We start from the raw sequence: 57,671 nt of genomic DNA, 5'->3' as shown, positions 1-57,671 counted from the left end.
TGGATTACATCTTGAGCGGGAAAAGATCCTTGCCTAAGCTGTAATAACACTTGTCGCGTCAATCAACGGCCAACTATAATCCTGCCTAGTCAACCATTGCATTCGCACGAGAATCATGACAGAGCCGACCTCTACACCCGCGCCGGAAATCAGCGAGTATCAACTGGGCGAAAGCGTCGGCTATCTGATCTCCCGGGTGAAATCGACCCTGTCCAATCTGGTCACGCAGCGCAGCATGGCCGAGTTGGGCATTACCAGCCAGCAAGGCAGCATCCTGTTCATGGTGGCAAGCGGCAAATGCCTGCTGGCGGCCGAGCTGGCGCGCGAGTACGGCATCGACGCGAGTGCCGTGACGCGTCTGGTCGACCGGCTGGAGAAACGCGGCCTGCTGACCCGGGTGCGCAGCAACGAGGACCGGCGGGTCGTACGCCTCGCGCTGACACCCGAAGGTCACGCTATCGCCGCCAAAATGCCGGCTATTTTCAACGGCGTGCTGGACAGCCTGCTGGGTGGCTTCACCCCCGAAGAAGTGGGGTTTCTGAAGAGCATGCTGCGCCGCGTGCTGGTTAATTCGGGCGAACAAGCGGGACTAACCCGTGATGCAGCAAGCAATTTTGACAGTAAATCGTAATAAATTGCTTGCAGTGTCCATCATTACATTCCACTCAAAGAGTCGAGCGATGAAATCCCTTTCCCTGTCCGCGTCTGCTCTTTCGAGCCGGGGCGCTGTCGCCGCCGCGGTGACGGCGCTCGCCCTCACGGGCTGCGCGAACTACTTCGGTTTGAAAAGCGACAAGCAGATATCGTCGCCGGCTCAGTATGAGTCCGCCCAAAGCCTGCCCGGCCAGGGCGGCCAGTGGCCCTCGCTCGACTGGGCCAATCAGTTTGGCGATCCGCAACTGCCCAAGCTGATCGCGGAAGCACTGGAAGGCAGCCCGTCGATTGCCCAGGCGCAGGCGCGCATCGCCAAGGCGTCGTCGTACATCGAGAGTTCGCGCTCGGCGCTGTATCCGAAGGTCAACGGCAGCTATTCGTGGACCCGCGAAATCTTCTCGGCCAACTCGCTCTACCCGCCTCCGTACGGCGGCACGTGGTATAGCGAGAACAACGCGCTCGCGAGCGCGTCCTGGGACCTCGATCTGTGGGGCAAGAACCGCGAGCGTCTCGGCCAGGCCGTGTCGCAGGAAAAGGCCGCCGAGGCCGACATGCAGCAGGCGCGCGTCACGCTCGCCGCGGCGGTGGCCAGCACGTATAACCAGCTCGCGCAGCTGTATGCGTTTCGCGACATCGCCGCGCGCGAAATCGCCAACCGCCAGGATATCAGCCGCATCACCAATGGCCGTGTCAGCGCTGGCCTCGACACCAACGTCGAGCGGGAAACCGCGAACGGCAACATCGCGACCAGCCAGGCGAATTTGACCGACCTCGACGGCCAGATCACCGTGGCGCGCTACCAGTTGGGCGCGCTGCTCGGCAAGGGTCCGGACCGCGGCTTGCAGATCGCCGAGCCCAAGCTGACCAAAGGCGATACGGTCACGTTGCCGAACAACCTGCCGGCCGACCTCGTGGCGCGCCGCGCGGATATCGTCGCCGCGCGCTGGCAGGTCGAAGCCGCGATGCACGACGTGAAGGAAGCCAAAGCCGAATTCTTCCCGGACGTGAACCTCGCCGCCGGCTTCGGTTTCGACGCTTTCGGCTGGGGCCGTTTCCTTCAATTCAGCAGCCGCCAGATGCAATTCGGGCCGGCCATTCATCTGCCGATCTTCGACGCCGGCGCACTGCGCTCGCAACTGAAGGGGCGTTACGCCGACTTCGACCTGGACGTGGCGAACTACAACCAGACGCTGATCAACGCGCTCTCCGACGTCGCGACGCAAGTGTCGTCGATCCGTTCGATCGACCAGCAATCGGGTGACGCCCAACGCGCGCTCGACGCCTCGACCAAGGCGTATCAGCTGGCCGTGATCCGCTACAAGGCCGGTTTGTCACCGCAGTTGCAGGTGTTGACCGCCGACCAGAACCGCCTCTCCGCCGAACAGACGGTGACCAGCCTGAAGATGCGCCGCCGCGATCTGCAGATCGGCCTCATCAAGGCGCTGGGCGGCGGTTTCGACGCGACGCAGACCGGCCTCGTGGTGCCGACCGATGCCCCGGCATCGGCGGCCACTGCATCGGCCACTGCCGCGACCGCCGCGGCAAACTGAGCGCGCCACGCATCCCGTCGAACCCACGCACGAACATCCGAATAAACGACGCGTTTTGAAAGAACCCGGAGCACATCAATGAGCACCCCCCAACAGCCCGCGGCTAACACACAGCCGGCACAATCGGCGAACAACGGCAAACGCAAGCGGATGATGACGCTGCTCGTCATCGTGATCCTGATCGCCGCGATCGCTTATGGCCTGTACTACTTCCTCGTCGCACGCTTCCATGAGGACACCGACGACGCGTATGTGAACGGCAATGTGGTGCAGATCACGCCGCAAGTCACCGGCACCGTGGTCGCCGTGAACGCGGACGACACGCAGACCGTCAAGGTCGGCGACCCGCTCGTCGTGCTCGATCCGGCCGACGCCCGCGTCGCGCTGGAACAGGCCGAAGCGAATCTGGCGCAAACGGTGCGCCAGGTGCGCGGCCTCTTCGCCGACGACAATCAATACGAGGCGCAAGTCGCCCAGCGCGAGTCCGATCTGTCGCGCGCCCAGGACGACCTGAAGCGCCGCCTGACGGTGGCGCAAACCGGCGCCGTGTCGCTGGAAGAAATCTCGCACGCCCGCGACGCCGTGAAGAGCGCGCAAGCCTCCGTCGACGCCGCCCAGCAGCAGCTGGCGTCGAACCGCGCGCTGACCGCCAACACCACGATCGCCAGCCATCCGAACGTGCAGGCCGCCGCCGCGAAGGTCCGCGACGCGTATCTGAACAACGCGCGCAACACGCTGCCGGCGCCGGTCACGGGCTACGTCGCGAAACGTTCGGTGCAAGTCGGCCAACGCGTCTCGCCGGGCACCCCGCTGATGGCGATCGTGCCGCTCGGCGGCGTATGGGTCGACGCGAACTTCAAGGAAGTGCAGCTCAAGCACATGCGCATCGGCCAGCCGGTCGAACTGACGGCCGACGTGTATGGCTCGTCGGTGGTGTATCACGGCAAGGTGGTCGGCTTCTCGGCGGGCACGGGTTCGGCCTTCTCGCTGCTGCCCGCGCAGAACGCGACCGGCAACTGGATCAAGGTGGTGCAGCGTCTGCCGGTGCGGATCGCCCTCGATCCGCAGGAACTTGAAAAGCATCCGCTGCGCATCGGCCTGTCGATGCAAGCCGACGTCAGCATCAAGGACGACAACGGCGGCCAGCTCGGGCAAGCGCCGAACACGGTCTACCAGACCGACGTGTTCGCGAAGTACGGTGACGAAGCCGACGCGGAAATTGCCCGGATCATCGCGCAAAACGCAGGTCCGAACGGCGGCACGCAGAAGTCGGCACAGTCGTCGACCCAATCGTCGGCCAAATCGGCCGCGACGAAGCCTGCAGCGAAGTTGATGTAAGCGGCACGACGACTCACACAAGGCTTCCTTAATGGCTCAGGCTCAGGCGCAAGTCCCTCATCCTCCGCTCGAGGGCGCGCAACTGGTGATCGGCACCATCGCGGTGTCGCTCGCCGTCTTCATGAATGTGCTCGACACGTCGATCGCCAACGTGTCGATTCCATCGATTTCCGGCGACCTCGGCGTATCGTCCGACCAGGGCACGTGGGTGATCACGTCGTTTGCGGTCGCCAACGCGATCTCGGTGCCGCTCACAGGCTGGCTCACCGACCGCGTCGGCCAGGTGCGGCTGTTCATGGCGTCGATCGTGCTGTTTGTGATCTCGTCGTGGATGTGCGGTCTCGCGCCGACCCTGCCGTTTCTGCTCGCTTCGCGCGTGTTGCAAGGCGCGGTGGCCGGGCCGATGATCCCGCTCTCGCAAACGCTGCTGCTTGCCAGTTATCCGCGCGCCAAGGCGCCCATGGCCTTGTCGATGTGGGCGATGACCACGCTGATCGCGCCAGTGGCGGGCCCGATTCTCGGCGGCTGGATCTCGGACAACATTTCGTGGCCGTGGATCTTCTACGTCAACATTCCGGTTGGCATCGTGGCCGCCATGGCGACGTGGATGATTTTTCGCAACCGCGATTCGGTCATCAGAAAAGCGCCGATCGACGGCGTCGGTCTCGGCTTGCTGATCGTCTGGGTCGGCTCGCTGCAGGTCATGCTCGACAAGGGCAAGGACCTCGACTGGTTTTCGTCGACCACGATCGTGGTGCTGGCGCTGGTCGCGGTCGTCGCGCTTGCTTTCTTTATAGTGTGGGAGTTGACTGCCGACCATCCGGTGGTCGATCTCTCGCTCTTCAGCCGGCGCAATTTCACCAGCGGCACGATTGCGCTGTCGATCGGCTACGGCCTCTACTTCGGCAACCTCGTGCTGCTGCCGTTGTGGCTGCAGACCGATATCGGCTACACCGCCACCGAAGCCGGTCTCGTGATGGCGCCGGTCGGCATGTTCGCCGTGCTGCTGTCGCCGATCACCGGCAAGGTGTTGCCGCGTACCGATCCGCGCTATATCGCGACGCTGTCGTTCCTCGTGTTCGCGTTGTGTTTCTGGATGCGCTCGCGCTATACGACCGGCGTCGATACTTACTCGCTGCTGGTGCCCACGCTGATTCAGGGTATCGGTATGGCTGGCTTCTTCATCCCGCTCGTGTCGATCACGTTGTCGGGCTTGCCGGGCCAGCGAATTCCGGCGGCATCGGGCTTGTCGAACTTCGTGCGGATCATGTGCGGCGGCATCGGCACGTCGATTTTCCAGACGGCGTGGGATCACCGCACCATCATGCATCACGCGCAACTGGCCGAGCAGGCCAGTGCGTATAACCCGGTGTTCGATCAGTCGATCCGGCAGATGGGCGCGGCGGGCTTCAATCAGCCACAGGCGTACGGGCTGTTCAATACGATGGCGACCCAGCAGGCCGCGCAGTTGGGCGTGAACGATCTGTTCTTCGTGTCAGCCGGGATCTTTGTCGCGCTGATCGCGCTGATCTGGATGGCGAGGCCCGAGCGCGCAGGCGGTGACGCGGGTGCCGCGGCTGCGGCGGCGCACTAAGGGTGCATTGCGGCGTTCGCTGCGGCCGCGCTTGCTCGAGGAGCGGCGCGCCGCGGCGGCGAGTTCAACCGGCCGCTGTCACCACCAGCCGTTCTGGCGCCAGCACACCCTCACCCGGTTTCGCGACACCGAGCAGCCGGCCTTGCGCCGCGTAGACACGCACGCGCGATGCGTTGGCCGCTTCGTCGCTGATCTCCAGTTCGGAAAGTTTCAGCCGCTGGCCGTGCAGGAAGCGGCGCGTCGCATCGTCATCCAGACGCACGAGCGGAAACGTCGATAGCAACGCATCCACCGGTTGCAGCCACGCATCCCGTTCACTTTCTGTCGCGTCGGACAACGCGTCGAGCGTCACCGAATTTTCGAGCGTCAGCGCGCCGACACCGGTACGCCGCAACGCCACCAGATGCGCGCCGCACCCCAGCGCTTCGCCGATGTCCTCGGCCAGCGTGCGCACATACGTGCCCTTGCTGCACGTCACGCGAAACGTCACGTCCGGCAGCGTGCAAGCGAGCAGTTCAAGCGCGTGAATCGTCACCTGCCGCCCTTCCCGTTCGACCGTCTGGCCGGCGCGCGCATATTCGTAAAGCGGCTTGCCGTCGCGCTTGAGTGCGGAATACATGGGCGGCACCTGGACGATATCGCCGAGGAATTGGCCGAGCGCCGCCTTGACCGCCGCCTCGTCGCAGGTCACGGCGCGCGTGTCGATCGCTTCGCCTTCGGCGTCGCCGGTGGTCGTGCGAATACCGAGGCGCATGATGGCCTCATACGTCTTGTCGGCTTCGAGCAGGTCTTGCGAAAACTTGGTGGCTTCGCCGAAGCAAAGCGGCAGCAAGCCGGTCGCCAGCGGATCGAGCGTGCCGGTGTGGCCCGCCTTTTTCGCCAGATAGAGACGTTTCGCGCGAATCAGCGCGTCGTTGCTCGACAGGCCGAGCGGCTTGTCGAGGAGCAGCACGCCGTCGAGCGCGCGACGCGGCACGCGGGGGCGTTGAGGTGCGGTCATGTCAGAAAGACGAAATCGTCGAGGGGTACGGAAACCAGCATTGAGCGCATCACCGCTTGAGTCTGGCAACGAAAGCTACCGCCAGCATGCTGACGGGGCGCGCTCAGTCTTCCTTCGCGCGGTTGGCGTTGGCTTCGTCGATCAGCTTCGACATCTCGACAGCGCGCTCGATCGTCTGATCGTAGTGGAAATGCAGCGTCGGCACGGTATGGATGTGCAGGCGCTTGAACAACTGATTGTGCAGGTGGCCGGCCGCGTGCGTGAGCGCTTCCTGCGTCTGCTGCGGGTCGCCCGTCAGCGTCGTGAAATAGACCTTGGCGTGCGCGTAATCCGGCGTCAGCTCGACGCTCTGAATCGTGACGATGCCAATGCGCGGATCCTTGACCTCGCGCAGCAACTCGGACAGATCACGCTGGATCTGATCGGCGATCTGCACGTTGCGATTGGGAGAAGTACGTTTTTTAGGCATGGTGTTGTGTGATCCGTTCGAACGGATGCTAAAAAGTGGTTCGCGCGGCAGCGGGTTTCGTCCGGGCGATATTCAGGCAGGCCAACTGGACAACAACCCGAACGCGGGCGCGAAACGGCGGCCCCAAAAACAACGGGCGGAGCGGGCGTTAAAGCCCGCTCCGCCCCTAGAGCCGTGCCGCGTGAATTACAGCGTACGCGCGACTTCGGTGACCTCGAAGACTTCGAACTGATCGCCTTCGACGATATCGTTGAAGTTCTTGATCGACATACCGCACTCGAAGCCCTGACGGACTTCCTTCACGTCGTCCTTGAAGCGCTTGAGCGAATCCAGCTCGCCCGTGAAGATGACGACGTTGTTGCGCAGTACGCGCACCGACGACGAGCGCTTGACGAAACCGTCCGTGACCATACAGCCGGCCACCGCGCCGATCTTCGGTACCTTGAAGACCTGACGCACTTCGACCGTACCCGTCACGACTTCGCGCTTCTCCGGTGCCAGCATGCCCGACATCGCAGCCTTCACTTCATCTACTGCGTCATAGATGATGTTGTAGTAGCGAATATCGACGCCGTTGGTTTCCGCCAGCTTGCGCGCCTGTGCATCCGCACGGGTGTTGAAGCCGATGATGACCGCCTTCGAAGCCGTAGCGAGGTTGACGTCCGACTCGCTGATGCCACCCACGGCGCCGTGCACGATCTGCACGCGGACTTCGTCGGTCGACAGCTTGAGCAGCGACTGCACCAGCGCTTCCTGCGAACCTTGCACGTCGGCCTTGACGATGAGCGGCATGTACGCCACTTCGCCTTCGCCCATCTGTTCCAGCATGTTCTCGAGCTTCGCGGCCTGTTGCTTGGCCAGCTTGACGTCGCGGAACTTGCCTTGACGGAACAGCGCGACTTCACGCGCCTTGCGCTCGTCCGGCATGACGATGACTTCTTCGCCAGCTTGCGGGACTTCCGACAGACCTTGAATCTCAACCGGGATCGACGGGCCTGCCGACTTGGTCGGCTTGCCGGTTTCGTCGAGCATGGCTCGCACGCGACCGTAAGCGCTGCCTGCCAGCACCACGTCGCCGCGGTTCAGCGTACCCGATTGGACCAGGATCGTTGCAACCGGACCCTTACCCTTATCGAGCTTCGCTTCGATGACGAGACCCTTGGCCGGCGCTTCGACCGGTGCGGTCAGTTCCAGCACTTCGGCTTGCAGCAGCACGTTTTCGAGCAGGTCGTCGATGCCCGCGCCAGTCTTCGCCGACACCGGCACGAACGGCGAATCGCCACCGTACTCTTCCGGCACGACGCCTTCGGCGACCAGTTCCTGCTTGACGCGCTCCAGATTCGCATCCGGCTTGTCGATCTTGTTGATCGCGACGACGAGCGGCACGCCGCCTGCCTTCGCGTGAGCGATAGCTTCCTTGGTTTGCGGCATCACGCCGTCGTCGGCGGCCACCACCAGAATGACGATGTCGGTTGCCTTGGCACCGCGAGCACGCATTGCCGTAAACGCTTCGTGACCCGGCGTGTCGAGGAACGTGATGACGCCGCGCGGCGTTTCGACGTGATACGCGCCGATGTGCTGCGTAATCCCGCCCGCTTCACCCGCTGCGACCTTCGCGCGGCGAATGTAGTCGAGCAGCGAGGTCTTGCCGTGGTCGACGTGGCCCATGACCGTAACGACCGGCGGACGCGGCAATGCTTCCGCATCCGACACTTCGCCTTCGACCAGCATGGCTTCCGGATCGTCCAGCTTGGCCGCCACCGCGTGGTGACCCAGTTCCTCGACGATGATCATCGCCGTTTCCTGGTCCAGCATCTGGTTGATCGTGACCATCTGGCCGAGCTTCATCATCGACTTGATGACTTCCGAGGCCTTCACCGCCATCTTGTGCGCCAGATCGGCGACCGTGATGGTTTCCGGCACGTGCACTTCACGCACGATCGGTTCGGTCGGCGCCTGGAAGGTGGTCTGTTCCTGATGCTTGCCGCGCCCCTTGGGGCCGCCGCGCCAGCCACGATCGACACCGCCGCTCGAATCGCCACGCGTCTTGATGCCGCGGCGCTTCGCTGCGTCGTCCTGCCAACCGCCCTTGCCGCCCGGCTTTTTCTTGTCGCCGGCGGAAGGCGCAGCCGGAGCAGCCGGCGCCGCTGCAGTGGCCGGCTTGCGCGCGGCCGGCCGTGCCGGCGCCTCGCCCGCCGGACGCGCCGGCTTGTGCAACGTACCTTTGGCTTCCGCGGCCTTGGCCGGTTCAGCGGGCTTCGGTGCCGGCTCCGGCGCCTTGACCTGCGCCTTGCGCGGCGTGTTCATCATTTCGCGAATCGCGCGCGCTTCGGCTTCCGCCGCGGCACGGCGCTTGGCGATTTCTTCCTGTTCCGCGCGCGCTTTCTCGGCAGCCTGACGCGCTGCGTCTTCCGCCTTCTTCGCGGCTTCGCGTTGCGCGGCACGTTCCGCGGCTGCGCGCTCGTCGTCCTGCTCGGCTTCCTTGGCAGCCACCGGCTCCGCAGCAGCCTTCGCGACAACCGGTTCGGCCTTCACGGCTTGCGCTGCCTGCTGCTGGGCCTTCTCGCGAGCCGCCGCCTCGGCCGCAGCCGCTGCGCGCTTCTTCGCCGCTTCTTCTTCCGCGCGGCGGCGCTCGGCTTCAGCAGCCTCTTCGCGCGCCTGACGTTCGGATTCTTCGCGTTCGAGCTGTTCCTGACGCGCCTTCAGCTCCTGAGCCTGCTTTTCGAGCAGCTCGGCTTCGTGACGAGCTTCCTCTTCACGGCGCTGGAGTTCGAGGTCGTCGACCTCGGCGGCTTCGGCCACATGATTCGATGCATCGCCGCCTTCAGCGGCGGATTCGTCGCGGCGGACGAAAGTGCGCTTCTTACGCACCTCGACCTGAATGGTGCGAGCTTTACCCGTCGCGTCGGATTGCTTGATCTCCGACGTATGCCGCTTGGTCAGCGTGATCTTGCGCTTGTCCGCATCAGTCGAGCCGTGAGACTTGCGCAAGTGGTCGAGCAGACGCGCCTTGTCCGTTTCGGACAAGCTGTCGTCTTCACTCGCTTTGGTGACGCCTGCTGCCTGCAGCTGCTCAAGGAGCACGCCTGCTGGCATCTTCAGTTCCGCGGCAAATTGGGCTACGTTGTTACTCGCCATTCATTCCTCTTAATGCAAGGACCGATTCCTTGCGGTTAGCATCTTGTCATGCGGCCTGACGGCCGCTTCAATTTAGTGCGCCATGGTCATTTCTCACTGGAACCAGTGTTCACGTGCTTTCATGATCAACGCCTTAGCGGCATCCTCTTCCATTCCGGTCATCTCGACCAGTTCATCCACAGCCAGTTCGGCAAGTTCGTCGCGCGTCTGGATCTGATGTTCAGCCAGCTTGGCGAGAAGATCGGCGTCCATGCCGTCCAGGCTCTTCAGGTCGAGCGCTACATTTTCGACCTTTTCTTCATTCGCGATCGCCTGAGTCAGCAACGCGTCGCGCGAGCGGTTACGCAGTTCGTGAACGGTGTCTTCGTCGAATGCTTCGATTTCGAGCATTTCGTTGAGCGGCACATAGGCAATCTCTTCGAGGCTCGTGAAGCCTTCGTCGATCAGGATGTCGGCGACTTCTTCGTCGACATCGAGACGCGCCATGAACAGGTCACGCAGTACGCCACGTTCCTGATTCTGCTTTTGCGCAGATTCGTCCGGCGTCATGATGTTGATCTGCCAGCCGGTGAGTTCGCTGGCAAGACGCACGTTCTGGCCGCTGCGGCCGATCGCGACCGCCAGTTCGTTTTCGTCTACGACCACGTCCATCGAATGCTTTTCTTCATCGACGACGATCGACTGGACGGCTGCCGGCGCGAGCGCGCCGATCACGAACTGTGCGGGATCTTCCGACCATAGCACGATGTCGACGTTTTCGCCACCGAGCTCGTTACGCACGGCCTGCACGCGCGAACCGCGAATGCCGACGCAGGTGCCGATCGGATCGATGCGCTTGTCGTACGCGACCACGCCGATCTTCGCGCGCACGCCCGGATCACGGGCGGCCGCCTTGATTTCCAGCAGGCCCTGTTCGATTTCCGGCACTTCCATCTCGAACAGCTTCATCAGGAATTCGGGCACCGTGCGCGACAGTTCGATCTGCGGACCGCGTGCGGTGCGATCGACCTTGGCGATATAGGCGCGCACGCGGTCGCCCACGCGCAGGTTTTCCTTCGGAATCAGCTGGTCGCGGCGCAGCAGCGCTTCGACACGGCCGGTTTCGACGATGAAGTTGCCCTTGTCGAGCCGCTTCACCGAGCCGGTCATGATGTGCTCGCCGCGCTCGAGGAAGTCGTTCAGGATCTGCTCGCGTTCAGCGTCGCGCACCTTCTGCAGGATCACCTGCTTGGCGGCCTGCGCGCCGATACGGCCGAATTCGATCGACGGCACCGGCTCTTCGATGTAATCGTCGAGCTGGATTTCGGGCTTCTGTTCGCGCGCTTCGAACAGCAGAATTTCCTGATCCGGCTCCTGCAAGCCGGCTTCGTCCGGGACCACTTTCCAGCGGCGAAACGTTTCGTGTTCGCCGCTTTCACGGTCGATTTGGACGCGGATATCCGCATCTTCTTCGAAGAGTTTCTTGGAGGCCGAAGCGAGAGCCGCTTCGAGCGCGGCAAATACCACGTCTTTGTCGACATTCTTCTCGCGTGCCAGCGCATCCACCAGCATCAACACTTCGCGACTCATTGTTTGCGGCTCCTAAAGTCAACTTTCGGAACGAGGCGGGCCTTGTCCATGTCCGCGAGCGTGAAATCGAGCATCGCGGCGCCTTCTTTTCCTTCGAATTCCAGACCGATCGTTTCGCCTTGCGGAGCATGCAGGATGCCCCGGTACGATTTCCGACCGTCCAATGGCTTTTTCAATGTGATGACCACTTCGCTGCCTGCGAAGCGTTCGAAATCCGCCAGTTTTTTCAGCGGGCGGTCGAGACCCGGCGACGACACTTCAAGCCGCTCGTAATCGATATTTTCGACCGTCAGAACGTGCTGGAGCTGACGCGTGACTTTCTCGCAGTCTTCGATCGCAATTCCGGCCGGCTGGTCGATATAGATACACATCATGCCGCGCCCGGTGCGCTCGAAGTCGACGAGCTCGTAGCCGAGTCCCACGACCGTGGTTTCAATCAGTTCCGTCAGTTGCACAATGCCCTCTTAGATGTTCGCGCAGCGAGCCTGCCGCCTGTTCTGCAAACAACCAATGCGGGCCGCGCGCCAAGCCGGCGCACGTTCGTGCTACCCGAGATGCCGAACCACTGAGAACTGAGCGGCAAAAAAAAATGGGCTAAACGCCCATCATCTTATTGCCGGTGGTCGCACCTGAGCCGCACTTAAAAAGCCGCACGCCCAGCGACTCCGCGATTGTAGCCATTTTTCAGGACAAACGCAAACCGCAGAACGCCACCCAACGCGCTTTTCCGCTTGATTTCATGGGAAACTTTCTGCGATATGGCGACTTTTCGGGCTTTTTGCAAGGCGGCTGGCGCCGCCTCAACCTGCGCCGGACAAGCCGGGGCAAAGAAATCTGCCCCTACTTCCGGCGCGCCACGGCTTCATGAATGACATGAAACCCGTGGCGTGTACTCGTTAGCGGCCACGCGAGCGGCCGCGCGGCGCGCCACCACCACGATTGGCTCCGCCCGGGTTGGCGTTGCCGCCGGCGCGGTTGCCATTGCCGCCACTGCGATTGCCACCCGGCCCACGGTTGCCCGCATTGGCGCTGTTGACGCCGGCGCTGTTGCCGCCGGCGCGCTTGCCGCCACCGCCCGCACGATTGCCAGTTCCGCCGGTCGGAGCACGATTGCCGTCGACGTCACGGCCGTCACGGCCGCCACGCGGGCCGCCCACGCCGCCGCCCATCGCGCCGCCGAAACCGCCTGCGTTACGGCCCGTGCCACGGTTGCCGTAACCGCCGCCGAAACCCGAGCCCATTCCGCCACCCATGCCACCGCCCGCCGCACCGCGCCGGCCCTGGCCACGCGGTTGCTGTGCATCGAAACGGCTATGCGACATCAGCACGGGTTCGCGGCCGATGAAGCCCATCGACGTTTGCATCGGATCGGGTTGCTTGCGCTCCGGCGCCGCGTTGCGGCTGCCGCGCTCTTCGGCGGGTGCCTTCAGGCCGACCGACGCCATCAGCGCGCGCACCTGATTGTCTTCGAGTTCTTCCCAGCGGCCGCGCTTCAAGCCCTTCGGCAGCGAGATCGGGCCGTGGCGCGTACGGATCAGGCGGCTGACCATCAGGCCGGCCGCTTCGAACATACGACGCACTTCGCGGTTGCGCCCTTCGGCGAGCGCGACGTGATACCAGTGATTGGTGCCTTCGCCGCCGCCGTCGCGGATGCGCAGGAAGTTCGCCGGGCCGTCGTCCAGCTCGACGCCATTCAGCAGCTTCTGACGCATGCCTTCCGCCAGCTGGCCAACCACACGCACCGCATATTCACGCTCGACGCTGTAACGCGGATGCATGAAACGGTTCGCCAGATCGCCGGAGGTGGTCAGCATCAGCAGACCTTCCGTGTTGAAGTCGAGACGGCCGACCGCCAGCCATTTGGCGGTTTTCATCGGCGGCAGCTTGTCGAACACCGAGGGACGGCCTTCCGGATCGGCGTGGCTGACGATTTCGCCAGTGGGTTTGTGATACAGCAGCACGCGCGGCGGCTTGTTTGCCAGCTTGCGCTTGACCGGCTTGCCGTTGATACGAACCTGGTCGGTCGGCATGATGCGCTGGCCGATATGAGCCGGTTCTCCGTTGACCGACACGCGGCCGGCAACGATCAGTTCTTCCATGTCGCGGCGCGAGCCCATGCCGGCCTCGGCCAGCACCTTGTGCAGCTTCGGCGCGTCGTCGTCCGCCGAGAGCACGCGCTTGGGCGCGGCCGGCTTGCCACGGCGCAGCATCGGAGCACGCACGCCGCCAGTGGCGCTGTTATCCGCGTCGAACGCAGGCGAGGTGACATACGAGAACAGGTCGTCCTGAGTCGCATCCGGCGTCGCCGCCTCCGCTTCGCCGCCGCGGCGGTTCTGGCGCTGGCCGCCTTCGCGCGGCTGACGCGTCCGCTGACCTTCACCCGGCGCGCCTTCGCGCTGACCACCTTCGCGCTTGGCCCCACCGGCATTGCGCCGCGATCCCTGCCCCTTGGCGCCCGCGTCCTTTCGCGGCATGCGCACTTGCGCGACGACCTCGCCGTCCGGCGGCGCCTCGGCGGCGACCGGCGCCCCTTGCGCGGGCGCGCCTTCGGCGCCCTTCGTCTTCGCCCCGGCGCGGCGCCGCGCGATCAGGCTGCGCGGCCCGCGACGCAGGCCGCGGCGCGGACGGTCTTCACCCTCCGCTTCCGTGGTCTGCGCCTGGCGCTCACCGGCGCCGGCCGATGCTTGCGTGGCGTGCGTTTCGTCAGCGCGCGCCGACGGCACGGCGCGCTCGGATTCGGACGAATCGGTGTCGTGGGTATGTGTCAAAACAACCTCAAAATGTCAGGTCGCGCACGCCCATTGCGGGCGTGGCAAAAAAAGTTCGGTTACGTCAGGCGCTGCGCGACTCGGCTTCGTCGTCGGTCAGCATGCCTTCGTCCTGCGCCGCATCGCGGTGATCTTCTGGATCGCCGTGCGCCGCCGTGGTCGGGTTCGGCTCGGCGGCATGCTCCGCATCGCGGATTACGCCCGAGCCGTGCGCGGGTACTGCCGGATCGGCCTGGGAGGCCGGATCGTGATTCAGTGCGGACTCGGCAGTGCCGGTCTGCGTTGCAACGTCTGCCGTTGCGGTGTCCTCTTGCCCGGCCGGCGCCATGTCTTGCAGGCCGGCCTCGCCGGCCGTGCCGGCAGCCTCGTCCGCTATAGCGGCCTCGGTGGCGCCGGAATCCACCGGCTCTTCCTGCGTGCCCTCGTCGCTCTCGACCGCCGCCTGCGCGGCGTCGGCATCCGCGTCGGCAAATTCGATCGCGTGCTGGCCGAGCAAATCCACATTCAGCTGCGCCGACGGATCGGCGAGCGGCGGCAATTCGTCGAGCGCTTTCAGCCCGAGGTCGTCGAGGAACTGTCGCGTGGTCGCATACAGCGCCGGACGGCCCGGTACGTCGCGATGGCCGATCACCTCGATCCAGCCGCGATCCTCGAGTTGCTTGACGACCTGCGTATTCACGGTGACGCCGCGAATCTCTTCAATGTCGCCACGCGTGACCGGCTGCCGGTAGGCAATAATCGCGAGCGTTTCGAGCACCGCGCGCGAATATTTCGGCGGCTTCTCAGGATGCAAACGATCCAGATACGAACGCATCGCGGGCTTGCTTTGAAACCGCCAGCCCGACGCCAGCCCGACCAGCTCCACACCGCGCCCAGACCAATCCTGCCTGAGGTCTTCGAGCAACGTCCTAACGGTGTCTGCCGACACGCCGTCGGCAAAGAGCTTGCGCAACTCGGCGAGCTTTAATGGCTCCTGCGCGCAGATCAAGGCAGTCTCGAGGACGATCTTCGCCTCTTGGGTATTCATGCAGCTAGGTCAGACCCTGTGGTCAAAGAACCGGATCAAACAGACGATGTGGAACTGAAGACGCGCTCGCCCGATTCTGATCGGTCATATTGATGGGAGCACGCACCGGGGGGAGGCGAAACAGACTATCGAGCCAAACCCAGCCGGACGGAGCGGCGATATTCCTGATAGGAATCGCATGACTGAGCGCCATATTACGCAAAAACGCCCGGTGCGTAAAGACGAAATCCCCCGCGCATTTTTTATGCCGCGGCCTCGCGGGCGTGCTGGAGCGATCAAGCGGACTAAAATGCACGCCCCCGCTTTTGCCAACCAGTTGGCTCGATGGCGCCTTGACACCCGGTCCACCATCAGTTGCGCCGCCTGCTCAGCGCGCCGCGCCAGCGTGTGCCAGAAACTGTTTCAGCCGCTCGACGCCTGCGTCAAGCCGCGCCGTATCGCAGGCGTAGCACCAACGCACGAAACCCTCGCCTTGCGGACCGAACGCGCTGCCCGGCGCTACGCCGAGGCCCACTTCACGCACCATCGCCTTGCACAGCTCCAGGCTGCGCGTCGCGCCCGGCATCGAGAAAAACAGGTACATGGCGCCAGGCGGCGCCTTGACGTCGACACCCGGCACCGTGGACAGCGCGTGCACCAGATGGTCGCGCGATGCCTTCAGATCGTGCACCAGTTCACGCGTGAAGGGCTCGCCCTGCTGGACCGCCGCGATGCCCGCCTGCTGCACAAACGCCGGCGCGCACGAGGTGTTGTACTCGATCAGCTTGCCCAGATCGTCCATCAAAACCGACGGCGCGACGATCCAGCCGAGCCGCCAGCCAGTCATGAGCCACGCCTTCGAGAACGAGTTGACGCAGATCACGCGTTCGTCGCGCGAGGCCAGGTCGAGGAACGACGGCGCTGTACGCGCAGCCACGCCGTTCGCGGCAGGGGCGGCATCCGCGTAGTACAGCCGCTCATAAACCTCGTCCGCGACGATCCAGATGCCATGGCGGCGGCAATGCGCCAGCACGGCGCGCTGCTCGTCGCGGCGCATCACCCAGCCGGTCGGATTGTTCGGCGAGTTGACGAGGAGCATGCGGGTGCCGGGCGTCAGCGCCGCCAGCAACCGCTCGATATCAAGCTGCCAGCCGCGCTCACCATAATCAAGCGCAACGGTTTCGACATGCGCGCCGAGAATCTTCGGAATCTCGACCAGGTTTGGCCACAGCGGCGTCACCGCGACGACGCGGTCGCCCGCCCCCACCACCAGCTGCGCGGCAAGCATCAGCGCGTTGACGCCGGCGCTGGTCACCGCGATGTGATCGGACGAGGTCGCGCCGTGCAATTCGCCGACGTAGTCCGCCAGCGCCGCGCGCAACGGCGCGATGCCCAGGTTATGCGTATAGAACGTCGCGCCGCCGGCCAGCGCCGCGCTAGCTGCGTCGCGGATAAAGGCCGGCGTAACCCGGTCGGATTCGCCGAACCAGAACGGCAGCACATCATCGACGCCGAACCCCGCGTTGGCGACTTCGCGGATCTGCGAAGGCCGCAGGGCGCGCACGGCGTCGCGTGCGTTCGGAACGGATGGCTGATGCAGGTGATGCGGATCCGATTCGCTCATCGAGGCTTCCAGACTGGGCAAGGGTTGGGATAGATGTTCAACGGAGCCAACAGTTTAGCGTGGCGCCTCGTTTTGAGATGGGAAAGCCGCCGAGGCCGAACAGCGCGCCCGGCACGCCGCGACACCTAGCTCAAATCCTCCGCGCGCGCCGGCAATTGGCGGATCAGCCCCCATACCGCCTCCGCCGCCGGCGACAGCGAACGGTCGCGCCGCCGCACCACTTCGACAGTGCGCTGGGCGCGCGGCACGAGCGGCCGGGCTACCAGCGAGGCACCGGCCGGCAGCGGTAAAGCCAGCCACGGCAGCACGCTCACACCGACGCCTGCCTCGACCAGCCCAAAAACGGTCGCGGAATGCCCCAGCTCCTGCACCACCGTGGCGTTCACGCCGTACTCCTGCATGACCGCGTCGATAATCGGGCGGCTGCCCGACGCGTAGTCGAGCATGACGAGCTGCTGCCCTTCCAGCTCGGTCCACGTCACCTGCTCCTGCTTGGCCAGCGGGTGATCGTCGCGCGAGACGACGCAGAAGGAATCGGTCATCAGCGATTCGCTGAGCAGGTCGTCGGCGGAAAACGGGCCAATGATCACGCCGAAATCGACCTCGCCCGACTTGACCTTGCGCACCACGTCGCTCTGCACGTCGTCGCGCAGACCGAGGGTGATATACGGAAATTGCCGCCCACAGGCCGCAACCACGCGCGGCATCAGCCGGCAGGCCACGGTCGGGCTGGCGGCCACCACCACACGCCCACGCCTTTGTTCGCCGATCTCGCGGATCTCGCGCAGGGCGTCGTCCAGATCCGACAGCAAACGCGACACGCTCGACACCAGGTTGCCGCCGACATCCGTGAGCTGCACTTCGCGCGTGGTGCGATCGATCAGCTTCAGGCCGATCTCGCCCTCCAGTTCACGCACGCAACGGCTGACCGCCGATTGCGTCAGGCCGATTTCATCGCCGGCCCGGCTGAAGCTCTGTAGACGCGCCACCTCAATGAAAACCCTTAGCTGACGCAGCGTCACATTCATTAATCGACCTCATCAATCACGACATTTGATGCGCATTGTAGGGCGAAACATGTGTCTACATGCGGTTTTCTCGACCACGCTGCAACGCAGCAAAAAGGCGCAAACGCACGCTGGCCGGGCCTGATTGCACAAGATTGGTGATTGTCCTGATTTGCGAGATGGGTTTTTTGGATTCTTATACGGCCCTAGCTAGCGCCCGCGCTGGCCCGCTGTCACGGGGCTTTCAGGTAGTTGGACTCAGCTTGGCACACTTCCTGCATTTACATGCACACAGGGTCGGTGCCATGACATCTGACTGCAAAAGCAGACCGTGACAAGCCCGACCCCCTTGGCACTCGCCTATCGAGTGCATGGAGAGTGCGCGGCGCGGGGCAGCGCACCGGAGTTAGCTTCGCTGAGGTGAAACATGATGCTGTTCGACGATTTGAGAGACAACGAGTGGGCACTGGTCGAGGCGTTGTTCTGTGCGGAGCCAGCACGGAGCGAGCGTCGTGGTCGACCACGCGTAGAAGCGCGCGCGGTGGTGAACGCCGTGCTGTGGGTGCTGTCGACCGGCGAAGGCTGGTCCAAACTGCCGGGCCGCTATCCGTCGCCGCCGACTTGCCGTCGACGCTTCGACGAATGGCAGGCCGATGGTACGCTCGCCGAAATAGTTAAGCGACTCGGCACGAGCGGCCGTGAAATTTCGCTGCGCGGACGCATTGGCGCAACCGCAGCCAAACCGCCCGCACCGCCGAGCCGTGACCGCCTGCGCGGCGCATTCTGGACCAATCCGGAATCGTGGCGCGCCCCGGTCAAGATGGCCTGACGCGTATTGTTTTACTTCCGGGCGCCTGCGGGCGTCCGGCATAGTTATCCAGGTCGCTGCGTGCCGACGCTCGCCGCACCCTTATGGGCACCGCTGTCCGGCGCGCCCGTCGCAGTCGTCCCTTCCCGTCATACCGAGCTTGTCCTTGCGCCGTCTCAGGTGCAGGCGGCGCCACGCCGGTTGCGGATGAAACATCCATTTACCATTACTTACAGCGTGCTTTCGTCACTCGGCATACTTTATACGTATGCAAACAGGCCTTGAGTCGATCGGCTTGACGGGAGCTCACCATGAAACCAATGTCACTGCTTCTGTGCGGCATTGTCGTTTCATTCATGGCCGCACCGGTGCTTGCCCAGCAGCGCCAACAGGCGTGGAACTGGCGGCCTGACCGGCCGGCCACCACCGAAGCCTGGCAGCAAAGCAATGCGCAAAATCACGAATTCACCCCGCCGGCGCCGCGTGGCGATTTGCGTGGTGATATCGCAAGCAACGTGCGCGCACGGCCCGACGTCCCTCATGACGATCCAGCGCACCGCCGCTAGCAGTTCACCCCAATGCGACGGCCCTGCCTTTTCCGCCTGCCGGGCAATGCAGCGCAAATTGAATAATCGGGGAACCACGCCGCGCCGCGCCAGTCTGATTTAACGCCATTAGCACAGCGTGGCAGTAGTAATTCCGGTACGCCCGTATCCTTGCGATACGGGCTTTTTTTTTGCCTGGGCGGCTGCGAGCGGCAGCCAATGGCGCGCAAGGCGCCCACCACGGGCGCGGATTGCCGTGCCGTGGCCAGACAAACGGAAATAGAGAAATGGATTCACCGCCAGCCGCTTCATGCGGCCGGAGAACAGCGCCCTTTCGCCCGCAGAAGCTAGGACCGGGCTTCGAGAGCGGCGGCGGGCCGCATTTCGGCAACGACGTAGTCGTTCATTCGTTGTGCGGCCCAGCTGAGCAGGCGCTCGTCATGGGCGAGCCGGGCGAATTCGCTTCTGCCCCGCTCCGTCAGCACGGCGATATCGACAGGTGCATGAAAACCTGGAGCCGGCGCGACGGTGCGCTGCCGCACGGTATCCATCAGGCCCAGCGAGCGAAGATATTGGAAAACTCCCGGCCGTCTGGCCCATGGAACCTGGCGATATTGCGCCCGCCGCAGTGCTTCAAGTACCGCTTCGTTGGAATACGTGGTCATCTCACTTCTTTCTTAAAGTGCAGCTATGACACATCCATGCCCAGCACGTCACCGCGCCACCAGTGACGCGCCCGGCACCCGCTCCCGGCTGGATGCGGCCTGCGCCTCGCGCTGCCGGAATCCGCCAGGTGCTGCCTGGTTTCAATTTCGGAACCCCCGTCTGAACGGCATGTTACCGTTCTCTCCATGGGCCGACGATGCAACCGCTGCGGCGCGATAGCAAGCCCGTAGATTTGTCCCGAAAGTCATACGTTACCGCATTTAAATTGATTCTAATCACTTTATTAGTGCTTTTTTTTGCAGCAATCGTGCTGTGGAAACGCGCCCGCCGCCCCCTCGCCATCTGCACGCTCGCCCTGTTCTGGCTGCTTGCCGCCGGCTGGCTTACCGCACCCTTGCTGCAACTGGTGCAACCGCGCTGGCAGAGCGACGCGCCCGCCACCTTCGCGCCGCGCACGGCGATCATCCTGCTGGGCGGCGGCACGGTCTACGACAGCGACGATGTGCTCGTGCCCCCACGCGACGCGCTCGCGCGCATTGCGGCGAGCGCGGAAAACTATGCCGCCTGCAAACGCGCGGCGGCCACCTGCCACGTGATCGTGAGCGGCGGCAATCCGCAGCGGCATAGCTCGACTGAAGCCGACACCTATCTTCCCTACTTGCTGCGGCAGCAGGTGCCACGCGCGGACATCGTGCTGGAAAATAGCAGCCGCACGACCTACGAAAACGCGCGCAACGTATCCGCCATTCTGGAGGGTTCACGTTACGATTCGTTGATTCTCGTCACGTCCGCCTATCAAATGCCACGCGCGTTGCTCGATTTCCATCGTTTCGGCCTTGCGCCCCAGCCGATGATTTCGAACGCGCGGCACGCACGTCTTGGTGTACTGCCGCGTTATGACAACCTGGTGAACGCGGAGATCGCACTCCACGAACTGATTGGCATCGCGCAGTTTCATGTATATCGCGCAATCGGATGGTTCTGATATTCGCCCGGCGTCGCAGGTCATTTTACTTAGAAATGCGAAACTTATGCTTTAACGGCAATGCGTTATCGTGATCTGCCACCCCGATTGGCCCGACTTACGGCTGTTGGGCTTACGTAACAAGATGTAACGAATTGTCATCGCAGTTACAAAACCGTCTGTTGGAGCGGATATTGCTGGCTAGAATGCATTGTCTTTCCGTTTGGACAGGCAACTACTCGGGTCCACAACCACTCTGCGGAGGAAGCGATGAAGAAAGTGTCCCTGGCGATCCTGGTTTCCCTCAGTGCCTTAACGGGCGCGGCGTATGCGCAAGAAAATGGCATCATGATGAGCACTGATCCGGCCAAGGCCGCCGACGTCGAGCAGCGTGCGCAAGATTTGCAAAACCGGCAGCAGACAATGGAAAGCGCACCGGCCATGCCGATGAAGCATCACAAGGCGGCCCCGCATCACAAGAAGGCACCTAAAGCCGACGCAGCGTCGTCGTAAGCACGAGGTGCTGGCGCGGATTGCCCACGCCTTCTCCACGACTCCCTCGCGGCCTGGCCGCGAAGGTGAAAAGCCGAAGCCGGCACCGCCGGTTTCGGCTTTTTTATTGTCTAATAGGGTGGCAAAACGCAGGCGAGCCCCGCGAGCGCAGCGCACCTGCGGCGCCTGGCTGACGGTGTGCTACAGTCGCGCACCGTCCGGCGCCTGGCCGGCCCCCTAACCCGTGCGCACCCTGGTGCGGAGGACAGCATGAGCAACATCCAGCTTGATATCGAATGGACTGAAGCAGCATCTCGCAAAATCGAAAAACTGATGCCGCGCGGCGGTCAGGAAGCGTTTCTCGCGCTGCCGCCCGTCGAGTGCCTGCCGATGGAAGGCGACGTGCTGTTTCTTGGCCCGGACGGCAAGCAGCAACCGTTCATCGTCGCGGAACGCCAATATCATCACGATGGCGACGCCGACTGGACCATCATCCTGATCCTCGACGTTCCGCAAGCCACGCACTAATCATTCGCTAACCATCGAACGGCGAGCGCCGCGCCGGCCGTCCGCGGCCAGGCAGCGCGCTCGCTGTTTCGCGATACGCCTGAACGCTCAGGCGATCTTCGACACCACGCGAATTTCCGCGTGTTCGACCCAATCCGCCACGGCTCGCTTATAAGCCTCGATGTGGGCGGATTTCGCATGGGCCGCCAGCGCCTCCCGACTCTCCCAACGCTCGACAAACACGAAGCGGCGCGGCTCCTGCACGTCGCGATGCAAATCGTACTGAAGCACACCCTGCTCCTTGCGGGTCGGCCCGACAATCCCTTCCAGCGCCTCAAGCAATTGCGCTTCATAGCCCGGCTTCGCCACCGAGATTGCGACCACTGCGATTTCCGACATGTCCAGGCTCCATTTGACGAAAAGTGAGCAGCATACCCGCCGCGCGCCAACCGTGCTGACGACCCGGACACGAACCGCCGGCGCCCTCCCGCACGTTTCACCCCGCCCCTGCGGAATGCCCGGCGGGCACGCGCGCGACATTACGTCTGAGCACCGTCCTTGCCTGGAGTTTGGCGGGCGGCCGCGTGCCGCCCTGCTACCCTCGCCTTGATACCTTTGATTGACTGATCCCGGTTCGACCGGTTTTGCGCGACACAAGCAGCGCAAAAACCGATGCGGCAAGCCGGCGACACCCTGCCGGACGACCCTTCTGTGGCGCCTGGCGCGGCAATCAGCAAGGCTGCGCGTCTGTGATTACCCGCACATTCACGCGAATTGCAAACTGTTAGACTGGGTTTCACATATTCGCCGGAGTCCAGCATGGCTGGCACTGCTCCCCGCGTTCCCGGGCTGTATCCGACTCGCCCTGCACACGTGAGGGCCATGCCTTCGCCGCGCGCTGAATCGTGCTGCGCGCCCCGTCACCCGCTTGCCGCGAGGTCGCCATGGCCGCACTCATGCCCGCCTTTATGCCAACCGTCAGTGAATTGAGCCTGAGCGGCCTGCTTCCGCACCTGGTCCGGGAGGAATCCGGCTGGACCGCGACCTGGCGCGCGCTCACCCTGCACAGCGTCTTCCAGCCGGTGCTGTCGGTTACGCATCAGTGCGTGGTTGGCTATGAAGGGCTGCTGCGCGCCTTCGATCCGGTCGGCTTGCCGGTGTCGCCTGACGTGCTGTTCTCGGGTACCCGCTCCGCCGCCGACGCCCGCGAACTCGACCGCATCGCGCGTTGCCTGCATGTGGCGAATTTCATGGAGCAAGGCATCAGCACCGGCTGGCTGTTTCTGAATACCCGCCCCCAGGTGTTCGAAACCGGCTGGCCGCAACGCGCCTTTATCGACGAACTCTCCGCGCACTTCGGGCTGCCGCAGGAACGTATCGTGATCGAGGTGCTCGAGCAGCCCGCCGACGACGAATCCGCCGTCGCCAGCATGCTCGCCGCCTCGCAGCCACGCGACTTTCTGATCGCGATCGACGACTTCGGCACCGGCTTCTCGAACTTCGACCGCGTGTGGCGCTTCCGCCCCGACATAGTCAAGCTCGACCGTTCGCTGGTGGCGCGTGCCGGCAAGCACGAGGGCGACGATTCGATGATCAGCCATCTGATCGCGATGCTCCACCAGTCAGGCACGCTGGTGCTGGCCGAAGGCGTCGAAACCGATGAAGAACTGATGATCCTGATGCAGGCCGACGTTGATTTCGTGCAGGGTTTCTGGCTCGGCCAGCCGCAGGGCTCGGTGAAGGACGCCTGCGCGAGGGTGCCGGCGCTGGTCGAATCGATCTGGGGCAAGTTCGCCGATTACGAACGCGCGCGCGCCGGCCATCAGCGGCTCGGCTTCGAGGGTTTCGCTGAGGCGGTACTGGCTGCCGCTGACACCTATAAGGCCACCGGCGACCTGCGTCAGGCGGCGCAAAAGGTGTGGCATCTGCGGGAAGCGCGCCGCGTGTTCATCACCGATGGGCAGGGCGAGCAGACCGAGCCATCGGTTGCCGCTGCTTCGGTACCGGCACCTCCACTGCGGCTCGCGCCGATCTATACCAGCGAGCGCAGCAACTGGTCGCGGCGCGCCTATTTCAAGCATGCGCTCGCCGCGCCGGGGCGCGTCGCCATGATGGGCCCGCACTATTCGCTCGCCGACGGCCAGGACTGCTATACCGCGGCCCTCGCGTTCGAGCACAACGGCACACACGTGATTTGCGTCGACTTCGTGCCAAGTGTGTCGCCCGCGGATACGCGCTCTGCCGGCCGCGGCAGCAAGCGCTAATCGCTACTCGTTAATCATCCACCCGGCCGCGGCCGGATTTGATCTCACTGCGTTTGGCCTTGCCGTCGAGGCGCCGCAGGTTCGACGCGCGCGTCGGCCGGGTCGCGACGCGCGGCTTGCGCGTCACGCTGACACTTTCGATCAGTTCGTCGAGCCGCGCGAGCGCCGCCGCGCGGTTCATCTCCTGAGTGCGATGTTCCTGCGCCTTGATGATCACCACGCCGTCGCGCGTAAGCCGGTGATCGGACAACGCGAGCAGGCGCATCTTCAGCACGTCCGGCAGCGACGACGCCTGCACGTCAAAACGCAGATGAATGGCACTCGAGACCTTGTTGACGTTCTGGCCGCCCGCCCCTTGCGCGCGCACTGCGGTCAATTCGATTTCGTTCGGCGGGATGGGATAGCGGGATGTCATGGCGGGCAATCAGGCTGGAAGACATGAGTGTACACAGCGCGCGGACGGTCGCCCGCTACGGACTATCGGATGCGGCTGCCGATGCGAAAAACAATTTGCGTCGGCATGGCGAGTTATCCGATACTGCGTTTATCGCTTACAGCGTAAATTCATATGAAGCTCCGTCCGGGTTTTGTGCTGGAACTGGCCGTCAATTTCCTGCTGCCGTGGCTCGCCTACCGGCTTGCACTGCCGCATCTGGGCGAGACCGGCGCGTTAATCGCGTCCGCCGTGCCGCCGGTCGTCTGGAGTCTGATCGAACTCGCCCGCTTCCGGCGCGTTGACGCGCTGAGCATGATGGTGGTGGCCGGGATCGTGCTGTCGATTGCGGCCATGGCGCTGGGTGGCAGTCCCCGCATGCTGCTGTTACGGGAGTCGCTTGTGTCCGGCATGATCGGCGTGGCGTTTCTGCTGTCCTTGCCGATGCGCCGCCCGCTGATTTTCTACCTTGCGCGCGCCAGCGTCGCCCGCGAAATGGAAGGTGGCGCCGCGCGCTTCGAAGCGCTGTGGCAGGAACGCCCCACGCTCGGGCCCGCCTTGCGATTCATGACGCTCGTGTGGGGCGTTGGCCTGACTGGCGAAACGGCGCTGCGCGCGTGGATGGCGCTCACCTGGCCGATCGAGCGCTTCCTCGTGGTCTCGCCGTTCATCGGCTACGCCATCTATGGCGGACTGATGCTATGGACGCTGTGGTACCGCAAGAGCATGCGCAGCCGGGCCGAGACGCGGATGCCGACGGACGGGATTGCCGGGTGAGTAATTCGGGGGGCGCGGACATCGCGCGAAAGCGCCGCACGTGCGCCCCTTACCGGTCAGCACACCGTCCCGCACCATCGGCACACCGTCACACACCGTGGGCCCCCTACCCCACGCCGCGCCCCGCTTCCGCAATCCGCGCGGCGAGGCCCGAATCACGCTGCGTCGGCGTGGCAATCGCCTGCGCCAACACCGCGCGCGCGCCAATCACGTCCACCCGTTCACGCGCGCGCGTAATCGCCGTATAAACGAGTTCGCGCGACAACACCCGGCTGAATACGGATGGCAACATCAGCACCGCGTGCTCGAACTCCGAACCCTGTGACTTGTGAACCGTCAGGGCGAACGCGGTGTCGTGCGGCGGAAGCGCCGCCGGCGAGACGGCGCGCAAACTGCCGTCGCCGGTTCGAAAATACACGCGCAGCGCGCCGCCCGCGCCCGGCAGGGCAATGCCGATGTCGCCGTTGAAAAGCCCGAGCGCGTAATCGTTGCGCGTCACCATGACCGGGCGCCCGGCGAACCACTGCGCGCCCACGGCCAGCGTCACTCCCGCCGAGCGCCGCACCTGCGCCGCCATCGCCGTATTCACCTGATCGACGCCGCGCGGCCCTGAACGGGTCGCACACAGCACGCGGAAACGATTCAGCGCGTCGAATAGCGGCACCGGGTCCGGCGTTTCAGATGCGAGGGCTGCGGCGAGCGCGTCGGCATAGGAGGCGAAGCCGGTGGCAAGCCGCGCGACGGTGCGCTCAGCCAGCGTCGCGTGCGAGTCTTCATGCAGCGCCGCTGCGCAGGCTTCGGCAGGGTCGATCCGCAGCACTTCGAGCGCCGCGCTCGCCGAGCCATTGCGAATCGCAAGCGACAGGCGGCCAATCGGCGATTCCAGGCCGAACCGGTAATTGCGCTCGAGCCACACGACGCAGTCGGCAAGTGGGTTATGCGAACGTGGTGCTTCGTAAGCGCCCGGCGCATCGGGTTCGTCGAACAGGTCGGCAGGTTCGTCGCCAGCACCCGGCGACCCGCCCGGCAATGCCTGCGCGAGCCGCGTCGCATCGATGCCGAGCGCCTGCGCGATTCGTTGAACGCCACCTGGCGTCATAGCCGGCTGCGCGCTTAGTTCGGCAAACACCGCGCCGGCCTCGACGGCGGCGAGTTGGTCCTTGTCGCCGAGCATCACGAGACGTGTGTGCGGCGCGATGGCATCGAGCAGGTGCGCCGCCATGGCGACGTCGATCATCGACGCCTCGTCGATCACGATGACGTCGTAAGGCAACGGATTGTCGCGATGATGCCGGAAGCGCCCTCCCGGCCCGGAGCCGAGCAGACGGTGCAAGGTGTAGGACGTCTGCGGCAAACGCGCGGCGAGTTCCGGCGGCAAGGCCCCGGCACGCGCGAGCAAGGCTTCCTGCATGCGCTGCGCCGCCTTGCCGGTGGGCGCCGCGAGTGCGATCCGCAAGTCGGCGCGCGCATCGAGCAGGCAGGCAAGCACACCGACCACGGTGGTGGTCTTGCCGGTGCCGGGTCCGCCGCTGACGATAGTCAGTTGCCCTGATAAAGCCATGACCGCCGCGACCCGCTGCCAATCGACTTCGTCGTCCTTCGGCGGGCCAAAGTAGCGCAGCAGACGTGCATGCAACGCCTGGGCGCGTTCGCGTTCGCTTTCGCCTTCAGCCGCCCCTGCGCCCGAACCCGAGCGCAGCGCCTCGCCCGAACCCGCCGCATCAACTTCGTGTGCTCCAGCCGATGCCTCCTCGCCACGCCCGGCGCCCATCCCCGCATGCGCCACCAGCGCGCGGGCAAAGCGCCGCTCGTAGTCGTAATAGCGCGCCAGATACAAGCGCCCTTGCGCGTCGACCACGAGCGGCCGCAACGCCGACGCGCCTCGCGCACCATCGCTCGCCATCCCGCTCGCGAACAGCGCCGCGCGCACTTCGGCGTGCGATGAGTCGAAGCGGCTCGCGAGCTCGCCCAACGGCACACACACGTGCCCCTCGCCGGTCGCACGACTCGCGGCGAACGCGCCTCGCGCGGCCCACCTGACCGCCTCGGGCGATGCGCCGCCACGTCGGGCCAGCTCGCCGATGCGGCGCGCAAAACCTTCGGCGAGCGCAGTGCTGAAATCGGCCGGCGCGGGCAGATTCACGCCGATATCGTCGAGTTCCAGCGGCCCCGACGCCGTCTGATCGAAGGTGCTCATGCGGCACCTCCAATCATGGCCGCATCGAGCAACGCCACGAGTTCGAATGCGGGCCGCCGCCTATGCACGCCCGCGGGCCCGTCGGCATCGCGCCACTGCGGACGCACGCCGCGCACGAACAGATACAGATAGCCTCCAATGTGCGTGTCGTACGAATAGTCGCGCACCCGCGTTTTCAGATAACGATGCAGCGCGACCGTATAAAGCAGCGCCTGCAGGTGATACGCATGGCTCGCCATGGCCGCTTCGAGCGGCGCGGCGGCGTAGTCGGCCGCGGTGTCGCCGAGGTGGTTCGATTTCCAGTCGACGATCCAGAAACGTCCGTCGTGCTCGACAATCATGTCGATAAATCCTTTGACGAAACCGCGCAGCACACCAGGTTCCAGTGCGACATCGGGATATCCGTGTTCGATCAGCAACTCGCGCAACGCGGGGAAATCGAGCGACGGCGCAGCGAACAGAAACTCGAGTTCGTTAAGACGCCGGCGCGGATTCAGATTCGCGAGCGCCATGCCGGGCTGCAACTCCGCGGCAACGACGTCCCTCAGAAGGTTGTGCATCATCGCGGGCAAACGGGCCGCGAGTTCCGGCACAGCCGGTGCCGGCCGCTCGCGCAACGCGCCACGGATCGCCTCCGGCCACGTAGAGCGATCAGTAAAGTCCGCGAGCTCGAACATGCGATGCAGGCAATCGCCCGCCGCCGCGCCGCGCGGAAACGCGAGAATGTCGTCTTCCGCATAGGACGGCGGTTGCGCAATGGGCAGCGGCGTGGCCGCGAGTGCATCGGCAAGCTCGTCATGATCGGGGCGCACTTCTTCCACCGGTACGTGCACCTCACCGGCTTTGTTGCCGGCGGCAATCAGCCCGCTGAAGCTCGCCATGCGCCACTGATCGCGCAACGGCCGGCGATTCACGCGCGCCTGCATGCGCGCGCCGCTGTCCTGAAGGCTCTCCAGCGGCACGCCACGCTCCGCGCGCGGCAACGCCTGCAACGTGACCGGCCCGCCCGCCAGCGCGTGCCAGCGTGCCGACAACGCGGCTTCGTCGGGCGGCTCGGCGAGCCAGTCGTCGAAATCGTGGCCCTCGCCGCCTACCAGCCAATTCAGCACGCTACGGCGCGACTCCTTCGTGGATCGCGACGACTGATACGTGCCCGCAACCAGATAGCAGCGGTACACCGCGCGCGTGAGCGCCACGTAGACGAGCCGCGCCCTCTCGGCCGCCTGTTCTCGAACGGCGTAACGCGATGCGCGCTCGGCCTCGTCGTCATCGCAACCGTAGTGCAAGACGGCATCGCCCGTGGCGTCGTGATACTCGCGCGCATCGGGCAAGCCTGAGGACGGCGGCTCGCGCAACGCGCCGTCGTTCAGGAACGGACAGAACACCACCGCGTATTCGAGCCCTTTCGATTTATGGACCGTGACGATCTGCACGAGATTGCGATCCGACTCGAGCCGCAACTGCGCGTCTTCGCCACCGCCTTGTTCGCGTTGCGCGGCGAGCCAGCGCAAAGTTGGCGCGATACCAGGCTGCGTCGCGGCGCGTGCCTGCACCAGTTCCGCCAGATGGTTCACGTTGGTCAGGCGGCGCTCGCCGTCCACGCCGGCAACCAGACGTTGCGCGACGCGCAGCTCGCGCATCAGCGTACGCCACATCACCGCGAAGCCGCGTTCATGCCACAGCGTGCGGTAGCGCGAAAAACGTTCGACCCAGCCCATCGCGTCCGCTGCGTGAGCCGGATCGCCGGCAGCCGATGGCGCGTCGGCGGCCTCTTCGAGACGCCATAATGCGGCGGCGTCCAGCCCCAGCCAGTCGGTTGCCAACGCGGCGCGCAGACGGCGCAGATCACCGGGCGTGTCGACAGCGGCCAGCACGCGTTCGATCTGCTCGGCGTCGAGCGTCGCGAACACCGAGGCCTGCGCCAACTCCACGCTGCCGACACCCCAGGCCGCCAGCACCCGTTTGATCAGACTGCCCTGCTTATGCGTTTGCACCAGCACCGCGATGTTGCCGGGCGCGAGCGGCTCGTCGCCGATCGTCACAGAACCTTCGCGCGCGCCGCGCAACAACCGCACGATCTCGGCGGCGCACGCTTCGCTCGCTTCGCGCTGAGCCTCGCGTTTGGTCAACACAGCGTCGCCTTGCGGCAAGGTCCAGATACGGAAGTCGCCGGCGCTCGTGTCCGGGTCCGAGAAAGGCGGCCGCCGCCGTTCGCCCGCACGCACCGGTTGATAGTCGAGGCCGTCCAGCACGAACGCCTGGCGATTGGCTTCGAAGAACCGGTTGCACGCCTCGACGATCGGCGCGGTCGAGCGCTGGTTGACCGCCAGCGTGTAGCGCGCGGACGCCGACGCGCGCGCGGCCAGATAGGTATGCAGATCCGCCGCGCGAAAACTGTAGATCGCCTGCTTCGGGTCGCCGACCAGAAACAGCGGACCCGCGGGCGCGAAGATGCGGTTGAAAATCGCGAACTGCAGCGGATCGGTGTCCTGAAACTCGTCGATCAGCGCAGCCGGATAACGCGCGCGCAACGCTTCGGCAAGCCACGGATGCGCGGCGAGCGCACGGTACAGGTTGGATAGCAGATCGTCGAACGACACCACCCGGCGCGTGCGTTTGCGCGCCACCAGTTCGGCGGGTGCGTAGTCGAGCCACTGCTGCACGAGCGAGAGCCAGCGCGCGCCTTGTGCGGCTTCGGCTGCCACCACGGCGGCGGCGAGCGCTTCAGCGGATTCAAAGAACGGATGCTCGGGCGGTTCGAACTTGACCTTGGTGGCCTTCTTCAACGCCGACACCGTCAGCTTCAAAGCGGCCTTCGGCGGCGGCGCGTGGCAATCGCCCTGCGCGAAGTACTCGGTCCATGCGGCGACTGCGGCACTCACCTGTTCGGGCTTGTGCGAGGTCCGGCTTAGACGCTCCTGCGCCTGAGCCAGCAAACCGGTAATCGCTTCGCGCTCCGCATGCCAGAGGTCGCGGGCGCCCTCGAAACCGGCTTGCGGATCGGCGCCATTTCCCGTTGTATCGACCTTGCCCCAGCGCAATTGCGCCAACGGTTTTTTCAGGCGGCGCGCCAGTTGTTCGTCGAGCGAAGCGGGACCGGCGCGCTTCGCCACCAGCCATGCGGCGAAGGCGGGATGCGCATGCGCCACCGGTTCCACCTGCTCACGCCAGAAATCAGACGCCAATTCGAAGCGCAAGGCCGCGTCGTCGGCTTCCATCTCGAAGGCGAAGGGCATGGCCGCGGCGAACGGCGCCTCCTGCAGCGCGCGCTGACAGAATGCGTGGATCGTGTGAATCGCCGCCTGGTCGAAAGTGCGCAACGCTCGCCGCACGACCTTCAAGGCGGCCTCGCGTTCGATGCCGCGCTCCGGTGCCAACGTCGTTTCGAAGAGACGGCGGATGAACGGATCGCCGCTGTCGTCGTCCATCTCGATGGCACGATGCAATTCCGCGAGACGGCCACGAATGCGCTCGTGCAATTCCGCGGTCGCTGCCTTCGTGAACGTGACGACGAGAATCTGATCCGCGTTCAGGTTCTTTTCGAGCAGCAACCGCACGTACAACGCGCAGATGTTCCACGTCTTGCCGGTGCCCGCCGACGCCTCGATCTGATTGACGCCGTCGAGCGAACAGGCAAAGACGTCGAGCTCTTCGGCGACTAACGCTTCATGGTGCATGGCGCCGCTCATGATGCGCTCCGCAGATGCTGGATAAGCGGCTTGAACACGATCGCGGCGAGGCTGCCGAACGGTTCGTCGAGCGTGAGCGGTGTGCCGCGCAGTGCGATGCGCAATGCCGGGTCGTCGGACTCGCCGCGCACGCGGTCGTTGATCCAGACACCCTGGGCGGCCGAATCGCTTTCGCTGACTTTGCTCCACGCACTCTTCGGGAAAAAACGCAGCGGCAGCCGGCGCCCCGCCTTGAACAACGCGGCAAGGGGCGCCAGTTCTTCAAGCGGCGCGGCAACCGGCGTGAGCTCGAAGCTCTCGCCGCTGCCATGCCAGACGGTGCGGCGCGGGCCGTTCGGCCGGGCGGCGCAATACACGAGATGCGCAAGCCACGCGGACAGATAGTCGCGCGCGGTGGGTTTGGCGTAGCGGAAAATCACTTGTCCTGTGTCGGTGAGCAAGTTCAGATTGCCCTGCAATTGCAGCGGTGTTTCGGCTGCCTCGCGCAGCAGCGTGTCGTGCGGGCCGAACAGCGCGCCGGCCATATCGGCGCCCTCGGGCCAGCGCGGCGCGATATCGAGCGCGAACGGCAAACGTTCGACACCCGCGGCCAGCTCGCGGCGCACGCGCCCGGCGAGTTGCTCCAACGCGCCGAGCTCCCGGCTGCGCCACACGGCGCCGGTCGCGCCGCCCGGCAACTCCGGGCTCGCTGCGGCAACCCGGCGTACCCGTTCGACCATGACGTCCTCTTCCAGGTCGACGTCGAGCAGCACCGGCAACAGGCGCTCCGCGAGGGCATCGCGGCCGGCGTAGTCCAGTTCGAACGGCTCGGTGTCGAGCAATTCACCCTGCGCGTCCGCGAGGACGATACCCAGCCGGTCGCGCAACAGCGAGCGTGCCGGGTGCCGCCAGAAACGCACGAAATCGTCGAAAGCAACCGGCTCAGCGTCTTCAGGCGGCAATGGCTGCTCGAAGAACGGGGCGGCAGCAGCATGCGTTGGGGCCGCCAGCAACGTGGCGAGTTCGGCGCGATCGGCGTCGTAGCTGAATAATTCGGGTTGCGGCGTGAAATAGTCCGGCGCGAACGCCTGCAGCGGATGATCGACGATGAACGCATGCCGTGCGCGTTCGATTTCAGCCGGCGTAGCGTCTTCGCCCGCCGACACCTGGGCGAGATGGTCGAGCAATTCGTCGACCAGCGCGGCCGGCGGCAACGGCGCGTTGTCGCGAATACTGCGACCCGTATACGCGATGAAGAAACGCTCGCGCGCCGCCAGCAGCAGATCGAGGAACAGATTGCGCTCGTCGTCGCGGCGTTGCCGGTCGCCGGCTTTGCCGAACGCGGCCATCAGATCGAACTCGTCGGCACGCGCGAGACTCGGCAAGACGCCGTCGTCCATGCCGAGCAGGCAGACGATGCGATACGGCAAGCCGCGCAAGCTGGTCAGCGACGAGAACGTCACACTGCCCCACGGCACGCCGCCGCGCGCCGGGTCGTCGAGTGCTTCAGTGAGCGCGCCGCGCACCACGGCGGCGGGCAGCGCCACCTCTTGCGCGCCGGCTTGCATGGCGTCGCCCATCTTGTCGATCGCGTCGCGCACGGTGGCGAGCGATTCGGCGAACTCGACACCGCCGTCGAAACATTGCGCGAGCGTGTCGAGCAGCAATTGGGTCCATTCGGCGGGGGTTTGTTCTATCGCGCACTGCGCGGCAAAGGTGTCGATGTCGTCAACGAAACGCGACAAACGGCCGAGCAATTGCGCGTCCGAGCCGCCCGCGCCTTCTACCGGCAGCCACGCATCGACCGGCTCGCCGCCGTCCGGCATCGCGTAGCCGAGGTACAGGCGGGTGAGCGCATCCGCGAACGTGTGACGCGCGATCGGAACGTGTTCGCCCACCGGCTCAACCGGCGCGAGCCCGCGCCGCGCGCCGGCTGCCGCCAGCCATTCCTGCGCGGCTTCGAGCGAGGTGGCGTCGATCCCGTAGCGCACCGCAATGGCGTCGACGCGCAGCCATTCGATCAGCTCCGGCGCGCCCACGCTGCGCTCGGGCAAGGCGAGCCAGTCCAGCAGCACACGCGCAACCGGATTGGCCTGCGACGGCGGCAAACCTGTGATCCGGTACGGAATGCGACGCGTATCGCCCTGCGGCGTGGTGCCGAACACGGCATCGATCAACGGGCCGGCCGCCGAGAGATCGGATACGGCAACCAGCACGTCGGACGGCTGAAGATCGTCGAACTCGTCGAACCAGCCGAGCAGGCGATCGTGCAGCACTTCGAGCTGCCGCGACAGACTGTGACAGACATGGACTTCAATGCCACTCTCGAGCGGCACTTCGCCGGCATCGGTTTCCGCGCGCAGATCGAGAATGCCGTTCTGCACGGCCGCCAGCCAGCTCGATTCGGGATTCTCGGTGAACTCACCGGTTTCACCGGAGGCCGCACTCTCGGTCAGTTCATGCAGCATATGCAACTGCGCCTGCGTCTGGCGTCCCCATTCCGCGAGCAGTGGATGGCCGACTTCCTGATAGTCGAGTTGCCCGGCAGCGTCGAGCGCCTCGACGCGCCCTTCGCTCACGACGTCGAACCAGAACTCGCGGCACGGGTTCATCACATACAGGCGCACGTCGACCCAGCGCGAGAGCGCGCGCAGCAGCGCGACGTGCAACGGCGGCATGGTCGGCAGCGCGAACACGCTGACGGCTTCAGGCCACTGCGCGTTCGAGATCGCTTCGAGATCGAGCGTGCCGATTTCATCCAGAAAACGATAAGCGGGCGGCAACGCGGCTGCGGGGTTTCGTGCATCACCCGCCAGTTCCACCAGCACGGCGCGCCACAATGCCGCCTGCCAGCGTTCGTCCTCACGCGCCGCTTCGCTCGCGCCGACCAGCCGCGGGCCAGTGTCCTGCGCAGCGCCGCTCGCGAAAATCGAACCGCCCTTCTGCCATTGCAGCAGCCATTCCGGGCGATAGGTCAGGTAGTGGTCGAGCACGGTGGCCACGCGCCGCGCCAGTTCGTAGCGCATGGATTCGTCCGCGGCGTCGAGATACGTGCGCAGGCGCGGCGACGCATTCCAGGGCAGCGCCTCATCCGTCTCGCCCAGCAGCCGGTAGCAGCGCCACACGAGCCGGTCCGGCGCGAACGGCGAATGCTTCGGCACCTCGATCACACCGCCAATCTGCGCCCACAGCCATTGCGCGAGATAACCAAAATTGACATTCGCGCAGATGCCCTGGCGCGCGGCGATATCGAGCTCGAGCCGGCGCCGCACCGCCGCGCTCGGGACGATCACGGGCTGCGCGCTCCAGGGGTCGGACGGCGCTTGCGCCATATTGTCGAGCAGCGCGCCGACAAGCGTTTCGTAGCGGTTCGAGTAGAAGAGCTGGAGCATGGATCCTGGGGCTTGCGCGCGACGCCAGGCGAACGCCGGAGCCGCGACAGACAGTGAAGCGACAGCATAACAAACGCGCTCCCAGGGCAGAACCTGGCCGAACGGACGAGGTCAGATCGTCCGCAAAATCAGTTAGACTCGACGGCAGTTTGGGCCGGCCCCTGGGCTTGCCCCTTCAACCGCGGTTTTCTCAGCAAATGGAATCCAGGCAGTCGATGCGCTATTCGGTTGAAATAAGAAAATTCCTCTATAGCCAGTACTTTTATGGCGGCCTGCGTATCGCCGTCGGCGTGTCGTTACCGGTATTGTGTCTGATCGTGTTCCACGATCGCGACCTCGGTTTCACGATCGCCACCGGCGCGCTCGGCGCGTGTGTCGTCGATATGCCGGGCCCGCTCAAATACAAGCACAACGAGATGCTGGCGTGCACGGTGATCGGCTTCCTGTCGGCGCTCGCCACCGGGCTCGCCACGGTGAACGCGTTGGCACTGTGGTGCACGGTCGTGCCGCTCACTTTCGTGTTGTCCCTGATTGTCGTATATGGCAATCGCTGGCCGCAGATCAGCTTTGCCACGCTGTTCATGATGGTCGTGACGCTGGAAGAGCATTTCACGCCGATGCAAGCGCTCGTCAATGCGTCGTGGATTCTGGTGGGCGGACTCTGGTACACCTATTGGTCAACCTTGGTAAGCCGCTGGATGATGCACCGTATCGAGCAGCAGGCGCTGGCCGAAAGCGTGTTCGCATGCGCCGACTATCTGCTGGCGCGCGCCGCGTTCTACGACCTCGATAACGATCTCGACGAGTGTTACCGCAATCTGGTCGACAAGCAGATCGCCGCGGTGGAGCGTCAGGACGCCGCGCGCGACATCGTGCTGCGCAATCTGCCCAAGCTCAAGAGCGGCAAGCTCGAGCCGCGCCGCGCCATGCTGTTCAATCTGTTCATCAATACCGTCGATCTGCATGAGCTGTTCGTGGGCGCGCATACGGACTATCCGCTGGTGCGCAACACGTTCGGCGGCTCCGACCTGCTGGTGTTCTACCGCGACCTGATCCGCAAGGCCGCGGGCGATCTCGAGGAACTCGGACTCGCGGTGCTGCAAAACCAGGCACCGCGTAGACGCGTGAACCTCAAGGCGGAATTGCGTGCCATCGAGTTCGAGATCGATCTGATGCGCAAGCAGGACCTGCCGGCCAAAAACCACGAGGCTTACTCGGCGATCTCGGCCACCTTCCGGCGCGTCTGGAGCGCCACGCGCCTGATCGACAAGATGCACAAGAGCCTCTCGAGCCCTCCTAGCACGAGCGAGACCGAATTGCGGCTCGACCAGGCGCTGAGCCGTTTCGTATCGAGCCGCCGTGTGCCGTTCGGACAGATCTTCTCGAACCTCACCATGGCCTCGCCGAGCTTCCGTCACGCGTTGCGCGTGACGATCGCGGTCGCCGTGGGATTCTGGCTCGGACGTCTGCTGCCGCTCACCAACGCCTACTGGATCGTGATGACCACCGTCATCATTCTGAAGCCAGGCTATTCGCTCACCAAGCAGCGCAACGGGCAGCGGATCGTCGGCACCCTGATCGGCTGCGCGGCGAGCATCGCGCTGCTGATCTTCGTCAAGGAACCGCACATCCTGCTGGTGGTGATGTTCGCGTCCATGGTGATGAGCTACAGCCTGCTGCTGTTCAACTACACGGCAAGCGTGGTGTTCACGTCGTCCTATGTGCTGCTGATGTTCCACCTGCTCGCACCGGGCAGCATGCGTATCATCGGCGAACGCGCGATCGATACGGTAGTGGGTTGCGCGATCGCGATTGCGGCGAGCCACCTGTTCCCGTACTGGGAATACCGCTTGATGGGCAAGCTCGTCAACACCATGATCAGTGCGACGCGGCAGTATCTGGAAGCGAGCTGGTGGTGGAGCGGCAAGCCGGCAGCGGCGGTCGTGGCCACTGTCACAGAAGCCGGCGCGCGTGCCCCGGCCGCGGCAATGGCCGATCCGGCGATCGGCTTCGGCATGCCGGCGCTCGCGGCATCGACCGGCGGGGCAACTGGCGAGATCGGCGCCGCGGCCGGCACGGGAACAAAACTCGCGGCCGCCATCGGCGCGGGTGCCGGCATTACTGGCAACTCAGCCGGAAATTCAACTGGCAACTCAGCCGGAAACTCAACTGGCAACCCAGCCGCGAAACCGGCTTCGAGCGCATCCGCCGCCGCAGCGGCGGCCGCCACCGCGCTCGATCGCGACTACCGCTACCGGCTCGCACGCAAGAACGTTCATGTGGCGTTCGCCAATCTGGGGCAGGCATTCCAGCGCATGATGCTCGAACCGAAGTCCGCGCAGAAGTTCGTGCCGGAACTGAACCAGCTGCTGGTACGCAGCCACGTGCTCGCCTCACAGATCACCGCGGCCGCGCCGTTGCTGCGCACCTCCGCGCAACAGCAAGCCGATGGCGTTTCGCTGCAGCCGCTGCAACGCGCGCTGAGCGCCGTGCGCGACAACCTGACCGAAGCCGAAGCGGGCACCGCGCCGGCCGCCGATCAAGGCGAACAGATCAAACTGCTGAGCCGCGAACTCGATGCAATGGTGGTCGCCACCGAAAAATCGCCGGACTACTCGGCGGACGCAGTGAACGAAATGAAACTGCTCGCGCATCAGTGCAAGCAGATGCTGTCCGCGGCGGCGCAGATTCGCAAAGATGCGAGCGTGATTCGCCTGCCGGACGAGTGAAGCGGCCAGTGCCGCGAGGGAACCGGTCGCGGCGCAGGCCTTGGCGGCCGCGCCGTGGCGCTTCGTTCTCGTGCTACTGCGCCGCGCCGCTGGCCGGCTTCGCGGCGGCAGTCGAGGCCGCGTCCGAAGAAATCGACTGCGTGTCCGGATTCTGGCTGTCGAACTCGCGCTTTTCCTTGATGGCGTTATAGAAGAGCGTGGCGATCACCAGCAGTACCGCGACCACGATGAAGACAGCAATGCCAAATGTCGGGTTCTTCTTGCGCGGCGGTTTGTTCATGAGGCGGACTCGGTTCGCGAGGCAGTCGCGGATGGTGTCAGGGAAGGCGGCATTCTACGCTGACTGAGCTTGCACACGGCTTGCAGCGCGCAGGCCAGCTCGCTCCCTTCCCCTACGCCACTACCGAAGGCCTCACCGGCAGCGCCGTCGAATACTTGATCTGCTCCATCGCGAAGCTCGAACTCACGTCGTACAGCGGCACGGCGCCGATCAACTGCTTGTAGACGCGGTCGTAGTCGTCGATATCGGACACCACCACGCGCAGCAGGTAATCTACTTCGCCGCTCATGCGGTACACCTCCACCACTTCCGGAATATCCTGGACAGCACGCGTGAACGTTTGTGCCCACGCCTCGGTGTGCTGGTTGGTGCGCACGGCGACGAACACGGTTGTGCCCACACCGAGTTTGCGGGCGTCGCACAGCGCAACCTGAGCGCGAATTACGCCCGTCTCCTTCAGACGCTGCAGACGCTTCCAGCACGGCGTTTGCGACAGATTCACGCGCTGCGCCAGTTCGGCGATCGGCATGGTCGCATCGTGTTGCAGCAGTTCGAGCAGCTTCCGGTCGATGATATCCATTCCCATCATGACACCCTCATAGGAAATTATTCTACTTTTCAGATTCCACGGGGAATTATATGGAAACTCTTTCTCCGGTCAAACGGGTATAAATATCGTTATCCGAGAATAACTGAAAAGCAGCGCTACCGCTGCATCACGATCATGACCTACGACCTCCGTTCAGCCGCTCCTGACCGTCTCTCCGTCCAGAACGCACAGCCCGCCGGCACGACCCAGGCGGCCTCCGTCGCGCTTGCCGGCGTACCGTCGCGGGCGGAACGCAGCGCGCCGCTGATGCGCCTGTGCGATACGCTGGACGCGATGTTCGAGGCCTGCTCGCACTTCCCTGAGCCGTCGCACTCAACCTTCTTTGCGCGCAGCATGCGCCTCGCGCTCGCGGGGGCGGCAGCGAACCCGGCGTTGCTTACGGCGGCGCAACGCGAGGGCTCAATTGAGACCTACCGGCGTCATCTGCTGGCTGCCGACCCGCACGGCCGCTATGCGATTGCCGCGCTGGTATGGATGCCGGGACAGGCAAGCCCGGTGCACGCGCATCACACGTGGTGCGGCTATGCGGTGGTGGACGGCACGCTAAGCGAAACGGTGTTCGAATGGCGCGGCGAAGAGGAGTGCGCGAGCGCCACGCGGACACAGGCCCGCAACCGGGGCGCGGTGTCGTTCGTACGTGGCGGCCGCGGCGCGATTCACCGGCTGGGCAATAACAGCGATGCGCCCGCTATTTCGCTGCATATTTATGGTGTCGCGGGCACGCAGATGTCCACGCACGTCAACGATATCGTGCGCACGGCAGACACGCCGGCGCTGGCCTGACGCAACGCACGGGCAGGTGTCAACCTGCCCGCTCCCGCTCTCCTCAACTCTTCCCGCCCGCCTCGCCGGCCGTAGGAATCTGCGGTGGAATCGGTGCGGTCTGCCCAGTCGGCGGCGGCGCCGGCCGTGGTTCGTGTGAAACGTCGCGCGCCATGGCGAGCGGCGCATGCACCGCCCGCGCCGCTGAGGACGCCGTCTGTGCGTGCCCGTGTTCGTGCCCATGCGGACCGGCCCCGGATACTTCGTCGTCCTGCAACGGCTGACCTTCGCTGTCTTTCGACGACGTATACACACGCATCTGCTGCACCGGGATCTCGATGCCCGCTTCGTCCATCTTGCGTTTGAGGCGCAGATTGAAGGCGCGCGCCACGCTCCATTGCTGCAGCGGTCGCGTCTTGATCTGGCCTTTCACGACCATCCAGTTCGGATCGAAGCGGTCCAGCCCCCACACCTCGATCGGCCCGAGCATCTCGCGACGGTACCGGAAGTCGGCCATCAGTTCCGCCCCGACTTCGCGAATCAGTTCCGTGATCTGATCGACGTCGGTGGAGAAGGACATGCGGACTTCGAACACCGCGTAGGCAAAGTCGCGCGAGAGGTTCTTGACGATCTTGATCTGCGAGAACGGGATCGCGTGAATCGCGCCTTGCCCGTCGCGCAGACGCACCGTCCGGATCGACAGATGCTCGACCGTGCCCGCATGGCCGCCGTCCACGTCGATCCAGTCGCCCACCGAAATCGTATCCTCGATGATGATGAACAGGCCCGTGATCAGGTCGGTGACGAGCGACTGCGCGCCAAAGCCGATCGCAAGGCCGATCACGCCTGCGCCCGCCAGCAGCGGCGTGACGTTGATGCCGAGGTTCGCCGCGGTCACGATGCCGGCTATCGTCATGATCGAAACCAGCAGCACGTTGCGCACCAGCGGCAGCATGGTGCGCGCCCGTGTGCTCGGCGCGCGCGCCTTGTTGCGCAGTGAGCCCGGACTGAGCGCTTCCGTGATCGCGGTGTCGACCAGAATCCACAGCAGCCAGGCAATGAAAACGGTCGCGACGATCGCCGTCACGGCATGCGCGATACCGCGCGCCGCGACGTTTTCTTCGACGACCGCCGCGAGCGATACGCCCCACAAACGCGCCGCGAATTCGAAGAAGAACAGCCAGATGAACAGCGTCAGCAGCGTGCCGCAAAAGCGCAGCAGGCGTGTCAGATACGGCGAACGGCGACGCGCGCGCGCACTGCGCGGACGCGTCAGTCGCAGCACCACCGCCGACAGGAAAAACGCGAGCACCAGCAACAGCGCGGTCACCACCGAAATCTGCAGCACGTTTTCGCTGGAACCGGACCCGCCGAGCGTGGCGACCACGGACGCGGTGGCCAGCACCAGCACAGGCACGTGCCAGAGCGCGGCGAGCACTTCGAAGGCATCGGTCGCGGCTTTGTGGTTGTTGCGCTGCTCGTAAGGCCGGTTGCGGATCAGATGCGCGATCGGCCGGCGAAACGCCAGCGCGAAATAGCCGGTCAGGACCGCCGCCGTCATGTTGGCCGCGGTGGAAATCAGCGCGGCGAGGTTCGAGCCGAGTTGATGCGCGACGTCGTAATTGACGGCCGCGTCGCCAAGCGCGCCGCACACGCCGATCACGAACAGCACACGCCGCGCATGATCGATCAGCAGGCGCACCGCGATCCGCCGATGCCCCGAGCCGAACAGCGAGAACATGATCAGACAGATCGCGGAAAACACCGCGCCCGCGACGATGGCATAGGCCACCACCAGACCGAGCGTGCGGCCGAGCGCGTCGGGCATGGCGCGCACGAACAGCAGCGCCGCCACAAAGGCGATGATCCACGGCCCGACGCGGCGTAGCGCGAAAACCAGCAGCTCGCCCGTGGTGGGATTCGGGTTCAGTCCCATGACGATGCCGAAACGCCGGTACAGCCTTTGCTGCAGATAGATCAGCGCGCCCGCGCACGCCCCCCATCCGGCCAGCATGGCGATCATCGCAAACAGGACCTGGCCGAAGCTCTCGTGCCCCTGCCCTGAAATGATCGTGTAGAGCTCGTTGCCGGCGGCGTTGAAGCGCCCGCCCCAATAGCGCACGGGTGTGCGGCCCTGATGCACATCGGATTCGAACGAGGCGATGCCCGACGCGATCGCACCGAGCAGGCCGGGACTGGGTTGCGCCGGAGCAGGCGTGGACGCCGCGACGTTTTGCGACGCGTCGCGCAGCTTCTTCAGTTGCGCGACGAGCGCGGTGCGCTGCCGGTCGTTGTCGAGCGTGGTGATCACACTGTCGAGCGAGCGGGTCAATTCCGCCTGACTCGCGGGCGAAGGCGCGGAGGCCGCCTCCGCCGCCGACGCGCCAGAGGCGGCAGCGGGCGTCGCCGACACGGTCGCGCTGTTGATCAGGCTTTGCAGGGCCGGGATGACCGGCGTAGCGGTGACAGCGCCGGCCGCGAGCGCATTCGCGGGTATCCAGCCGACGCACAGCATCAACGCGACGCACAGCGCGCTCATCCAGGCGCGGAGGCACGCCGCGACATTCGAACGCGCGCCGCGGCGGGCGTCGCGTCCCACCTGATGGAAAGAAAATTGAAAGACGGCGCGTGTGGCCGGCTGCCCGCCGCTGGACGGCGCAGCGACGGCCTCACGCCGCGATGGGCATGGCTGCATGGCAATCCGTAAGGAATCGGGAGACGCCAGTGTAGCCGCACTTTTACCGGGACCGACCGGACATGCGTAACCGAATGTTAGAGCGCTTGCGCGGGTTCAGTAAGCGACGGTCGCGATCTGACGGATGAAACGCCCCTGTTCGAGTTCATCGACGAAGGCAACCGCGTAATCTTCAGCGGAAATGCGGCTATTGCCCTCGGCGTCGGCCAGCAGCGTGTTCGCGCCGGTACGGAATTGACCGGTGCGCTCGCCGGGGGCGATCAGCGCGGCCGGGGCGAAGAACGTCCAGTCGAGATCCGTGACGCCGCGGTAGGAGTCGAACGCCACGCGATGCGCGAGCGCGATCGCCTTGTAGGCTTCCGGGAAGCCTTCTGCATCGACCAGTTGCTTGCCCGGCGCCACTTCGAGTGAACCCGCGCCGCCCACCACCACGAGGCGCTTGAGGCCCGCCGCGCGCACGCCGTCGACCAGCGCATGGGTCGCCTTCGTCAACGCCGCGAGATCGTCATGCGGCGGCGCATACGCGCTTGCCACCACGTCGTGGCCGCTTACCGCGGCGGTGACGCTCGCGGCGTCGAGCAGGTCGGCCTGAGCCGCTTTCAGATTCGCCACATCAGCCGGCACACGCGCCGGATTGCGCGCCAGCGCCGTGACCTGATGCCCGCGGCGAGCCGCCTCGGCGGCAATGCGCGAACCGATCATGCCGGTGGCGCCGAACAATGCGATCTTCAACTGTTTGCTCATTTCACTACTCCTGTCATAAGCCAATATGTAACTACGTTGATTACATATAATGAGGAAAAAAGAGGGGCTTAGGCCCCCGTTGGTCAACGTTGATTAACGGCCGCGTGCTCGACTGCATGCTCAGCTTTAAAACACGCGCCGTTCCATGCTACTTCGTTACCACGTCACCCTTGCGAGCGCCGCTTGCGCTCCCGCAGCTTCTCGGCCCGCACCACGTCCGCCGTAGCGTCGGCCAGCGTACGCGCACCGAGCGAGGCCTCCATGGCTTGCTGCGCATCGTCGATGATGCCGCGCAACACACCCTGAATATGGCGCCCGACCATGCACGCCGGATTCGGCTCCTCGCGATGCATCGCGAACAACTGCGCGTCATCCACCGCGCGATACACCTCGAGCAAGGTGATCTGCTCAGGCGCCCGGGCGAGCAGCGCGCCGCCGCCCGCACCCAGTTGCGAGACCGTGAGCCCCGCCTCCGCCAGCATGCCCAGCAGCCGCCGGACCAGCGCGGGATTCGTATTCACGCTGCCCGCGATCATCTCCGACGACAGCGGCACGCCCTCCTGCAACGACAGCAGCGCAAGCACATGCACCGCGAATGCAAACCGGCTACTCGTGTTCACAGCAAACCCGCCCGACGACAATGTGTAACCATAGTAATTACATTTAATCCGGCTGTCAACGAGCGCTGCTGTCTGAGCTACCTAAGCCGCCTGTCACTTGTCCATCTGCTTTTGCGCGTCGCTGCCGTCGCCCGATGCCGCCGCCGCCGACGACGAACTCTGCGCCGACCACTCCTGCAGCTTGTGCCCTGCCGTCTCGAGTCCCTGGCCGGTCAGCGAAGCGGCCTTGCCGAGTTGCGCATGCGCCGCGCTCGCGGCATTTTGCAGGTTGGCCTGCGCGGTAGAAGCGAGTGCGTTGGGGTCGAGATTGATCGACGGCGCGGAGGCCGATTCGAGATTCTGCTGCGCGGCCGCTTTGGTCGCATCGACCTGCTGACCGACGTAGCTGGCGGCCTGATCGAGCTTCTGACCGGCGAGCTGCGCCGCGTCGTTGAGCTTGCCGGCGACCTGATCTGCCGACGCATTGTTCTTCTGGCAGGCAGTGAGCCCGCCGAACACAAGGGCCACAAACGCAGCGCGGCGCAGCAAGGGGGAACGGATAGATGAAATCATGTCTGATAGATAGCCGCGACGAGCGGCTTATGCATACGAAAACGCGCCCATGATACGCCGTCGCGGTTCTGTCAAACGTAGTGGAGTAGACTGCCTGAGCTTTTATGGGTGTCGATGAGCTGTGTTCCGTTGATCAACTGGAGGCATACGATGGCGGCAAAGAAGATTCTGTTCCTGACTGGCGACTTCGCCGAGGATTACGAAACGATGGTGCCGTTTCAGGCGCTGCAGGCGGTCGGCCATGTGGTCGACGCGGTCTGTCCGAACAAAAAGGCGGGCGAACGAATCAAAACCGCGATTCACGATTTCGAAGGCGACCAGACTTACACCGAAAAGCCTGGCCATCTGTTCACGCTCAATGCCTCGTTCGACGACGCCGATCCGCGCCAATACGACGCACTCGCGATTGCCGGCGGACGCGCGCCGGAGTATCTGCGGCTCGATCACAAGGTGATCGAGATCGTGCGGCAATTCGCCGAGACGGGTAAGCCGATCGCGGCCATCTGTCACGCAGCGCAACTGCTCGCCGCGGCCGACGTGATTCGCGGCAAGCGTATTTCCGCTTACCCGGCTTGCGCGCCCGAAGTGAAGCTGGCCGGCGGCGAGTACGCCGACATTCCGGTCGACGCCGCGATCACCGACGCCAATTTCGTCACCGCGCCCGCATGGCCCGCCCATCCCGAGTGGCTGCGCCAATTCCTCGTGCTGCTCGGCACGCGCATCGAACTCTGATCCACGTTGTATCCATCGGCGAGCGCCATGCCCGTGCGGCATCAGGCGCTCGCCGCCCCTCCCCGCATTTGAGACTAGTCCGATAGTTCACAGCGAAAGGCTTTCCTATAGTCGCCGGTTGACTTGGGAGTGTTTTTCGATGGAACTGACCGACTGGATCGTCATTCTCGCCATCACGTTGATGGCTATTGCATTTTTCTGCGGACGCACGCCGGCCAACTGGTCGCACGAAAGCCGCGCACGGCGTCTGGCCGGCATGCGCATGCTGATTCAAGCCGCCTGCGCGGTATGGGCCGCACTGCTGATCGTCGCGCGTGGCCTGTTTGCACTAGACGGACTGCTCGGGCTGCGCCCCGCGCCACACCAGACCTTGACGGGCGTCGCGATCCTCATTGCTTGCGGCTGCTACTGGTCGATTCGCGGCCTCCAACTGCTCAAACCCCGTCGGCTCTTTAGCGCTTGCTGATCAAGGCGTGCGGATGCCTGACCCGGCATCGGCGACATGCGCAGCCGCACTGTCGCTTTCACTTGAGCGGTCGCGGCTTTCCTGAGCTGGACGCGCGTCACGATTGACTTGAACACCGGAGGCCGCCAGTTGCGCGATTCGCACCTCGGCTTCGGGCAGCGACAGATAAAACGTCGTGCCGACGCCCTCCTTCGACTCCGCCCACACCCGCCCGCCGTGCCGCTCCACCACGCGCCGCACGAGAGCGAGGCCGATGCCCTCGCCGCCCGCCACGTTGCCGTGCAGCCGCTGAAATGCGCTGAATAGCCGAGGCAAGGCCACCGTCGGAATCCCCAAGCCGTTGTCCCGCACGTAGAAGATTCGCAGCGAGTGCACGCCCGGCGGCGACGGCGTCGTGCCGATCTCGATCCTGCCTTCGCGTGACGGGTCCAGATAATTCACCGCGTTGCCGATCAGGTTCGCGAACACCTGCTCGAGCGCGGTCGGGTCGCCCCACACCGCGGGCAATTCGTCGACGCTGACGCGCGCCCGCCGCGCCCGGATCGAGCCCTGCATCGCATCCACCACGCGCGGCACGATATCGCGCACCTCCACCTTCTGCTGCCGGTATTCCACGCGTCCGACACGCGACAGCCGCAGCAGCGCGTCGATGATGTGCGAGGCGCGCAGCACCGCCGTCTGCAGGAAATGCAGCGCTTCGCCGATATCTTCGTCGACCACCCGCTCGATGCGCTGCCGCGTCTCGGCCGCGAGCGACGACTCGCGCACCGCCACGCGCAGCTCGTCGCACGCGCGAATCAGCTCTTTGGAGAAGCCTTGCAGATTCACCAGCGGCGCGCGCAAATCGTGCGACACGCTGTAAATGAACATTTCGTTTTCCTGAGTCTGCTGCCGCAAGGTCTCGTTGATCCGCGCCAGTTCGCCGGTGCGGCGCGCAAGATCGGCCTGGAATCGCGCCTGGATGCGCTCGGCCTCCAGCAGACGCCGGCTGGTGTCGTGCAGAGTCAGATCGAGCCGGGCGATTTCATCGCGGCCCGGGGTGATCGGCGCGAGCGGTTCATTGCCCGCGAGACGCCCGGCGTTGTCGGACAGCACCGCGAGCCGGCCGCGCACGCCGCGCGTGAAGATCCACACGGCTATCGCGACGAACAGCAGCGAGCCGAACACCGCCGCGACCACCAGGGCCTGCTGGCGCGCGCGCGCGGCATCGGCGGCACTCGAGCGGAGCGTGTCGAGGCGCCGTTCTTCGGTCTGAAAAGCCGTCAGCTGCTGGCGGAAACGATCCAGTACATCGGATGGTTCGAGGTCGCGGAAACGATCGAGGAGGTCACGCCGCCGGCCCGAATGCAACATGTCCTGCACGCGGTCCGACCATTGCCGGTACGCCTGCACCGCCTGGCGCACCTGAACCACGCGCTCGACCTGCGCCGGGTTATCGGCAACCAGTTCGGCCAGCTGATCGATGCGCCGGTCGACGTCCACCCACACGGCCACCGGCGTGAAAAAGCGAGTGTCGTTGGCGAGCACCGCACCGCGCAGCGCCACGGACTCGCCGAGCACCGGATCGAGAATCGCGGTGGTCTGGCGCAACACCTCTTCGCTATGAAAGGCCCACCGCTCGGCCAGCGTCGCGTCCGACTGCGCCTTGACCAGTCCGGACAGAAGCGCCAGCTCGAAGAAAGCCGGAATCGCGATCAGCAACAGGCCTTTAGTGGTCAGTCTCATGCGCGCGCATTGGAGGTCGGTGGCCGGCAGGTCGTGCTCGGGACGCCACATTATGTCGGCGATTGCCCAGGAAAACAAAGCGGGCACGGCATCACGCAGACGTTCTTCGCCAGCATCAGGCCGCGTGCACGACGCACGGGCGTCTAAACGTCGGGGTTTTGAATTAAACGTAAAGCAAATCGAAACTTTCGCCCTGCTTTGGGTCACGTCGCCCGTAATGGAACGGTGATGCACATTAATTGTGCTTTTACGTGTAGTCCGTGGTGCAAGCGCGTCTAAGTATTCATTGCTGACCGGAACCACCCACTCCCATTCCGGTGCCGTTTTGCACCGCATCGACGCGTCATGGCACAACTTTGGCCCGCTTCTTGCGTTCAATGCCCGCTTTTTTGCCTAAGCGGGACTCCTCGATGGAAAGTTTGAAAACCGGCACCGATACCCTGTTCCTTCTGCTCGGCGCCGCGATGGTGCTGGCCATGCATGCCGGGTTCGCGTTCCTTGAACTCGGCACGGTGCGCAAAAAGAATCAGGTCAACGCGCTGGTCAAGATACTCGTCGACTTCTCGGTCTCGACGATTGCCTATTTCTTTATCGGCTACACCATCGCGTACGGCACGCAATTTTTCGGCAGCGCCGAGTCGCTGGCCGCGCATAACGGCTACGCACTGGTGCGCTTCTTCTTCCTGCTGACCTTCGCCGCCGCCATTCCGGCGATCGTGTCGGGTGGCATCGCCGAGCGCTCGAAATTCAATCCGCAACTGTTCGCGACGTTCGTGCTGGTCGGTTTCATCTACCCGTTCTTCGAAGGGATCGTGTGGAACGGCCGCTTCGGCATTCAGGACTGGCTGACCCAGGCATTCGGTGCGCCGTTTCATGATTTCGCCGGCTCCGTCGTGGTGCACGCGTTCGGCGGCTGGGTCGCGTTGCCGGCCGTGCTGCTGCTCGGCGCGCGGCATGGCCGCTATCACCGCGACGGCGGCATTGCCGCGCATCCGCCGTCGAATATTCCGTTCCTCGCGTTGGGCGCGTGGGTGCTCGCGGTCGGCTGGTTCGGCTTTAACGTGATGAGCGCGCAGACCATCGACAAGATCAGCGGCCTCGTCGCGGTCAATTCGCTGATGGCGATGGTGGGCGGCACGCTGACCGCCTGGTTCGCGGGCCGCAACGACCCCGGCTTCACCTACAACGGCCCGCTTGCCGGACTGGTGGCGGTGTGCGCCGGCTCGGACATCATGCATCCGCTCGGCGCGCTGGTGACAGGCGGCATTGCCGGCGTGCTATTCGTCTATATGTTCACCTGCGTGCAGAACCGCTGGCGCATCGACGACGTGCTGGGCGTGTGGCCGTTGCACGGCCTGTGCGGCGCGTGGGGCGGCATTGCGGCAGGCATCTTCGGGCTGCGCGCGCTCGGCGGCATGGGCGGCGTGTCGTTCGGCGCGCAACTCGTGGGCACGCTCGGCGGGATCGTGGTGGCGACACTCGGCGGCACGCTGGTCTACGGCGCCATCCGTTTGACCGTGGGTCTGCGGCTCGATCAGGAAGACGAATACAACGGCGCGGATCTGTCGATCCACAAGATTTCGGCGACGTCCGAGTAAAAGAGGCGGCTTACGCTTTAGCTCGAATCACCGCATTAGCGGCGCGCCGGGTCCGGCGCGGCGCTCGCCGCGCCGCCCAGCATGCCGAATTCGATCGGACAGCGCGTGTAGAAAACCGGCACGCCGCCCTCGCGCACGGCGGCGAGCAGCGTTTCGGCTTCGTCTTCGGTGACCGCAAAAATGACCTGTTGCGGCTGATCCGCCAGTTCGAAGAAGCGTGCCGCGTGGCGCTCGCCCGCGTGGCCGACACCTTCGGCCGCAGCCACCACGGTCGCGCCGTGAATGCCGGCGTGCCGCGCGACCGAGAGCAGCCATTCCACGACCGATTGATGGCCGTGGCGCCGGTTCTGTTCGGTAAAAAACGTGAGTTGAAAACCCTTGGTCATGTCGGCCTCCCGCGAAGCCGCAGCAAGCCCGCCGTCGACACACGCGGGCGTTCCATTCATTCTAGGCCACACCTCCCCGCCATGCGGGCAGCAAGGTCCGGCGCACCGCCCGCGGTCATGCCGACCTGTCCCCACATGAATCCGCCGGTGATAGACTGTTGCGCTGGAGATGGCATTCTCCTTTAACCGCCCTTGTGGCTGATGATGCCTGCTCGCCCGGATGACTGCGGACGCGGCATCACGCCCTGCATTCAGTCCGGTTTGTCGACTCCCCGGTTTTGTCAGGCCTCCTTCCATGTATTGGTCCATCCTCGCTGTCGGCATCGGCGGCGCGCTCGGTTCGTTGTTTCGCTGGTTTCTCGGCATCCGCCTGAACGGCCTCTTTAGCGGCATGCCGCTCGGCACGTTCGCCGCCAACGTCATTGCCGGCTACATCATCGGTGTCGCTGTTGCGGGATTCGCGCGCGCGCCGCAGATCGCGCCGGAATGGCGGCTCTTCGTCATTACCGGTTTGATGGGCGGCCTTTCCACCTTCTCGACGTTTTCCGCCGAAGTCGTGCAGCGCCTGCAGGACGGCCGGCTCGGCTGGGCTGCGGGCGAGATCGTGATTCACGTGGGAGCGTCGCTGCTGATGACCATTCTGGGCATCGCCACGGTAGCGTTGATGTCGCGCTGAGTGCGCCAAAGCCGCGATTCTCCCTAGCGGAATTCATTGTCCTCGTGCGGCCGCGCATGGCGGGCGGCGCGCCGGCTTTGTACCCCGTAGTCGAGCAGCGCGGCCGAAAAGAAGCAGCCCACGACCGCGGACAGGATGATGAAAATCGCGGCGGCATCGACCAGCAAGCGGAAGTACTTGAAGAGCAGGAAGCAGACCAGCAGCGTCAGCAGATTCAGCGATATGCCCATGATCGCGAACCCGGCCTTCGGGACGCTCCTGACGAATGCCGCGAAGCGGGTATCGGGGTGCGGCAGGTACCAGATGATAAGGATGCCGAACACCATGATGAAAGCGCGTTCGACCCGGATCAGCCAGGTCGGACGCCGCAGGAAGCGTCCTTCGAAAATCGCCTCGATAGCCTGAGCCTGGACCTCCACGCCCGGCACCAGTTCGCCGAGCGCGGTCGTGCGCATGTCGGTCAGGCCGGTGCCCGTCAGCCCGACCAGCACGAGCTTGTTGCGGAAACGCTCCGCGTCGACGCGCCCATCCAGCACGTCGCGTGCAGACACATTGCGGCTCCCGGTCAATCGGACGGACGCGAAATCAAGCCGGAAATCCCCGTCGGGCTCCGTGGGCACCTCGACGTCAGCAACGCCCACCGCCCTTACTCCGGACTTGTCGGCAAACACGTCGACCGCCGGCGACCCGGTGGCGACACGCAGCATTTCTATCGGCAGGCTCGGCACCAGCTTGTCACCCAGCCCCACGATCATGGGCATCCGCCGGATCGTGCCTTGCTCGAGCGTCACGTTCAGCAGCGCCTGGCCGCGCGCCGCGGCCTGCAATTCCGGCAGGCTCGCCAGCACGTAGAGGTACCGTTGCACCGTGGCGAGCGGGTTGGCGCCATGCACGAGGATCGGCGCGCTGCGCAGATCGAGGCTGGCGTCGGGCGCGGCGTGATCGATCGCGGCCGCGCCCAGCACCGACGGCGCCGCGCGCAAGGAGGCGGCGAGCACGGCCTCGTGACTGGGAAGCGCCCGCAAGCCGGCCGCGAGATCCGCCGACGTCGCAGGCAGGTTGTCGGCCACTTTGCCGGGCGAGGTCTGATCCGCCTCGGGCATGTAGAAGTCGAGACCGATGGCGAGCGGCTTGTGCGCCGCGATGTCATCGAGCAGCGTTGCGAGCCGGTTGCGCGGCCACGGCCATTGACCGACGGCTGCGAGCGTCCGGTCGTCGATCTCGACGATGGTGACGGGCTGCGCCGCCGGAATCCGTGGAAACAGCCGTTGATAATGATCGAACAGCAACTGCCTCGTGGTGCCGAAGGAGTCCGGCATCAACGCGTAGAGCTTGTCCACGAGCGCCGGACGCGCGACATCGTGGGGCCATTCGCTGCACAGGTTGATGAAACTCAGGGCGAGCAGCACAGCGAGCGCCACCGGGCGCCCGTTGCCCGCCCTCATCAGATTCGCGAAGAAGGTCAACCGTGAGTCGCGCGAGCGTTTCATGTCGGTCGAGGCGGATTAGGGCCTGCTCACGCCGATGGCGGCCCTTCGATCATTGAATGGTGATGACGACACGCCGGTTCCTCTGATTGGGCACGCCGTCCGGCGTATGCACCAGCCGCTCGCGCCTGCCTCGGCCGGCGGTCTCGATTTGCCGCGCCGGAATGCCCGACTTGATCAAGAAGGCCGCGACACTCTTTGCCCGCTGCAACGAAAGCGCGTCGTTGTATTCGTCGGAGCCCACCGAATCCGTGTGCCCCACCACCGTGAGATGCGGGGCAGGCCAGCTCGCCAGCGTGGCCTTCAGCTTTTCCACCGTGGCCGCCGACCCCGGGGCCAGCTCGGTGGCCGAGTCGAACACGAAGTTGATCGTAAACGTGGTCGGGCGCGGAGGCTGCGCGGCGAGCAGGCCGCCATAGCGAGCTTTGACGTCGGAAGCACTGCCCGGCGTCTCTTCGATAGAACCGCTCTGGGAGACGTCGACGCTGGCGTAGGCCTGGTCGATCACCTTCGTCTCCTTTGCGCTGCGCACGACGACCGTTCCGACTTTGCCGTCGGGGTCGGGCAACAACGTGATTCTGTCCGGCGTGCCGCACCCGGATACGAAGACCAGCAGCGCGAAGCCCGCCGCCATGATCAGACGATGCCCGCGGATCGCCGCCATCAATGCGTACCCTCCCCTTTGCCGCCGACCTCGATGATGAATTCGGTGCCGCGCACGCCGAGCGTCGTAGTCGGCGTACTGTAATGGACGGCATTGGGATTGGCCTTCGCGAGCTGGCCGTTGACCACTGCGAGGGAGCCGCGCCTGATCGTGGCATCGAGCTCCCCGTCGTGGGTTCTCGTATCGAATTCGAATTTGCTGAGCTCGAGGCTGGAGCCGGCGCCCTCGGAAAGCAGCGTGTTGTCGCGCAGCGTAATGCCAACGGCCGATTCGGGGCCGGTCACGATGCGATCGCCGCTATAGACTTCGCTGCCGATCGCCACGTCGAGGCTTTGCCCTGCCCGCTCGATGTGCACCGTGCCTTTGAGCGTCTTGACGACGCCTACCACGTTGGCAGCGCATGCATCGACTGCCGCCACGCCGCCGCAGGCGAGAACCAACGCATATTTGATGGCTTGGCGACGCATGGATGGCAGTCCTCAACGCGGTGCCTCGGCAACCAATCACGTGAGAATAGAGTCCCGGATCCGATCACTCCGTGCGCTACCGCGCATTTCGCCACCCCGCCGGACGTCTATCCTGCCAACTCGGGATAGGTCGCGTAGTTGGAGACCCAAACTGAACGCGCAAAAAAAAGGCGTCACGTTGCCGTGACGCCTTAAAAAGTTCTAGCCATTCCGAGGGCCGTGCTAGAACCTGAGAGACGGTATTCGAAAGAGTGACCGGCGATGCGGCGCCCTGCGGGGTGCGCGGCATGGATTGTTGCGGTGGATAAACACTCGACCGGACAGCGCGCGGAATACGGAAGGTTCAAACTTCAAATTGCAGAACCTAAAACCGTCTTTCGAAATCGGGTTCCATTTTTTATGGTTATGCTGACTAAGTCAAGCAAAATCTAAAGAGGCTTCATTCGCTCCGGAAAAATATTCCGATACAATGAACCTTCTGATGAAAAGTCATCTTCACGCCCCATTTTGGGGCTGCCCCTGGAGCCATGAGAGAGGGCTGCCAGAACGGCAAAAACAAATAAATTGAAATAAGGTTCCAAAAAAACACATGAACCAACCAACGTCCTCACGGCGCGTGGCAGAGCCGGGAAAAGACAAAGAGGGTCCCGGCGACGAAGTCACCGCCCTCGCACGCGGCCTGACCGTGCTGCGCACGATCGCCGCGGCCGACGCGCCGCTCAGCAACCGCGAACTGACCGAGCTGACCGGCATTCCCAAACCCACTGTCTCGCGCATCATCGCCACGCTCGTGAGCGCGGGCTTCCTGTTTCGCCTGCCTGACAGCGAGCGCTTCGTGCTGACTTCGTCGGTGCTGGAGCTGAGTAATGGTTTCCTGCGCAACTTCGACATCCGGGCTCGCGCGCGGCCGTTCCTGATCGAACTCGCGGAACGCACGGCGTTGTCGGTACATCTTGCCGTGCGCGACCGCTTCGACATGGTGGTGATCGACGCGATCCGCCCGCGCTCGGCGGTGCTGGTGTCGCGCCTCGAGATCGGCTCGCGCATGAATCTGAGCCGTACCGCGGTGGGCCGCGCATATCTGGCCGCGCTCGAGCAGCCGGAGCGGGACAAACTGCTGACCGGCCTCCAGGAAGCTGAAGGCGATGACTGGGGCCACCTCGGCAAGCGGCTCGAAAGCGCGTTGCAGGACACGCTCGAGCGTGGCTTCGCGATTGCCACGGGCGAATGGTACGACGGCCTGAACGCCATCGCGCTCGGCTTCGTCGGACCGTCCGGCGAGCGTTATGCCGTCAATTGCGGCGGCTCCGCCGACCAGTGCCCGCGCGACTGGCTGATCTCGCGCGCAGCACCCGCCCTGCTTGAATGCATTGCCAACATCGTGCTCGAAATCGGCGGCACGCCGGGGCGCCGTCTCGATACCTGAGCCCACCAGGCACTCGCCGGCCGGTGGCCGCGGCCATCGCAAGACATCCTGTAACCTTCGTAATCAAAAGAAAAATACACGAGTGGACTGTTACAGAGCCCGCGACGTAGGATCACACTTTTCCCGTCGCGGGGCGCATGCCTGGCTTGCCGTTATTCCCTTCCGCTAACGTCCAGCCCGGTCCAGGCCGTCTGTCACGACGCCGCGCTGCGTTAACATCTCTGTCCCGCGCCTCGGGTAGCATCGCGCTGAAAGAGCGCACGCACCCACTGTCGAAACCGCCTGTCATGCCGCCTGCTGCCGGTTTGCACGATCGCACGAGCGGCTCACATCCAAGCCAGCCACCTGACTGAATCGATGGACGAACAACAAAAGCATCCGGAAACCACACGCCCTGCCACGCCGGCTTCCCAACCTCCCTCGAGCGGCCCTTCCCGCGCGCCGTCCGCGGGGCCCGGCGAGGTGAAGTCGCATCGCGGCCGCAACGCCGCACTGATCGTCGCGGCCCTGGTCGTCCTCGGGGGCGTGCTGTGGCGCTGGCATCCGTGGGGAGACCCCGGCGGCGCAAGCGGTGCCGCCGGCGCCCAAGGCGCTAGCGGAGGCCGGGCCGGCCGCGGCGGTCCCGGCGGCCTGGCGCAGCCTGTTCACGTGGCCACGGCCACGCAGGGCGAAATGCCGGTGGTGCTGACCGCGCTCGGCACGGTCACGCCGCTTGCCAACGTCACCGTGCTGCCGCAATTGAGCGGCGTGCTGCAGGACGTGTATTTCAAGGAAGGCCAGATGGTCAAGAAGGGCGACGTGCTGGCCCAGATCGACCCGCGCCCCTACCAGATCTCGCTCGATAACGCGCAAGGCACGCTCGCGCGCGACGAGGCGCTGCTGCAAACCGCCCGCCTCGACCTGAAGCGTTATCAGACACTGCTCTCGCAAGACTCGATCGCGAGCCAGCAGGTCGACACGCAGGCGTCGCTCGTGCGGCAATACGAAGGCACGGTGAAGTCCGACAAGGCCAACATCGATACCTACAAGCTCGACCTCGTCTATGCGCGCATCACCGCGCCGGTCTCGGGGCGCGTCGGTTTGCGCCAGGTCGATCCGGGCAACTACGTGACGCCGGGCCTGACCAACGGCCTCGTCGTGATCACGCAGCTGCAGCCGATCAGCGTAATCTTCACCACCTCGGAAGACAATCCGCAGCAGATCATCCAGCAGACCCAGAACGGCGAGAAGCTCTCGGTCACCGCGTACGACCGCAGCAACACCACCTCGCTCGAAGGCGGCATGCTCGAAACGCTGGACAACCAGATCGACACCACCACCGGCACCGTCAAGCTGCGCGCGGTCTTCCAGAATCAGAACAACCTGCTGTTCCCGAACCAGTTCGTGAATACGCGCCTCTTGGTCGATACGATCAAGGACGCGGTGATCGTGCCGACGCCGGCAGTGCTCAACGGCTCGATGGGCCAGTTCGTGTACGTCGTGAAGCCGGACAACACCGTGACCGTGCGTCCGGTCAAGATCGGCCCGGTGGATGGCGAACGCACCAGCATCAAATCGGGCCTGGCGGTCGGCGAGCGCGTCGTGATCGACGGTTCGGACCGGCTCAAGGAAGGCGCGAAGATCACGATTCCGGCCGACAAGCCGCGCGGCGCCTCCGGTGCGCGCGGGGCGAGCGGCGCGGCGGGGGCCGCGGGTGCTTCCGCTGCTTCCGGCGCACGCGGACATCACGGCAAACACGGGGCGCAAGCCTCGCAATAAAGGCACGGCACTGACTGCATGAATCCATCCCGCGCCTTTATTCTGCGTCCCGTCGGCACCGCGCTGCTGATGGCGGCGATCATGCTGGTCGGCCTCGTCGCGCTGCGCTTCCTGCCGCTTTCCGCGCTGCCCGAGGTCGACTATCCGACCATCCAGGTGCAGACCTTCTATCCGGGCGCGAGCCCGGACGTGATGACGTCCTCCGTGACCGCGCCGCTCGAACGCCAGTTCGGGCAGATGCCCTCGCTCAATCAGATGTCGTCGCAAAGCTCGGCTGGCTCGTCGATCATCACGCTGCAGTTCAGCCTCGACCTGCCGCTCGATATCGCCGAGCAGGAAGTCCAGGCCGCGATCAACGCGGCCGGCAACCTGCTGCCGTCCGACCTGCCCGCGCCGCCGATCTACGCCAAGGTCAATCCGGCCGACGCGCCGATCATCACGCTCGCGATCACCTCGAAGACGATGCCGCTCACCCAGGTGCAGGACCTGGCCGACACGCGTCTCGCGCAGAAAATCTCGCAGGTCGCGGGCGTGGGTCTGGTGAGCCTGTCGGGCGGCCAGCGCCCGGCCGTGCGCATTCAGGCGAACCCGCGCGCGCTCGCCGCGTACGGTCTGAACCTCGACGACCTGCGCACCACGATTTCGAACCTGAACGTCAATACGCCGAAGGGCAACTTCGACGGCCCCACGCGCAATTACACGATCAACGCGAACGACCAGCTGACCGACGCCGACGCGTACAAGAGCGCGGTGGTCGCGTACAAGAACGGCCGCGCGGTGATGCTGACCGACGTCGCCACCATTGTGCAGGGCGCAGAGAACACCAAGCTCGGCGCATGGGTCGACGGCACGCCCGCCATCATTCTGAACGTGCAGCGCCAGCCCGGCGCGAACGTGATTCAGGTGGTGGACAGCATCAAGCAGTTGCTGCCCCAGTTGCAGCAGTCGCTGCCAGCCGCGCTCGACGTGCAGATCGTCACCGACCGCACCACCACGATCCGCGCGTCCGTGCGCGACGTGCAGTTCGAACTGGCGATGTCGGTCGTGCTGGTGGTGCTGGTCATGTACCTGTTCCTCGCCAACATCTACGCGACCATCATTCCGAGTCTGTCGGTGCCGCTGTCGCTGATCGGCACGCTCGCCGTGATGTATCTGTGCGGTTTCTCGCTGGACAACCTGTCGCTGATGGCGCTGACCATTGCGACCGGCTTCGTCGTGGACGACGCGATCGTGATGATCGAAAACATCGCGCGTTACGTGGAAGACGGCGACCCGCCGCTGGAAGCCGCGCTCAAGGGTTCGAAACAGATCGGCTTCACGATCATCTCGCTGACGGTCTCGCTGATCGCCGTGCTGATTCCGCTGCTCTTCATGGGCGACGTGGCGGGCCGCCTGTTCCACGAATTCGCCATCACGCTCGCCGTGACGATCGTGATCTCGGCGGTCGTGTCGCTCACGCTGGTGCCGATGATGTGCGCCAAGCTCCTGCGCCACACGCCGCCGCCCGAGAGCCACCGTTTCGAAGCGAAGGCGCACCTGTTCATCGACTGGGTAATCGCGCGCTACGCGGTCGCGCTCACGTGGGTGCTGAACCGGCAACGCAGCACCCTGTTCGTCGCGCTGCTTACGCTGGTGCTGACCGGCCTGCTCTACGTGTACATTCCCAAGGGCTTTTTCCCCGTGCAGGACACCGGCGTGATCCAGGCAATCACGCAGGCGCCGCAGTCGGTGTCCTACGCGTCGATGGCCGAGCGCCAGCAGGAACTCGCCGCGCAGATCCTGAAGAATCCGGACGTGGAGAGCCTGACGTCGTTCATCGGCGTGGACGGCAGCAATATCACGCTCAATAGCGGCCGCATGCTGATCAACCTGAAGCCGCGCGACGACCGCAGCAACACCGCGAGCGACGTGATCCGCCAGTTGCAGAAAGATGTCGCGCATATCCCGGGCGCCTCGCTGTACATGCAGCCGGTGCAGGATCTGACGATCGACTCGACCGTGAGCCCCACGCAGTATCAGTTCATGCTGACGGATCCGAATATCAGCGAGTTCACCACCTGGGTGCCGAAGCTGGTCGAGCGGCTGAAGCAGTCGCCCGAACTCGCGGACGTGGCGACCGATCTGCAGGACAACGGCCAGTCGGTCTACATCGAGATCGACCGCGCCACCGCGTCGCGTTACGGCATCACGCCGGCCACGGTGGACAGCGCGCTCTACGACGCGTTCGGCCAGCGCATCATCTCGACCATCTTCACGCAATCGAACCAGTACCGCGTGATCCTGGAAGCGCAGCCGCAGATGCAGCACTACACCGAATCGCTGAAGTCGATCTACCTGCCCTCCTCCACCTCGAGCGGCGGCCAGGTGCCGCTGTCGTCGATCGCGCGCTTCATCGAGAAGCCCGCGCCGCTGCTGGTCACGCACCTGAGCCAGTTCCCGGCCACGACCGTGTCGTTCAATCTTGCGCCAGGTTCGTCGCTCGGCGCGGCGGTGAAAGCGATCGATCAGGCCAAGAAGGATATCAGCTTGCCGGCGTCGTTCCAGACGCGCTACCAGGGCGCGGCATTGGCGTTCCAGGCGTCGCTGTCCAACGAGCTGTTCCTGATTCTCGCGGCGATCATCACGATGTATATCGTGCTCGGCGTGCTGTACGAGAGCTTCATCCACCCGATCACGATTCTCTCGACGCTGCCCTCGGCCGGGGTCGGCGCGTTGCTCGCGTTGCTGATCACCGGGCACGACCTGGACATCATCGGCATCATCGGCATCGTGCTGCTGATCGGCATCGTGAAGAAGAACGCGATCATGATGATCGACTTCGCGCTCTATGCCGAGCGCGAGGAAGGCAAGGCGCCGCGCGAAGC

Annotated in this window: 44 protein-coding genes, 2 pseudogenes and 1 riboswitch; of the genes and pseudogenes, 20 read left to right on the top strand and 26 right to left on the bottom strand. The window is 64.7% G+C overall.

Annotated elements, in window-relative coordinates; all coding sequences use genetic code 11:
* The first annotated feature begins 115 nt into the window (after positions 1-115).
* The 4 genes and pseudogenes from A6V37_RS30310 to A6V37_RS30295 all read left to right on the top strand — a co-directional run.
* On the top strand, positions 116-631 hold the full coding sequence (locus tag A6V37_RS30310) for a MarR family winged helix-turn-helix transcriptional regulator (RefSeq protein ID WP_064269691.1): 516 nt from the start codon (positions 116-118) through the stop codon (positions 629-631).
* Positions 632-680: 49 nt separating this feature from the next.
* Positions 681-2,204, top strand: a complete 1,524-nt coding sequence (locus A6V37_RS30305) for an efflux transporter outer membrane subunit (protein WP_064286647.1) — start codon at positions 681-683, stop codon at positions 2,202-2,204.
* Positions 2,205-2,282: 78 nt separating this feature from the next.
* Positions 2,283-3,542 carry an EmrA/EmrK family multidrug efflux transporter periplasmic adaptor subunit gene (locus tag A6V37_RS30300; RefSeq protein WP_064269689.1) on the top strand — a complete coding sequence of 420 codons (1,260 nt, stop codon included), beginning with the start codon at positions 2,283-2,285 and terminating at the stop codon, positions 3,540-3,542.
* Positions 3,541-5,136, top strand: a pseudogene (locus A6V37_RS30295) (DHA2 family efflux MFS transporter permease subunit); the annotation flags it as partial. The gene A6V37_RS30300 and the pseudogene A6V37_RS30295, both read left to right, overlap by 2 nt.
* A gap of 64 nt (positions 5,137-5,200) precedes the next feature.
* On the opposite strand, the gene truB reads toward A6V37_RS30295, so the two are convergent.
* The 9 genes from truB to A6V37_RS30250 form a co-directional block, all read right to left on the bottom strand.
* Entirely contained in the window at positions 5,201-6,136 is a 936-nt protein-coding gene (truB, locus tag A6V37_RS30290; protein WP_064269687.1) for a tRNA pseudouridine(55) synthase TruB, read from the bottom strand.
* A gap of 103 nt (positions 6,137-6,239) precedes the next feature.
* Positions 6,240-6,605: a 30S ribosome-binding factor RbfA gene (gene rbfA, locus A6V37_RS30285; protein WP_064269686.1), complete on the bottom strand. Its 366-nt coding sequence runs from the start codon at positions 6,603-6,605 to the stop codon at positions 6,240-6,242.
* A 186-nt stretch (positions 6,606-6,791) separates the two neighbouring features.
* Positions 6,792-9,743 (bottom strand): translation initiation factor IF-2, encoded by a 2,952-nt coding sequence (gene infB / locus A6V37_RS30280; RefSeq protein ID WP_064286643.1) that lies wholly within the window; start codon positions 9,741-9,743, stop codon positions 6,792-6,794.
* A gap of 93 nt (positions 9,744-9,836) precedes the next feature.
* A complete protein-coding gene (gene nusA, locus A6V37_RS30275) occupies positions 9,837-11,312 on the bottom strand; it encodes a transcription termination factor NusA (protein WP_064269684.1) in 1,476 nt (491 codons plus the stop codon).
* Positions 11,309-11,767: a ribosome maturation factor RimP gene (gene rimP, locus A6V37_RS30270; RefSeq protein ID WP_064269683.1), complete on the bottom strand. Its 459-nt coding sequence runs from the start codon at positions 11,765-11,767 to the stop codon at positions 11,309-11,311. The genes nusA and rimP overlap by 4 nt, the downstream gene beginning before the upstream one ends.
* 441 nt (positions 11,768-12,208) lie before the next feature.
* On the bottom strand, positions 12,209-14,080 hold the full coding sequence (rluB, locus tag A6V37_RS30265; RefSeq protein ID WP_064269682.1) for a 23S rRNA pseudouridine(2605) synthase RluB: 1,872 nt from the start codon (positions 14,078-14,080) through the stop codon (positions 12,209-12,211).
* A gap of 64 nt (positions 14,081-14,144) precedes the next feature.
* Positions 14,145-15,107 carry an SMC-Scp complex subunit ScpB gene (gene scpB, locus A6V37_RS30260; RefSeq protein WP_064269681.1) on the bottom strand — a complete coding sequence of 321 codons (963 nt, stop codon included), beginning with the start codon at positions 15,105-15,107 and terminating at the stop codon, positions 14,145-14,147.
* Positions 15,108-15,474: 367 nt separating this feature from the next.
* Positions 15,475-16,710: a pyridoxal phosphate-dependent aminotransferase gene (locus A6V37_RS30255; RefSeq protein WP_064269680.1), complete on the bottom strand. Its 1,236-nt coding sequence runs from the start codon at positions 16,708-16,710 to the stop codon at positions 15,475-15,477.
* 125 nt (positions 16,711-16,835) lie between these two features.
* Positions 16,836-17,738 carry a LysR family transcriptional regulator gene (locus tag A6V37_RS30250; protein WP_064269679.1) on the bottom strand — a complete coding sequence of 301 codons (903 nt, stop codon included), beginning with the start codon at positions 17,736-17,738 and terminating at the stop codon, positions 16,836-16,838.
* Between the two features lie 409 nt (positions 17,739-18,147).
* Between A6V37_RS30250 and A6V37_RS30245 the strand changes: the two are divergent.
* Positions 18,148-18,543, top strand: a pseudogene (locus A6V37_RS30245) (transposase); the annotation flags it as partial.
* A 293-nt stretch (positions 18,544-18,836) separates the two neighbouring features.
* A complete protein-coding gene (locus A6V37_RS30240; protein ID WP_064269678.1) occupies positions 18,837-19,091 on the top strand; it encodes a hypothetical protein in 255 nt (84 codons plus the stop codon).
* Positions 19,092-19,417: 326 nt separating this feature from the next.
* Here the strand turns inward: A6V37_RS30240 and A6V37_RS30235 are convergent, their stop codons facing one another.
* Positions 19,418-19,735: a hypothetical protein gene (locus A6V37_RS30235; protein WP_064269677.1), complete on the bottom strand. Its 318-nt coding sequence runs from the start codon at positions 19,733-19,735 to the stop codon at positions 19,418-19,420.
* A gap of 266 nt (positions 19,736-20,001) precedes the next feature.
* On the opposite strand from A6V37_RS30235, the gene A6V37_RS30230 reads away from it, so the two are divergent.
* The 3 genes from A6V37_RS30230 (at position 20,002) to A6V37_RS30220 (ending at position 21,720) form a co-directional block, all read left to right on the top strand.
* Positions 20,002-20,721, top strand: a complete 720-nt coding sequence (locus tag A6V37_RS30230; RefSeq protein WP_242665861.1) for a YdcF family protein — start codon at positions 20,002-20,004, stop codon at positions 20,719-20,721.
* Between the two features lie 249 nt (positions 20,722-20,970).
* Positions 20,971-21,213, top strand: a complete 243-nt coding sequence (locus tag A6V37_RS30225) for a hypothetical protein (RefSeq protein WP_064269676.1) — start codon at positions 20,971-20,973, stop codon at positions 21,211-21,213.
* Positions 21,214-21,462: 249 nt separating this feature from the next.
* Positions 21,463-21,720, top strand: a complete 258-nt coding sequence (locus tag A6V37_RS30220) for a hypothetical protein (protein ID WP_007182306.1) — start codon at positions 21,463-21,465, stop codon at positions 21,718-21,720.
* Positions 21,721-21,807: 87 nt separating this feature from the next.
* Here A6V37_RS30220 and A6V37_RS30215 read toward each other — a convergent pair whose 3' ends face one another.
* The gene (locus A6V37_RS30215) at positions 21,808-22,098 is read right to left on the bottom strand and encodes a putative quinol monooxygenase (protein ID WP_064269675.1); all 291 of its coding nucleotides are present in this window, start codon (positions 22,096-22,098) and stop codon (positions 21,808-21,810) included.
* A gap of 545 nt (positions 22,099-22,643) precedes the next feature.
* Between A6V37_RS30215 and A6V37_RS30210 the strand changes: the two genes are divergently transcribed.
* Positions 22,644-23,963, top strand: coding sequence for a sensor domain-containing phosphodiesterase (locus A6V37_RS30210; protein ID WP_242665860.1), 1,320 nt, complete (start codon positions 22,644-22,646; stop codon positions 23,961-23,963).
* A gap of 10 nt (positions 23,964-23,973) precedes the next feature.
* Here the strand turns inward: A6V37_RS30210 and arfB are convergent, their stop codons facing one another.
* Positions 23,974-24,378 (bottom strand): alternative ribosome rescue aminoacyl-tRNA hydrolase ArfB, encoded by a 405-nt coding sequence (arfB, locus tag A6V37_RS30205; RefSeq protein ID WP_064269674.1) that lies wholly within the window; start codon positions 24,376-24,378, stop codon positions 23,974-23,976.
* 153 nt (positions 24,379-24,531) lie between these two features.
* Between arfB and A6V37_RS30200 the strand changes: the two genes are divergently transcribed.
* Positions 24,532-25,173: a VC0807 family protein gene (locus tag A6V37_RS30200; protein WP_064269673.1), complete on the top strand. Its 642-nt coding sequence runs from the start codon at positions 24,532-24,534 to the stop codon at positions 25,171-25,173.
* A 106-nt stretch (positions 25,174-25,279) separates the two neighbouring features.
* Here the strand turns inward: A6V37_RS30200 and recD are convergent, their stop codons facing one another.
* The 3 genes from recD to recC are packed head-to-tail and all read right to left on the bottom strand — an operon-like array spanning position 25,280 to position 34,430.
* Entirely contained in the window at positions 25,280-27,370 is a 2,091-nt protein-coding gene (gene recD, locus A6V37_RS30195) for an exodeoxyribonuclease V subunit alpha (RefSeq protein ID WP_064269672.1), read from the bottom strand.
* Positions 27,367-31,059, bottom strand: coding sequence for an exodeoxyribonuclease V subunit beta (recB, locus tag A6V37_RS30190; protein WP_064286641.1), 3,693 nt, complete (start codon positions 31,057-31,059; stop codon positions 27,367-27,369). Before recB ends, recD begins: the two co-directional genes overlap by 4 nt.
* Positions 31,056-34,430, bottom strand: a complete 3,375-nt coding sequence (gene recC / locus A6V37_RS30185; protein WP_064286639.1) for an exodeoxyribonuclease V subunit gamma — start codon at positions 34,428-34,430, stop codon at positions 31,056-31,058. Before recC ends, recB begins: the two co-directional genes overlap by 4 nt.
* A 215-nt stretch (positions 34,431-34,645) precedes the next feature.
* Between recC and A6V37_RS30180 the strand changes: the two genes are divergently transcribed.
* Positions 34,646-37,159: an FUSC family protein gene (locus A6V37_RS30180; RefSeq protein ID WP_064286637.1), complete on the top strand. Its 2,514-nt coding sequence runs from the start codon at positions 34,646-34,648 to the stop codon at positions 37,157-37,159.
* Between the two features lie 73 nt (positions 37,160-37,232).
* Here the strand turns inward: A6V37_RS30180 and A6V37_RS30175 are convergent, their stop codons facing one another.
* Both A6V37_RS30175 and A6V37_RS30170 read right to left on the bottom strand, forming a co-directional pair.
* On the bottom strand, positions 37,233-37,439 hold the full coding sequence (locus A6V37_RS30175) for a hypothetical protein (RefSeq protein WP_064269668.1): 207 nt from the start codon (positions 37,437-37,439) through the stop codon (positions 37,233-37,235).
* 112 nt (positions 37,440-37,551) lie between these two features.
* Positions 37,552-38,025: an Lrp/AsnC family transcriptional regulator gene (locus A6V37_RS30170; protein ID WP_064286695.1), complete on the bottom strand. Its 474-nt coding sequence runs from the start codon at positions 38,023-38,025 to the stop codon at positions 37,552-37,554.
* 138 nt (positions 38,026-38,163) lie between these two features.
* On the opposite strand from A6V37_RS30170, the gene A6V37_RS30165 reads away from it, so the two are divergent.
* Positions 38,164-38,832 carry a cysteine dioxygenase family protein gene (locus tag A6V37_RS30165; protein WP_082902777.1) on the top strand — a complete coding sequence of 223 codons (669 nt, stop codon included), beginning with the start codon at positions 38,164-38,166 and terminating at the stop codon, positions 38,830-38,832.
* Between the two features lie 43 nt (positions 38,833-38,875).
* On the opposite strand, the gene A6V37_RS30160 is transcribed toward A6V37_RS30165, so the two are convergent.
* The 4 genes from A6V37_RS30160 to A6V37_RS30145 all read right to left on the bottom strand — a co-directional run bounded on the left by A6V37_RS30160 (position 38,876) and on the right by A6V37_RS30145 (position 43,422).
* On the bottom strand, positions 38,876-41,506 hold the full coding sequence (locus A6V37_RS30160; protein WP_064286636.1) for a mechanosensitive ion channel family protein: 2,631 nt from the start codon (positions 41,504-41,506) through the stop codon (positions 38,876-38,878).
* Between the two features lie 96 nt (positions 41,507-41,602).
* Positions 41,603-42,250 (bottom strand): NAD(P)-dependent oxidoreductase, encoded by a 648-nt coding sequence (locus A6V37_RS30155; RefSeq protein ID WP_064269666.1) that lies wholly within the window; start codon positions 42,248-42,250, stop codon positions 41,603-41,605.
* 164 nt (positions 42,251-42,414) lie between these two features.
* A complete protein-coding gene (locus A6V37_RS30150; RefSeq protein ID WP_064269950.1) occupies positions 42,415-42,870 on the bottom strand; it encodes an Rrf2 family transcriptional regulator in 456 nt (151 codons plus the stop codon).
* Positions 42,871-42,963: 93 nt separating this feature from the next.
* Positions 42,964-43,422 (bottom strand): BCAL1086 family glycoprotein, encoded by a 459-nt coding sequence (locus tag A6V37_RS30145; protein ID WP_064269665.1) that lies wholly within the window; start codon positions 43,420-43,422, stop codon positions 42,964-42,966.
* Between the two features lie 150 nt (positions 43,423-43,572).
* Between A6V37_RS30145 and A6V37_RS30140 the strand changes: the two genes are divergently transcribed.
* On the top strand, positions 43,573-44,154 hold the full coding sequence (locus A6V37_RS30140; protein ID WP_064269664.1) for a DJ-1/PfpI family protein: 582 nt from the start codon (positions 43,573-43,575) through the stop codon (positions 44,152-44,154).
* A gap of 139 nt (positions 44,155-44,293) precedes the next feature.
* On the top strand, positions 44,294-44,620 hold the full coding sequence (locus tag A6V37_RS30135; RefSeq protein ID WP_064269663.1) for a hypothetical protein: 327 nt from the start codon (positions 44,294-44,296) through the stop codon (positions 44,618-44,620).
* On the opposite strand, the gene A6V37_RS30130 is transcribed toward A6V37_RS30135, so the two are convergent.
* Positions 44,621-46,345, bottom strand: a complete 1,725-nt coding sequence (locus tag A6V37_RS30130; RefSeq protein WP_064269949.1) for a sensor histidine kinase — start codon at positions 46,343-46,345, stop codon at positions 44,621-44,623.
* A gap of 410 nt (positions 46,346-46,755) precedes the next feature.
* Between A6V37_RS30130 and A6V37_RS30125 the strand changes: the two genes are divergently transcribed.
* Positions 46,756-47,943 (top strand): ammonium transporter, encoded by a 1,188-nt coding sequence (locus A6V37_RS30125; protein ID WP_064269662.1) that lies wholly within the window; start codon positions 46,756-46,758, stop codon positions 47,941-47,943.
* 35 nt (positions 47,944-47,978) lie between these two features.
* On the opposite strand, the gene A6V37_RS30120 is transcribed toward A6V37_RS30125, so the two are convergent.
* Positions 47,979-48,329, bottom strand: coding sequence for a DUF190 domain-containing protein (locus A6V37_RS30120; protein WP_064269948.1), 351 nt, complete (start codon positions 48,327-48,329; stop codon positions 47,979-47,981).
* A 156-nt stretch (positions 48,330-48,485) separates the two neighbouring features.
* A riboswitch (Fluoride riboswitch) is annotated at positions 48,486-48,547 on the top strand.
* Between the two features lie 77 nt (positions 48,548-48,624).
* Between A6V37_RS30120 and crcB the strand changes: the two genes are divergently transcribed.
* Positions 48,625-49,005, top strand: coding sequence for a fluoride efflux transporter CrcB (gene crcB / locus A6V37_RS30115; protein ID WP_064269661.1), 381 nt, complete (start codon positions 48,625-48,627; stop codon positions 49,003-49,005).
* A gap of 23 nt (positions 49,006-49,028) precedes the next feature.
* On the opposite strand, the gene A6V37_RS30110 is transcribed toward crcB, so the two are convergent.
* Genes A6V37_RS30110 through A6V37_RS30100 form a run of 3 tightly spaced genes read right to left on the bottom strand, consistent with a single transcriptional unit; the run spans position 49,029 to position 51,623 of the window.
* Positions 49,029-50,495: a CHASE2 domain-containing protein gene (locus tag A6V37_RS30110; protein ID WP_064286634.1), complete on the bottom strand. Its 1,467-nt coding sequence runs from the start codon at positions 50,493-50,495 to the stop codon at positions 49,029-49,031.
* A 49-nt stretch (positions 50,496-50,544) separates the two neighbouring features.
* On the bottom strand, positions 50,545-51,156 hold the full coding sequence (locus tag A6V37_RS30105; RefSeq protein ID WP_064269659.1) for an OmpA family protein: 612 nt from the start codon (positions 51,154-51,156) through the stop codon (positions 50,545-50,547).
* A complete protein-coding gene (locus A6V37_RS30100) occupies positions 51,156-51,623 on the bottom strand; it encodes a FecR family protein (RefSeq protein WP_064269658.1) in 468 nt (155 codons plus the stop codon). The genes A6V37_RS30105 and A6V37_RS30100 overlap by 1 nt, the downstream gene beginning before the upstream one ends.
* Before the next feature lie 589 nt (positions 51,624-52,212).
* Here A6V37_RS30100 and A6V37_RS30095 point away from each other — a divergent pair.
* The 3 genes from A6V37_RS30095 to A6V37_RS30085 all read left to right on the top strand — a co-directional run.
* Positions 52,213-53,049 (top strand): IclR family transcriptional regulator, encoded by an 837-nt coding sequence (locus tag A6V37_RS30095; protein ID WP_064269657.1) that lies wholly within the window; start codon positions 52,213-52,215, stop codon positions 53,047-53,049.
* Positions 53,050-53,406: 357 nt separating this feature from the next.
* Entirely contained in the window at positions 53,407-54,807 is a 1,401-nt protein-coding gene (locus tag A6V37_RS30090; RefSeq protein WP_064286632.1) for an MdtA/MuxA family multidrug efflux RND transporter periplasmic adaptor subunit, read from the top strand.
* A gap of 18 nt (positions 54,808-54,825) precedes the next feature.
* On the top strand, positions 54,826-57,671 hold a 2,846-nt coding region (locus A6V37_RS30085), incomplete at its 3' end, for an efflux RND transporter permease subunit (RefSeq protein ID WP_064286630.1).

This window comes from Paraburkholderia ginsengiterrae (assembly GCF_001645125.1).
Taxonomy (GTDB): Bacteria; Pseudomonadota; Gammaproteobacteria; order Burkholderiales; family Burkholderiaceae; genus Paraburkholderia; species Paraburkholderia ginsengiterrae.
This window is presented reverse-complemented; position numbering and strand designations above follow the sequence as displayed.

Excerpts from the sequence above, each read along its gene's own strand:
- A6V37_RS30310 (WP_064269691.1), top strand. The coding sequence starts at position 116 with ATGACAGAGCCGACCTCTACACCCGCGCCGGAAATCAGCGAGTATCAA.
- A6V37_RS30305 (WP_064286647.1), top strand. The coding sequence starts at position 681 with ATGAAATCCCTTTCCCTGTCCGCGTCTGCTCTTTCGAGCCGGGGCGCT.
- A6V37_RS30300 (WP_064269689.1), top strand. The coding sequence starts at position 2,283 with ATGAGCACCCCCCAACAGCCCGCGGCTAACACACAGCCGGCACAATCG.
- truB (WP_064269687.1), bottom strand. The coding sequence starts at position 6,136 with ATGACCGCACCTCAACGCCCCCGCGTGCCGCGTCGCGCGCTCGACGGC.
- rbfA (WP_064269686.1), bottom strand. The coding sequence starts at position 6,605 with ATGCCTAAAAAACGTACTTCTCCCAATCGCAACGTGCAGATCGCCGAT.
- infB (WP_064286643.1), bottom strand. The coding sequence starts at position 9,743 with ATGGCGAGTAACAACGTAGCCCAATTTGCCGCGGAACTGAAGATGCCA.
- nusA (WP_064269684.1), bottom strand. The coding sequence starts at position 11,312 with ATGAGTCGCGAAGTGTTGATGCTGGTGGATGCGCTGGCACGCGAGAAG.
- scpB (WP_064269681.1), bottom strand. The coding sequence starts at position 15,107 with ATGAATACCCAAGAGGCGAAGATCGTCCTCGAGACTGCCTTGATCTGC.
- A6V37_RS30255 (WP_064269680.1), bottom strand. The coding sequence starts at position 16,710 with ATGAGCGAATCGGATCCGCATCACCTGCATCAGCCATCCGTTCCGAAC.
- A6V37_RS30250 (WP_064269679.1), bottom strand. The coding sequence starts at position 17,738 with ATGAATGTGACGCTGCGTCAGCTAAGGGTTTTCATTGAGGTGGCGCGT.
- A6V37_RS30240 (WP_064269678.1), top strand. The coding sequence starts at position 18,837 with ATGAAACCAATGTCACTGCTTCTGTGCGGCATTGTCGTTTCATTCATG.
- A6V37_RS30235 (WP_064269677.1), bottom strand. The coding sequence starts at position 19,735 with ATGACCACGTATTCCAACGAAGCGGTACTTGAAGCACTGCGGCGGGCG.
- A6V37_RS30225 (WP_064269676.1), top strand. The coding sequence starts at position 20,971 with ATGAAGAAAGTGTCCCTGGCGATCCTGGTTTCCCTCAGTGCCTTAACG.
- A6V37_RS30220 (WP_007182306.1), top strand. The coding sequence starts at position 21,463 with ATGAGCAACATCCAGCTTGATATCGAATGGACTGAAGCAGCATCTCGC.
- A6V37_RS30215 (WP_064269675.1), bottom strand. The coding sequence starts at position 22,098 with ATGTCGGAAATCGCAGTGGTCGCAATCTCGGTGGCGAAGCCGGGCTAT.
- A6V37_RS30210 (WP_242665860.1), top strand. The coding sequence starts at position 22,644 with ATGGCCGCACTCATGCCCGCCTTTATGCCAACCGTCAGTGAATTGAGC.
- arfB (WP_064269674.1), bottom strand. The coding sequence starts at position 24,378 with ATGACATCCCGCTATCCCATCCCGCCGAACGAAATCGAATTGACCGCA.
- A6V37_RS30200 (WP_064269673.1), top strand. The coding sequence starts at position 24,532 with ATGAAGCTCCGTCCGGGTTTTGTGCTGGAACTGGCCGTCAATTTCCTG.
- recD (WP_064269672.1), bottom strand. The coding sequence starts at position 27,370 with ATGAGCACCTTCGATCAGACGGCGTCGGGGCCGCTGGAACTCGACGAT.
- recB (WP_064286641.1), bottom strand. The coding sequence starts at position 31,059 with ATGAGCGGCGCCATGCACCATGAAGCGTTAGTCGCCGAAGAGCTCGAC.
- recC (WP_064286639.1), bottom strand. The coding sequence starts at position 34,430 with ATGCTCCAGCTCTTCTACTCGAACCGCTACGAAACGCTTGTCGGCGCG.
- A6V37_RS30180 (WP_064286637.1), top strand. The coding sequence starts at position 34,646 with ATGCGCTATTCGGTTGAAATAAGAAAATTCCTCTATAGCCAGTACTTT.
- A6V37_RS30175 (WP_064269668.1), bottom strand. The coding sequence starts at position 37,439 with ATGAACAAACCGCCGCGCAAGAAGAACCCGACATTTGGCATTGCTGTC.
- A6V37_RS30170 (WP_064286695.1), bottom strand. The coding sequence starts at position 38,025 with ATGGGAATGGATATCATCGACCGGAAGCTGCTCGAACTGCTGCAACAC.
- A6V37_RS30165 (WP_082902777.1), top strand. The coding sequence starts at position 38,164 with ATGACCTACGACCTCCGTTCAGCCGCTCCTGACCGTCTCTCCGTCCAG.
- A6V37_RS30160 (WP_064286636.1), bottom strand. The coding sequence starts at position 41,506 with ATGCAGCCATGCCCATCGCGGCGTGAGGCCGTCGCTGCGCCGTCCAGC.
- A6V37_RS30155 (WP_064269666.1), bottom strand. The coding sequence starts at position 42,250 with ATGAGCAAACAGTTGAAGATCGCATTGTTCGGCGCCACCGGCATGATC.
- A6V37_RS30145 (WP_064269665.1), bottom strand. The coding sequence starts at position 43,422 with ATGATTTCATCTATCCGTTCCCCCTTGCTGCGCCGCGCTGCGTTTGTG.
- A6V37_RS30140 (WP_064269664.1), top strand. The coding sequence starts at position 43,573 with ATGGCGGCAAAGAAGATTCTGTTCCTGACTGGCGACTTCGCCGAGGAT.
- A6V37_RS30135 (WP_064269663.1), top strand. The coding sequence starts at position 44,294 with ATGGAACTGACCGACTGGATCGTCATTCTCGCCATCACGTTGATGGCT.
- A6V37_RS30130 (WP_064269949.1), bottom strand. The coding sequence starts at position 46,345 with ATGAGACTGACCACTAAAGGCCTGTTGCTGATCGCGATTCCGGCTTTC.
- A6V37_RS30125 (WP_064269662.1), top strand. The coding sequence starts at position 46,756 with ATGGAAAGTTTGAAAACCGGCACCGATACCCTGTTCCTTCTGCTCGGC.
- A6V37_RS30120 (WP_064269948.1), bottom strand. The coding sequence starts at position 48,329 with ATGACCAAGGGTTTTCAACTCACGTTTTTTACCGAACAGAACCGGCGC.
- crcB (WP_064269661.1), top strand. The coding sequence starts at position 48,625 with ATGTATTGGTCCATCCTCGCTGTCGGCATCGGCGGCGCGCTCGGTTCG.
- A6V37_RS30110 (WP_064286634.1), bottom strand. The coding sequence starts at position 50,495 with ATGAAACGCTCGCGCGACTCACGGTTGACCTTCTTCGCGAATCTGATG.
- A6V37_RS30105 (WP_064269659.1), bottom strand. The coding sequence starts at position 51,156 with ATGGCGGCGATCCGCGGGCATCGTCTGATCATGGCGGCGGGCTTCGCG.
- A6V37_RS30100 (WP_064269658.1), bottom strand. The coding sequence starts at position 51,623 with ATGCGTCGCCAAGCCATCAAATATGCGTTGGTTCTCGCCTGCGGCGGC.
- A6V37_RS30095 (WP_064269657.1), top strand. The coding sequence starts at position 52,213 with ATGAACCAACCAACGTCCTCACGGCGCGTGGCAGAGCCGGGAAAAGAC.
- A6V37_RS30090 (WP_064286632.1), top strand. The coding sequence starts at position 53,407 with ATGGACGAACAACAAAAGCATCCGGAAACCACACGCCCTGCCACGCCG.